Annotated in this window: 51 protein-coding genes and 2 pseudogenes (1 of these 53 running past the window's edge); 27 read left to right on the top strand and 26 right to left on the bottom strand. The window is 62.8% G+C overall.

All coding sequences use genetic code 11. From position 1 onward, the window contains the following. The 4 genes in view from ftsH to IPF36_RS34760 are tightly spaced (at most 41 nt apart) and all read left to right on the top strand, a layout consistent with a single transcriptional unit that may run on beyond the window. Positions 1-351, top strand: the 3' portion of a protein-coding gene (ftsH, locus tag IPF36_RS19930; protein WP_133092850.1) for an ATP-dependent zinc metalloprotease FtsH. The gene continues 1,587 nt to the left of window position 1, outside the view; only the last 351 of its 1,938 coding nucleotides appear in the window; its start codon lies off the left edge, out of view; the stop codon is at positions 349-351. Beyond that, complete coding sequence (gene ppk2 / locus IPF36_RS19925; protein WP_195429837.1) at positions 338-1,135, top strand: polyphosphate kinase 2; 798 nt, start codon at positions 338-340, stop codon at positions 1,133-1,135. Before ftsH ends, ppk2 begins: the two co-directional genes overlap by 14 nt. Before the next feature lie 41 nt (positions 1,136-1,176). Further along, positions 1,177-3,588 (top strand): cation-translocating P-type ATPase, encoded by a 2,412-nt coding sequence (locus IPF36_RS19920; RefSeq protein WP_195429740.1) that lies wholly within the window; start codon positions 1,177-1,179, stop codon positions 3,586-3,588. Then, positions 3,578-3,802: a DUF3141 domain-containing protein gene (locus IPF36_RS34760; protein WP_255519844.1), complete on the top strand. Its 225-nt coding sequence runs from the start codon at positions 3,578-3,580 to the stop codon at positions 3,800-3,802. Before IPF36_RS19920 ends, IPF36_RS34760 begins: the two co-directional genes overlap by 11 nt. 251 nt (positions 3,803-4,053) lie before the next feature. Here IPF36_RS34760 and IPF36_RS19910 read toward each other — a convergent pair whose 3' ends face one another. Continuing rightward, positions 4,054-4,596 carry a hypothetical protein gene (locus IPF36_RS19910; RefSeq protein WP_133092852.1) on the bottom strand — a complete coding sequence of 181 codons (543 nt, stop codon included), beginning with the start codon at positions 4,594-4,596 and terminating at the stop codon, positions 4,054-4,056. Between the two features lie 850 nt (positions 4,597-5,446). Between IPF36_RS19910 and IPF36_RS19905 the strand changes: the two genes are divergently transcribed. From IPF36_RS19905 to IPF36_RS19885, 5 genes are read left to right on the top strand one after another with little or no spacing between them, the layout of a single operon-like run. Next, positions 5,447-6,211, top strand: coding sequence for a GntR family transcriptional regulator (locus IPF36_RS19905; protein WP_133092853.1), 765 nt, complete (start codon positions 5,447-5,449; stop codon positions 6,209-6,211). An 11-nt stretch (positions 6,212-6,222) separates the two neighbouring features. Continuing rightward, positions 6,223-7,029, top strand: coding sequence for a transporter substrate-binding domain-containing protein (locus tag IPF36_RS19900; RefSeq protein ID WP_133092854.1), 807 nt, complete (start codon positions 6,223-6,225; stop codon positions 7,027-7,029). 22 nt (positions 7,030-7,051) lie between these two features. After that, positions 7,052-7,720, top strand: coding sequence for an amino acid ABC transporter permease (locus tag IPF36_RS19895; RefSeq protein WP_133092855.1), 669 nt, complete (start codon positions 7,052-7,054; stop codon positions 7,718-7,720). Beyond that, the gene (locus tag IPF36_RS19890; protein WP_133092856.1) at positions 7,717-8,373 is read left to right on the top strand and encodes an amino acid ABC transporter permease; all 657 of its coding nucleotides are present in this window, start codon (positions 7,717-7,719) and stop codon (positions 8,371-8,373) included. Before IPF36_RS19895 ends, IPF36_RS19890 begins: the two co-directional genes overlap by 4 nt. Next, positions 8,354-9,085 (top strand): amino acid ABC transporter ATP-binding protein, encoded by a 732-nt coding sequence (locus IPF36_RS19885; protein ID WP_133092857.1) that lies wholly within the window; start codon positions 8,354-8,356, stop codon positions 9,083-9,085. The genes IPF36_RS19890 and IPF36_RS19885 overlap by 20 nt, the downstream gene beginning before the upstream one ends. A gap of 155 nt (positions 9,086-9,240) precedes the next feature. On the opposite strand, the gene scpA is transcribed toward IPF36_RS19885, so the two are convergent. From scpA to IPF36_RS19840, 9 genes are read right to left on the bottom strand one after another with little or no spacing between them, the layout of a single operon-like run. Next, entirely contained in the window at positions 9,241-11,340 is a 2,100-nt protein-coding gene (gene scpA / locus IPF36_RS19880; RefSeq protein ID WP_195429739.1) for a methylmalonyl-CoA mutase, read from the bottom strand. Beyond that, a complete protein-coding gene (locus IPF36_RS19875; RefSeq protein ID WP_133092859.1) occupies positions 11,337-12,176 on the bottom strand; it encodes a Pnap_2097 family protein in 840 nt (279 codons plus the stop codon). Before IPF36_RS19875 ends, scpA begins: the two co-directional genes overlap by 4 nt. Position 12,177: 1 nt before the next feature. Beyond that, on the bottom strand, positions 12,178-13,473 hold the full coding sequence (locus IPF36_RS19870; RefSeq protein ID WP_218959646.1) for an MSMEG_0569 family flavin-dependent oxidoreductase: 1,296 nt from the start codon (positions 13,471-13,473) through the stop codon (positions 12,178-12,180). Positions 13,474-13,530: 57 nt separating this feature from the next. Next, on the bottom strand, positions 13,531-13,818 hold the full coding sequence (locus tag IPF36_RS19865) for an MSMEG_0570 family nitrogen starvation response protein (protein ID WP_133092860.1): 288 nt from the start codon (positions 13,816-13,818) through the stop codon (positions 13,531-13,533). Positions 13,819-13,821: 3 nt separating this feature from the next. Next, positions 13,822-14,838 carry a sll0787 family AIR synthase-like protein gene (locus IPF36_RS19860; RefSeq protein ID WP_195429730.1) on the bottom strand — a complete coding sequence of 339 codons (1,017 nt, stop codon included), beginning with the start codon at positions 14,836-14,838 and terminating at the stop codon, positions 13,822-13,824. Next, complete coding sequence (locus IPF36_RS19855; protein WP_133092862.1) at positions 14,835-15,389, bottom strand: MSMEG_0567/Sll0786 family nitrogen starvation N-acetyltransferase; 555 nt, start codon at positions 15,387-15,389, stop codon at positions 14,835-14,837. The genes IPF36_RS19860 and IPF36_RS19855 overlap by 4 nt, the downstream gene beginning before the upstream one ends. Then, positions 15,386-16,507, bottom strand: a complete 1,122-nt coding sequence (locus tag IPF36_RS19850; RefSeq protein ID WP_240746050.1) for an MSMEG_0568 family radical SAM protein — start codon at positions 16,505-16,507, stop codon at positions 15,386-15,388. The genes IPF36_RS19855 and IPF36_RS19850 overlap by 4 nt, the downstream gene beginning before the upstream one ends. Beyond that, positions 16,458-17,474, bottom strand: coding sequence for a Nit6803 family nitrilase (locus IPF36_RS19845; protein ID WP_133092863.1), 1,017 nt, complete (start codon positions 17,472-17,474; stop codon positions 16,458-16,460). Before IPF36_RS19845 ends, IPF36_RS19850 begins: the two co-directional genes overlap by 50 nt. A 20-nt stretch (positions 17,475-17,494) precedes the next feature. Beyond that, positions 17,495-17,977: an MSMEG_0572/Sll0783 family nitrogen starvation response protein gene (locus tag IPF36_RS19840; protein ID WP_018004190.1), complete on the bottom strand. Its 483-nt coding sequence runs from the start codon at positions 17,975-17,977 to the stop codon at positions 17,495-17,497. A gap of 383 nt (positions 17,978-18,360) precedes the next feature. Here IPF36_RS19840 and IPF36_RS19835 point away from each other — a divergent pair, with 383 nt between their 5' ends. Continuing rightward, on the top strand, positions 18,361-19,752 hold the full coding sequence (locus IPF36_RS19835) for a PLP-dependent aminotransferase family protein (protein ID WP_135707010.1): 1,392 nt from the start codon (positions 18,361-18,363) through the stop codon (positions 19,750-19,752). Positions 19,753-19,819: 67 nt separating this feature from the next. Here the strand turns inward: IPF36_RS19835 and IPF36_RS19830 are convergent. Then, positions 19,820-20,296, bottom strand: a pseudogene (locus IPF36_RS19830) (substrate binding domain-containing protein); the annotation flags it as partial. A 118-nt stretch (positions 20,297-20,414) separates the two neighbouring features. Between IPF36_RS19830 and IPF36_RS34395 the strand changes: the two are divergent. Next, positions 20,415-20,552, top strand: a pseudogene (locus IPF36_RS34395) (glucose dehydrogenase); the annotation flags it as partial. A gap of 234 nt (positions 20,553-20,786) precedes the next feature. Beyond that, a complete protein-coding gene (locus IPF36_RS19825) occupies positions 20,787-21,221 on the top strand; it encodes a MarR family winged helix-turn-helix transcriptional regulator (protein ID WP_133093001.1) in 435 nt (144 codons plus the stop codon). A gap of 27 nt (positions 21,222-21,248) precedes the next feature. Here IPF36_RS19825 and IPF36_RS19820 read toward each other — a convergent pair whose 3' ends face one another. Beyond that, positions 21,249-22,025 (bottom strand): enoyl-CoA hydratase, encoded by a 777-nt coding sequence (locus tag IPF36_RS19820; protein ID WP_135707011.1) that lies wholly within the window; start codon positions 22,023-22,025, stop codon positions 21,249-21,251. Between the two features lie 447 nt (positions 22,026-22,472). Between IPF36_RS19820 and IPF36_RS19815 the strand changes: the two genes are divergently transcribed. Next, positions 22,473-23,231 (top strand): sulfite exporter TauE/SafE family protein, encoded by a 759-nt coding sequence (locus IPF36_RS19815; protein ID WP_135707012.1) that lies wholly within the window; start codon positions 22,473-22,475, stop codon positions 23,229-23,231. Positions 23,232-23,258: 27 nt separating this feature from the next. On the opposite strand, the gene IPF36_RS19810 is transcribed toward IPF36_RS19815, so the two are convergent. Then, positions 23,259-24,590 carry a PLP-dependent aminotransferase family protein gene (locus IPF36_RS19810; protein WP_195429728.1) on the bottom strand — a complete coding sequence of 444 codons (1,332 nt, stop codon included), beginning with the start codon at positions 24,588-24,590 and terminating at the stop codon, positions 23,259-23,261. 214 nt (positions 24,591-24,804) lie between these two features. On the opposite strand from IPF36_RS19810, the gene IPF36_RS19805 reads away from it, so the two are divergent. From IPF36_RS19805 to IPF36_RS19785, 5 genes are all read left to right on the top strand, one after another. Continuing rightward, positions 24,805-25,242, top strand: coding sequence for a MarR family winged helix-turn-helix transcriptional regulator (locus IPF36_RS19805; RefSeq protein ID WP_195429726.1), 438 nt, complete (start codon positions 24,805-24,807; stop codon positions 25,240-25,242). 70 nt (positions 25,243-25,312) lie between these two features. Continuing rightward, on the top strand, positions 25,313-25,639 hold the full coding sequence (locus IPF36_RS19800) for a YtcA family lipoprotein (protein ID WP_243736767.1): 327 nt from the start codon (positions 25,313-25,315) through the stop codon (positions 25,637-25,639). Positions 25,640-25,661: 22 nt separating this feature from the next. Then, positions 25,662-26,699 (top strand): multidrug transporter subunit MdtN, encoded by a 1,038-nt coding sequence (mdtN, locus tag IPF36_RS19795; protein WP_195429724.1) that lies wholly within the window; start codon positions 25,662-25,664, stop codon positions 26,697-26,699. 28 nt (positions 26,700-26,727) lie between these two features. Further along, positions 26,728-28,830 (top strand): FUSC family protein, encoded by a 2,103-nt coding sequence (locus IPF36_RS19790; RefSeq protein WP_195429713.1) that lies wholly within the window; start codon positions 26,728-26,730, stop codon positions 28,828-28,830. A gap of 14 nt (positions 28,831-28,844) precedes the next feature. Continuing rightward, entirely contained in the window at positions 28,845-30,356 is a 1,512-nt protein-coding gene (locus tag IPF36_RS19785) for an efflux transporter outer membrane subunit (RefSeq protein WP_195429711.1), read from the top strand. 192 nt (positions 30,357-30,548) lie between these two features. On the opposite strand, the gene IPF36_RS19780 is transcribed toward IPF36_RS19785, so the two are convergent. Next, positions 30,549-32,588 (bottom strand): 4-oxalomesaconate tautomerase, encoded by a 2,040-nt coding sequence (locus IPF36_RS19780; RefSeq protein ID WP_135707017.1) that lies wholly within the window; start codon positions 32,586-32,588, stop codon positions 30,549-30,551. Position 32,589: 1 nt separating this feature from the next. Continuing rightward, a complete protein-coding gene (locus IPF36_RS19775; protein WP_195429709.1) occupies positions 32,590-33,561 on the bottom strand; it encodes a tripartite tricarboxylate transporter substrate binding protein in 972 nt (323 codons plus the stop codon). 145 nt (positions 33,562-33,706) lie between these two features. Here IPF36_RS19775 and IPF36_RS19770 point away from each other — a divergent pair, with 145 nt between their 5' ends. Then, positions 33,707-34,636 carry a LysR family transcriptional regulator gene (locus tag IPF36_RS19770; RefSeq protein WP_195429706.1) on the top strand — a complete coding sequence of 310 codons (930 nt, stop codon included), beginning with the start codon at positions 33,707-33,709 and terminating at the stop codon, positions 34,634-34,636. Positions 34,637-34,690: 54 nt separating this feature from the next. Here the strand turns inward: IPF36_RS19770 and IPF36_RS19765 are convergent, their stop codons facing one another. From IPF36_RS19765 to IPF36_RS19745, 5 genes are all read right to left on the bottom strand, one after another. Further along, complete coding sequence (locus IPF36_RS19765; protein ID WP_133092875.1) at positions 34,691-36,037, bottom strand: adenylosuccinate lyase family protein; 1,347 nt, start codon at positions 36,035-36,037, stop codon at positions 34,691-34,693. A gap of 47 nt (positions 36,038-36,084) precedes the next feature. Next, a complete protein-coding gene (locus IPF36_RS19760; RefSeq protein WP_195429704.1) occupies positions 36,085-37,275 on the bottom strand; it encodes a CaiB/BaiF CoA-transferase family protein in 1,191 nt (396 codons plus the stop codon). 22 nt (positions 37,276-37,297) lie between these two features. Further along, positions 37,298-38,158, bottom strand: a complete 861-nt coding sequence (locus IPF36_RS19755) for a MaoC family dehydratase N-terminal domain-containing protein (protein ID WP_195429702.1) — start codon at positions 38,156-38,158, stop codon at positions 37,298-37,300. Between the two features lie 138 nt (positions 38,159-38,296). Next, entirely contained in the window at positions 38,297-39,370 is a 1,074-nt protein-coding gene (locus tag IPF36_RS19750; protein WP_135707021.1) for a porin, read from the bottom strand. Positions 39,371-39,834: 464 nt separating this feature from the next. After that, positions 39,835-40,827, bottom strand: coding sequence for a LysR family transcriptional regulator (locus tag IPF36_RS19745; RefSeq protein ID WP_133092882.1), 993 nt, complete (start codon positions 40,825-40,827; stop codon positions 39,835-39,837). A 124-nt stretch (positions 40,828-40,951) separates the two neighbouring features. On the opposite strand from IPF36_RS19745, the gene IPF36_RS19740 reads away from it, so the two are divergent. Together IPF36_RS19740 and IPF36_RS19735 are read left to right on the top strand one after the other, a co-directional pair. Further along, positions 40,952-41,617: an HAD family hydrolase gene (locus IPF36_RS19740; protein ID WP_195429700.1), complete on the top strand. Its 666-nt coding sequence runs from the start codon at positions 40,952-40,954 to the stop codon at positions 41,615-41,617. A gap of 38 nt (positions 41,618-41,655) precedes the next feature. Next, the gene (locus tag IPF36_RS19735) at positions 41,656-42,951 is read left to right on the top strand and encodes an NAD(P)/FAD-dependent oxidoreductase (RefSeq protein ID WP_165971420.1); all 1,296 of its coding nucleotides are present in this window, start codon (positions 41,656-41,658) and stop codon (positions 42,949-42,951) included. 115 nt (positions 42,952-43,066) lie between these two features. On the opposite strand, the gene IPF36_RS19730 is transcribed toward IPF36_RS19735, so the two are convergent. The 3 genes from IPF36_RS19730 to IPF36_RS19720 all read right to left on the bottom strand — a co-directional run bounded on the left by IPF36_RS19730 (position 43,067) and on the right by IPF36_RS19720 (position 47,235). Further along, complete coding sequence (locus IPF36_RS19730; RefSeq protein WP_133092884.1) at positions 43,067-44,392, bottom strand: FAD-binding oxidoreductase; 1,326 nt, start codon at positions 44,390-44,392, stop codon at positions 43,067-43,069. A gap of 108 nt (positions 44,393-44,500) precedes the next feature. Next, positions 44,501-45,964, bottom strand: a complete 1,464-nt coding sequence (locus tag IPF36_RS19725; protein ID WP_195429698.1) for an aldehyde dehydrogenase family protein — start codon at positions 45,962-45,964, stop codon at positions 44,501-44,503. 389 nt (positions 45,965-46,353) lie between these two features. Further along, the gene (locus tag IPF36_RS19720) at positions 46,354-47,235 is read right to left on the bottom strand and encodes a CoA ester lyase (protein ID WP_255519842.1); all 882 of its coding nucleotides are present in this window, start codon (positions 47,233-47,235) and stop codon (positions 46,354-46,356) included. Here IPF36_RS19720 and IPF36_RS34755 point away from each other — a divergent pair. Next, positions 47,224-47,829, top strand: coding sequence for a helix-turn-helix domain-containing protein (locus IPF36_RS34755; protein WP_243736770.1), 606 nt, complete (start codon positions 47,224-47,226; stop codon positions 47,827-47,829). The genes IPF36_RS19720 and IPF36_RS34755 overlap by 12 nt on opposite strands. 11 nt (positions 47,830-47,840) lie before the next feature. Here the strand turns inward: IPF36_RS34755 and IPF36_RS19710 are convergent, their stop codons facing one another. Next, complete coding sequence (locus IPF36_RS19710; protein ID WP_116294987.1) at positions 47,841-48,335, bottom strand: Lrp/AsnC family transcriptional regulator; 495 nt, start codon at positions 48,333-48,335, stop codon at positions 47,841-47,843. 203 nt (positions 48,336-48,538) lie between these two features. Beyond that, complete coding sequence (locus tag IPF36_RS19705; RefSeq protein ID WP_243736771.1) at positions 48,539-49,459, bottom strand: GNAT family N-acetyltransferase; 921 nt, start codon at positions 49,457-49,459, stop codon at positions 48,539-48,541. A 498-nt stretch (positions 49,460-49,957) separates the two neighbouring features. Here IPF36_RS19705 and IPF36_RS19700 point away from each other — a divergent pair, with 498 nt between their 5' ends. The 5 genes from IPF36_RS19700 to gabT all read left to right on the top strand — a co-directional run bounded on the left by IPF36_RS19700 (position 49,958) and on the right by gabT (position 56,623). Further along, positions 49,958-50,914 carry an ABC transporter permease gene (locus IPF36_RS19700; protein ID WP_133092887.1) on the top strand — a complete coding sequence of 319 codons (957 nt, stop codon included), beginning with the start codon at positions 49,958-49,960 and terminating at the stop codon, positions 50,912-50,914. A 30-nt stretch (positions 50,915-50,944) separates the two neighbouring features. Beyond that, positions 50,945-51,829: an ABC transporter permease gene (locus IPF36_RS19695; protein WP_133092888.1), complete on the top strand. Its 885-nt coding sequence runs from the start codon at positions 50,945-50,947 to the stop codon at positions 51,827-51,829. Beyond that, a complete protein-coding gene (locus tag IPF36_RS19690) occupies positions 51,829-53,481 on the top strand; it encodes an ABC transporter ATP-binding protein (RefSeq protein WP_133092889.1) in 1,653 nt (550 codons plus the stop codon). The genes IPF36_RS19695 and IPF36_RS19690 overlap by 1 nt, the downstream gene beginning before the upstream one ends. Positions 53,482-53,506: 25 nt before the next feature. Next, positions 53,507-54,985, top strand: coding sequence for an NAD-dependent succinate-semialdehyde dehydrogenase (locus tag IPF36_RS19685; RefSeq protein ID WP_195429664.1), 1,479 nt, complete (start codon positions 53,507-53,509; stop codon positions 54,983-54,985). Positions 54,986-55,330: 345 nt separating this feature from the next. Further along, a complete protein-coding gene (gabT, locus tag IPF36_RS19680) occupies positions 55,331-56,623 on the top strand; it encodes a 4-aminobutyrate--2-oxoglutarate transaminase (RefSeq protein ID WP_133092891.1) in 1,293 nt (430 codons plus the stop codon). A gap of 121 nt (positions 56,624-56,744) precedes the next feature. Here gabT and IPF36_RS19675 read toward each other — a convergent pair. Further along, the coding region (locus IPF36_RS19675) for an ABC transporter substrate-binding protein (protein WP_195429662.1) at positions 56,745-57,671 on the bottom strand (927 nt) is incomplete at its 5' end.

Raw genomic sequence — 57,671 nt, 5'->3', positions numbered from 1 at the left:
CAGCTCGGTCTTGCCACGTACGAGGACTTGCCGAACCCACTCCTTAATGGGGCAGGACTGATGCCTCGGGAACGCAAGGAATACAGCGAGAATACCGCGCAAATCATTGACGCGGAAGTCCGGAAGATTCTGGGTGACGCAAGCCAGCGGGTGAAGCAGACACTGCTGGCACACCGGCACAAGCTGGACGCGCTGGCAAAGCTGCTGCTCGAACAGGAGGTTGTCGACCGACCTGCCCTGGAACTGCTCCTCTCCGAGAAAGTTACCCCGCTCACGCCTGGGAAGCCCCACCCAGCCAAGCCCGATGGGCACGATTCGCGGAAGGTGAACCATGAAAATGAAGGCAAGTAGGAGGAGCGTTACGTCCGAGGTAAGCGCCATCTCCCATGAGGACTATGAGGAGAATCTCCACCTGCTTCAAATCGAACTGGTCAAGCTACAGAAGCACTTCATTTCCTGCAGCGACCGGATTCTGGTGATATTTGAAGGCAGGGACGCCGCTGGGAAGGACGGCACCATCAAGCGCATTGTCGAACATCTCAGCCCGCGTGAAACCCGCGTCGTCGCGCTTGGAAAGCCTTCTGACCGTGACCGAGGCTCATGGTACTTCCGGCGCTATACGGCCGAACTCCCGGCCGCCGGCGAGTTCACGCTTTTCAATCGGAGTTGGTACAACCGAGCGGGCGTGGAACGCGTGATGGGCTTCTGCACCGACGCCGAGGTTGAGGAGTTCATGGCAAGCGTCCCAGAGTTCGAAGGGATGCTTGTGCGCTCAGGGATTCGTCTTATCAAGTACTACCTGGACATCAGCAAGGGCGAACAGAGAAAGCGCATCGACGAGCGCCGCCGAGACCCGCTAAAGCAGTGGAAAGTCAGCCCCATTGACGAGCAGGCGGTGTCACTTTGGAAGAAGTACAGCAAGGCTCGCAACGAGATGTTTGCTCGGACCAGCGACATCGCGCCATGGAATGTGGTACGCGCCGACGACAAGCGGGTCGCGCGCCTCAGCGTCATCAAGGATTTGCTGACGCGCCTGCACTATGCGGACAAGGACGATGAGCTGATTCGCCCTAATCCGGAAGTTGTGTTTCCTTATGCTGAGGAACATCTGCTGAGCGGGGCGATTGCGAAGTAAAGGTAGCTCGGCAAGACCTGCGAACTGCGAGGATGGGTGAGATGAAGACCAGCATCATTGAAGTTGGAGGCCTGCTTTCCGTTCTTAGCGCTCACGGGGTGGAGAAGCGCCTCACCAGATTGCCCGGTGTCGTCAAGGCAGAGGTCAACTGTGTCTCGGGCAGCACGACTGTCGAGTACGACGACGCTGTAACTAGCCTGAGTGAAATCAAGGCAAGGCTGGATGAGTGCGGCCATCATTGCCATGGCGAACTGGTGCCACGGCACATTTGCATCCCGGAAGACCCACCAGCAGCAGCTTCGACCGGAGTTGATAGCGGGCAAGCGAGTACAGCAGCCCGGCTGGCAGCGCTCGGCAGACACGAGGACCATTCCCACGCAGCGAAAGCGCAGGCCCACGCGACACATGGCCAGATGGCCCATGACATGGGACACGGCGCCGGCATGGACATGGCGGCGATGGTTCGCGACATGCGAAACCGCTTCTGGATTTGCCTGGTGTTCACGATTCCCATCTTTCTCTACGCGCCGATGGGAATGCAAATTCCCATGCCGGCTCCGCCGTTCGGTCTGGGCATGAACCAGTGGCTGTTCTTGTTAGCGAGCGCGGCCATCCTATATCCCAGTTGGCCCTTCTTCGTATCCGCGTGGCGCGCCCTCCAGGACGGCACGCTCAACATGGCCACGCTGGTTGTCCTCTCTGTCGGTACGGGCTATCTGTTCAGCGTCGGAGCAACCTTCTTCTTTCCTGGAGAGCAGTTTTACGAGGCGTCGGCCGTGTTGCTGGTATTCATCCTGCTGGGACACTGGCTGGAGATGCGCGCTCGCGCTGGCGCGTCAGACGCGATTCGCTCGCTGATGAACCTGGCTCCGCCCAAGGCGATGGTACTGCGTGATGGCCGCGAGGTGGAAATACCAACTGCCGACGTCAAGCTGGGTGACATCGTCATCATCCGTCCCGGCAACAAGATTCCCGCTGACGGTGAGGTCATCGACGGAAGCTCTCAAGTGGACGAATCGATGCTGACTGGCGAGTCGCTACCCGTGAGGAAGGGACCGGGCGACAGCGTCATCGGCGCAACAATTAACAAGAGCGGGAGCTTCCATTATCGAGCAACCCGGGTCGGCAGTGACACCGCCCTGGCGCAAATCGTCAAGCTGGTGCAAGAGGCTCAGAACTCGAAAGCGCCAGCGCAATTGCTGGCGGACCGCGCATCCCAGTGGTTGGTGCTTGCCGCCGTGGGGATTGGCATCCTCACATTCGTCATTTGGTATTGGTGGTTGGGCCAGTCCCTGCTGTTCGCCTTGACGCTCACCATTACCGTCTTCGTGATTGCCTGTCCCGATGCGCTTGGACTCGCGACTCCGATGGCGGTGATGGTTGGTACAGGCCTCGGCGCGATGAACGGGATTTTGTTCAAGAACGCTTCGGCTTTGGAGGAAGCCACCAAGTTGAATGTCGTCGTGTTCGACAAGACGGGCACCCTGACCATGGGGGAACCTGAGGTCGTGGAAATTTTCGCTCCGCAGGGCGTGGACGAAGACGCGATGCTTGGTCTTGCCGCCGCCGTCGAGCAGGCTTCAGAACACCCACTGGCCCAAGCCATCCTCAAACGCGCTGGGGCATTGACGAGGCCAAGCGCCACCGGCTTTACAAATATCGACGGTATGGGAGCCCAAGCGGATGTCGACGGGAGGCCGGCGCTGCTTGGTAATCGCAAGCTGATGGCATCACAACGCGTGGATATGACCGGCCTGACGGAGAAGGCCGACATGATGCAAGGCGCGGGGCGAACGGTCATTCATGTTGCACACGGTGGCAAACTGATTGGCCTGATTGCCATCGCCGACGCCCCCCGACCGACTTCGGCAGCAGCAGTCAAGAAGCTGCGAGAGCGAGGCGTGCAGGTGGCGATGCTGACCGGGGACAACAAGGCCACGGCGGAACGTATCGCTGTAGGCCTGGGAATCGAGCTGGTCCTCGCAGACGTGTTGCCTGGGCAAAAAGCCGAAAAGGTCAAAGAACTGCAGGCACAAGGCAAGAAGGTTGGCATGGTAGGCGACGGCATCAACGACGCGCCTGCGCTGACGCAGGCGGACGTAGGCTTTGCCATTGGCGCCGGCACGGATGTGGCGATGGAAAGCGCTGACATTGTGCTGATGAAGAGTGACCCGTTTGACGTGGTGGGGGCAATTGAGTTGTCGCGTGCCACCCTGCGAAAGATGCACCAGAATCTCTGGTGGGCGGTAGCCTACAACCTGGTGGCGTTCCCCTTGGCAGCCGGTCTGCTCTACCCCTTCACCTTAAGTCCTGAGATTGCAGCGCTATCCATGTCGGGTAGCTCCGCCTTGGTGGCAATTAACGCTCTGTTACTCAAGCGCACGAAGCTACCCGGCATACGCGCCCCATCGCCGCCCGTATCGGACAGCGTGGCCGCGCCCATTGCCGGCTGACTTTCTGCCATGGGTTATTGTCATTGACCCGCGAGCTGATCACGGACCTGGCATCGGAGGCTTCAAGCGTGATTCCGAAGTCGGCATGGCGCTCTGTATCCGCGAGCGTGGCGCGCCACGAACATCGTGCCATCTTGCAAAGCCTAGAGGCGATAGAGGCATTGCGATGTTTACGCCTGGTCCGAGCGACTCCAGCCATGGCTATCACTCGTAGCAGGCATTGCCAACGACGTCAGGACCGCTCGGGAAGAAGGCACAGCAGACAACATGTGGCGTTCTTTCGAACAGGCCGTAAGCATCGCCATGGCGGCTACAAAGCAAGCCAATCCGCGCATCTCAACGAGCTTCAGCGAGCTACTGGCGCCAGCCATCGGAGGGGAATGTACACCGAATGTCGCGCGCAGCTTCGGGTGGAGCATGAGGCCCACTGAAAGTTGATTGGCAAGGCGGTGGAGTGGCAGCAAGTTACTTGCTCATCATGCCAGGGCCCATCCCAGACCCCATGCCGCCGCCCATCATGCCTTTGTTGTCCATCATCATCTGCATCATTTCCTGCATGAAGGCCATGTGCTGGCCCATCATGTCCTGACACATCTGCATTTGGGCAGGCGCTGCGCTGCCCTTACCCTTGGGCGCAGGCATCCCGCCTGCGCCGGCCATTCCCATTCCCATTCCCATTCCCATCATGTCCTTGTGCATAATGGCCGCGGCGTCTTGCATAACCTTGTTGCGTTCGGCCATCAGTGCCTGGACCTCTTCTGGTGATTTGGCCCGCGACAGCCGCTCACGGATTGCGCGCAAATGTGCAATCTGAGCGTCGAGGTCAGTATTTCCCTTGGCTTGGGGCGCTACAGGCGGTGCAACTGCTGGTGCCGCTTTCTTAGGCGGGTCCGCAGGGTGGTGCTGCTCATGCTGAGCCTCCGTCGACGGTGAAGCCGAGAAGGCGACAGGCGCCCACACGAGGGTGGCGGCTGCCAAGAGTATGGGAACGTGGCGAAGGTGGACCATGGGAAGGCTCCTCATATCTAAGGAAGACAATCTAATATGGACCATATGCCGCGTGTATGCCACCAAGTTGATAAGAATCAACAGAACTCCCGAATTTCGACCTCCGGGTGCGGGCTTTCTCTCCAGTAACCAGCGAGCCCGGGAGTCATAAAGGGTCATCCAAATGGCCAACGCCGGCTTAAAAGCGACCCACTTTCCCAAGAATCGCCGAAGTAAAATTGCCCCCCGGCCTACAGCAGTTCGGCTGCTAGTTCTCGCCTGCAAATTTGCACGGCGAGGGCATGATGCAGCAATCAGTCGGGCATCGCTGTCATCAGCGTCTTGTCATCGTCGAACGTATTTACTCAACGCGCGAACACCAGGTCTCGCGTCACGGAGCGCTGCGCAAGCGTGCGAAGGCCGCCCCGAGCCACCTTATTCGCCGAACAGAAGAACTATCTGCACAAGGGCAGGGGCCCGGCAGGGCAAACATATGTCGCCGGCACTTCTATATGCGGCGGGGGTTCCAGGCAGATTCCGGAGTGACGGAATTGCTTCGTTCTACGGCGAGGGCGCGCGATTACTACACTTCACGACAGTCGTACTCGCGGACGAATTTCGCTTAGAAATCAAAGCCTTTGGGCAATGTGATCGGTCTACACAGCTGTGCATGGCTCGCACGAACCATGTACCTCAACAATCAAGACGCGAGCAGCCTCATTAAGCCCCGCATCGCGCACCATCGCAGCGCGACATGCCCCGTTTCGGGGAGTCGCTCAGCGCAGTTGCCACTGTCGACTAGCGTTCCCGCCCCTTTTTGGCGACAAATCTTGCATACAAGTATGGCATACCACTTGCTCATGTGGTTGCCGTGAACGCAACGACCGAAAACTCCCCTGCTGACATCGCCAATCGCATCACCGAGGCAATGCTTGGCCAGAAGCTGCTCCCCGGCTCCCGCCTGGGCGAGCAGGAACTTGCCACATTGTTCGGCGTGAGCCGCACGCTGGTGCGTGAAGCATTGTCGCGGCTGGCGGCGCGGGGCATGGTAACCGTCAGCGCGCGACGCGGCTGGTTTCTGGTGGAACCCGGCACTGACGACATCCGCTCAGCGTTCGACGCCCGCCGCATTATCGAAACCGGGTTGCTACGTGAAGTCAGCCCGGATCGGCCGGCGCATGCGCAGGCCATTCATTCGCTCAAAGTTCATATCGCACGCGAAAAGGCCGCGCTCCAAGGCGACGACGCCAGCATGCGCAGTTTCCTGCTGGGCGATTTTCACGTTTGCCTGTGCGCATCATTGGGGTATGGCCTGTTGGTGGATACGCTGCGCGACCTGACCGCGCGCACGACACTGGTCGCTAGTCGAAATCAGTCCGCAGCCGATGCTGGTCGCTCGTGCGGCCAGCACGAAGGTATCGTCAACGCGCTTGCGGAAGGCGATGGCGTCTTAGCCGCGCGCCTGATGGCCGAACACCTTAGCGCGGTGCATACGAGTCTTGATGCCGTTGGCCCCGCCGACCCGCTCTCACACCTTCGCCAGGCGCTGGCACCGGTAAGTCCGGCACGCGTTCCGCATTCCGCATCACCCGCCGCGGAGATTTCCGCGGATCAACCATTCCCATCCCGAACCTGAGGAAACACGCGATGTTCCATGCCCTGTCCAAATCCAAGTTGTCCCGCCGCGGCCTGATGTGTGCACTGCTGGCCGGCTTATATGCGGCCGTGCTGCCGGCGCAGGCCGACACACTTGCCGATATCACCAAGGCCGGCGTACTGCGCGTGGCCGTGCCACAGGATTTCCCGCCGTTTGGCTCGGTAGGGGCAGATATGGCTCCTCAGGGCCTCGATATCGACGTGGCAGCGCTGATGGCCAAAAAGATGGGTGTAAAGCTGCAGTTGGTACCAGTGACCAGCACCAACCGAGTGCCGTATCTGCAGACGCGCAAGGTAGACCTGGTGATCTCGAGCATGGGCAAGAATCCCGAGCGCGAAAAGGTGCTCGACTTCTCCGATGCCTATGCGCCGTTCTTCAATGGCGTGTTCGGGCCGGCGGATCTTGCCGTAAAAAGCGCGGCCGATCTGGCGGGCAAGACTGTTGGCGTCACGCGCGGTGCCGTGGAAGACCTGGAACTGAGCAAGATCGCTCCGGCCAGCGCGAACATCAAGCGCTATGAAGACAACAACGCCACGATCTCGGCCTTTCTGTCGGGGCAGGTGCAACTGATTGCCACCGGCAACGTGGTGGCCTCGACGTTGATCGCCAAGCATCCGCCCAAGGCGCCCGAAACCAAGTTCCTGATCAAGAATTCGCCGTGCTTCATCGGAATGAACAAGGGTGAGAAGGGGCTGCAGGACAAGGTCAACGCCATCCTGGCCGAAGCCAAGAAGGACGGCTCACTGAACACGCTGTCGATCAAGTGGCTGCTGCGTCCGCTGCCGGCGCAGCTCTGATACGCACCGCCGAGGTAGAAGCATGGCTTACGCGTTCGATTTCGTGTCGGTGCTGGATTACACCGACGTGCTGCTCAAGGGCATCGCGGTCACGGCGCAGCTCACGCTGACGGGCGGTGTGCTTGGCGTGGCCGTGGCGTTGGCGGGTGCCTGGGCCAAGACCCAGGGACCCGCCTGGCTTCGCCCCGTGGTCAGCACCTATGTGGAGCTGATCCGGAACACGCCGTTCCTGATCCAGCTGTTCTTCATCTTCTTCGGGCTGCCCAGCCTTGGCGTGCATCTGCCCGAAATGGTGGCGGCATCGCTGGCCATGGTTATCAACTTGGGCGCCTACGGTACCGAGATCGTGCGCGCCGGCCTGGCTGCCACCCCGCGCGGGCAGTTCGAAGCCGGCGCGAGCCTGGCCATGTCACCATTCCAGGTGTTCCGGCACGTCGTGCTGCGCCCGGCATTGCAGAAGATCTGGCCAGCGCTGTCGAGCCAGATTGTGATCGTGATGCTCGGATCGGCTGTCTGTTCGCAGATCGCAGCGCAAGACCTGACGTATGCGGCCAACTTCATCCAAGGGCGAAACTTCCGCGCTTTTGAGGTCTATCTCGTGAGCACAGCGATCTATCTTCTTCTTGCCCTCGTGCTGCGGCAATTGCTGCGCGGCGTTGGCCGGCAGCTTTTTGCGCGGAGGGCGGGATGATCGAGTTCACGTTGTGGGATATCGTCCGCAACCTGATGTTGGCAGCACGCTGGACGGTGCTGCTGTCATTGGTTGCGTTCGTGGGCGGTGGCCTCGTTGGCCTGCTCGTGCTGTTGATGCGTACCGGCAAGCGCCCGGTAGCAAGACGCCTGGCGCAGGCGTATATCGAGCTTTTCCAGGGTACCCCGCTCCTGATGCAGCTATTCCTCGCTTTCTTCGGACTTGCACTGTTTGGCATCGAGGTGCCAGCGTGGCTGGCCGCCGGGCTTGCGTTAACGCTGTGGACGTCGGCCTTCCTGGCCGAAATCTGGCGCGGCTGCGTGGAAGCCATACCGCGCGGCCAGTGGGAAGCCTCAGGCAGCCTGGCCATGGACTACGTGCAGCAGATGCGTTACGTGATCCTGCCACAGGCCTTGCGGATTGCCGTGGCACCGACCGTTGGCTTTGGTGTCCAGGTCATCAAGGGCACGGCGCTAGCGTCGATCATCGGCTTCACCGAGCTGTCCAAGGCGGGCACGATGATTGTGAACGCCACATTCCAACCCTTTACCGTATATGCCGCCGTGGCGCTGATGTACTTCGCGCTGTGCTGGCCGCTTTCGCAATACAGCAAGATGCTGGAGAGGAAATTCCATGCCGCTTATCGCCATTGATCAGGTTCGCAAGTCGTTTGGCAGCAACGAGGTGCTGAAGGGCGTTTCGCTCTCCGTCGAACCTGGCGAAGTCATCGCCATTATCGGCAAGAGTGGCTCGGGCAAGAGCACGCTGCTACGTTGCATCAACGGGTTGGAAAGCATCGATTCGGGCGCCATCACGGTGGCCGGTGCTCACCTGGCCGACAGCGAACTGCAATTACGCGCGCTGCGGCTGAAGGTAGGCATGATTTTCCAGCAGTTCAATCTGTTTCCGCACCTCAGCGCCGGGCGCAACGTGATGCTGTCGCCCATGATCGTCAAGGGCGCGTCGCAGGCTGAGGCCCGTGAACTGGCCGAACTGAACCTGGCACGGGTCGGGCTTTCTGCCAAGTTCGATGCATATCCGGACCAACTGTCTGGCGGTCAGCAGCAACGTGTCGCCATCGCTCGCGCGCTTGCCATGCAGCCAACCGCGCTGCTATGCGACGAAATCACCTCCGCGCTGGATCCAGAGCTTGTTAACGAGGTACTGCAGGTTGTGCGCAGTCTCGCGGCCGATGGCATGACCCTGCTGATGGTGACGCACGAAATGCGCTTCGCGCGCGAGGTGTGCGACCGCGTAGTCTTCATGCATCAGGGCAAGGTCCACGAAACCGGCGCGCCCAATGAAGTGTTCGGCCGGCCACAGACGCACGAACTGCAGCAGTTCTTGGGAATGGTTGAGGCTTGACCTGCCACCTGCCGCGCAAACTGCAACATGCATCGTGGAGATTGCTGAGCGGGCGACCCTCGACTTCAGCAGCCAGCTAGCCCCTCGAGAACGGGCGAGTTCACCGCTCGTTGCCTGCCGGCACAGCTTCCGGCCTGCTCAGTAAGCCGCTGTGGTCACCGGTGCTCCGCTGCGACCGCACGCTGTCTATCGTGTTGCGCGGTCAGCACCATCACGATCTCTGTGACGATTCGCTCCAGTGGCGTCCCTGGACCATAGATGCCACGGACGCCTGCCAGCTGCAAGGTGTGCCTGTGCGGCGCCGGAATAATCCCGCCAACAAACACCGGCACAGTATCCCCGCGCTGGCGAAGGGCCTTGAACAACATGGAAACCTGGGCAAGATGTGCACCGCCGAGCGTCGAGATGCCGATGGCATCGAAGTCGCCATCGCACGCTTGCGCCGCAATGGCCTCGGCCGACTGGAACAATGGCGTAAGCCGGACCAGGAACCCGGCATCGCTCAGGGCGGCGGCGACAGCCTTCGCGCCGCGATCGTGCCCATCCTGCCCGAGCTTTGCCACCAGGATTCGCGGCGCGCGTCCAAGTATCGCGCTCAGCTGCCTGACCCGGTCGCAAGCCGCCGCCCAGTTCGGACTCCCTGCGCGGGTAGCGCCGTAGTGCGCCTTGTCGTAGCCCGGTTGCGCTGCGTAGCGCGGCCAGACATCAAGCAAGGCGCGCGTGCATTCGCCGACCGTCGCCCGGCAGCGCATGGCGTCAATGGCGCAGTCCAGCAAGTTCCTGCCGCCCCGTCGCGCAGCTTCCGCCAGTGCGCCCAGCGCCTGTTTGACTGTGTGCTCGTCCCGCCTTGCCCGCAATGCCGCCAGTCGAGTTGCCTGCTCTGCGCGAACGCGGCCTCCGTCGATCTCCAGGCACGCTGGTAGTGCTTCTTCGTCGGCCTGGAAACGATTGACCCCCACCACGACCTCCTCTCCCGCATCGATCCGCGCCTGTGTCCGCAGGGCATTGCGGTGAATGCGGTGCTGCACCCAGCCTGATTCCAGCGCCTTGAGCACGCCCCCATGCGCATCGATCTCTGCGAGGATCGAGCGGACGGTATCGGCCATGCGCCCCGTCAATGACTCGATCAGGTAGGAACCGGCCCACGGATCCGCCACGTCGCAAAGACTGAATTCGTGCTGCAGGATCAACTGCGTGTCACGCGCGATACGCGAGGCTTCGACGCTGGGCAGCGCCAGAGCCTCGTCAAAGCCGTTTGTGTGCAGCGACTGCGTGCCGCCAAAGATTGCGGCCATGCCCTCGATCGTGGTGCGGGCAATATTATTGTGCGGTGCCTGCGCCGCCAACGTCCAGCCCGATGTCTGGCAGTGCATGCGCATCGCCGCGGCCTGGGCAGTGGTGCCGCCTCGTGCACGGACGATGTCGTGCCACAAGAGCCGGGCGGCGCGCAGCTTGGCAATCTCCTTGTAGAACTGTTTGCCGACGCCGAAGAAGAAGCTCAGCCCACCGCAGAAGGCATCGACATCGAGACCCCGGGCGCGCAGCGCATCGACATAGGTCCGCGCGTTGGCCAAGGTCAGGGCAAGTTCCAGCGCCGGATCCGCCCCGGCTTCCTGGAAGTGGTAGCCGGAAATCGACATGCCGTGGAATTTCGGCGCGTGCCTGGCGAGCCATTCGACCACATCCGCCGCAATGCGCAGCGACGGCTCCGGGGCATGGATCCAGGTATTGCGGACCATGAACTCCTTGAGGATGTCGTTCTGGATGGTGCCACGCAACCGTTCGAAGGGAATTCCCGCTTCCTCGGCCACGACCAGGAATGCCGCCAGAACGGGCAGTACCGCACCGCTCATGGTCATCGACACGGAAACCCGATCCAGCGGTATGCCGTCAAACAGGCGCCGCATGTCGTCGACCGAGTCGATCGCCACCCCAGCCATGCCGACGTCGGCCGCCACCTCCGGATCGTCCGAATCGTAGCCGCGATGGGTTGGCAGGTCGAACGCAACCGACAGGCCCTGCGCCCCTTGCCTCAGGGCCTCGCGATACGCCAGGTTCGACGTCGCGGCGTCACCATACCCGGCGTACTGCCGGATGGTCCACGGGCGTTGCCGGTACATGGTCGGGTAAGGCCCGCGTACGAATGGCGCCTCGCCAGGCATGCCGCCGAGGTGGCTCAGGCCGACAACATCCTCCTCACCGTAGACGGGTTTCAGGTCCACGCCGAAGCGCAGCTCATTCCACTCCTGGCTCATCGCTGCCTCCAGCGCTTGCGGGTCACGATATCCGCGATCTTTTCACCATCCGCAGCGCGCCGGACCTCGCACCAGTGCGCCAGTCCCGACTCGTCTTCGCGCAGGGCCGCGAAGGTCAGCTCCAGTGCCTCGCCGACATTGACGTTGCCATGGAAGAACAGGTCCCGCGCGGCCAAGGTTGGCGGTTCCGCATGGCTGCGCCATTGCCACTCCGCGCGGTCCACCATCGCCTGGAAGCTGGCGAAGTACATCAGGTCGGCGCCGTTGAAGTCGTTGTAGGGACATGGCAGGAAGTCGACGACATGGTTGACGCCATCCTGCTGCTGGCGCAACCCGAGATGCGTACCCCAATCCCCACTGCGAAAGAGCCGTGCGAGCTGTGATAGCGCCGCCGCCTCGCTCGTGGTTGCCGCGTTGTTCCAGCCAGTTGCCACGGACGGCATCGCGCGTACGACCGAGCGATTGTCCCGCTCGCGCGTGCGCCGGATAAAGGTCGACAGCATGGTGACGGTCGCGCAGCGCGTGCCGTCCAGCGACGCCACGGCATGCTGGCTGAGGCGCTTCACGCCGCCTGCCGGCAACCCGCCCGAGTCCAGCGTGAAGGTGCCGTGCTCGCCGATCCTCTCCAGCGCTGCATCGCGTACGCGTACGGCGGTGAAGGCGGCATAGACAGGATTGCCCTCGCCGTCACGAAAGTCCGGTACTGCCAGGCCGCAGCCCGCGGCCAACTGGCGCCAGTGCAGGTCGCCGCAGGTCTTCAGCAACCAGTTTTCCGACAGGCCGGTGTAGGCCAGTTGCGGCATACCGGCGATATGATGCGAGCGGACGGTCTCCATTTCACGCTGCCAGTGCGGCGCCGGGCCCGTATGCGGCGATCAGCCGGGCCAGGTACTCGGCATCGCGCGCGACGCCCGAGAAGCGCCCCGACCCCCACGTGTGCAGCCACGGCAGGCCAACGAAATACAGGCCGGCATGCGCAGTCACGCCACGCTCGTGGCCCGGATAGCCACGGCCGTTGAAGACCGGGACCTCCAGCCAGCTGAAGTCGGGTCGGAACCCGATGCTCCAGATGATGGTGCTGATCCCCGCCGCACGGGGATCGAGTGTGGTGCGTTCCGCCTCTGGCGTCCATACCGGCGCATAGATACTCGCCGGGGGCGCGTCGATGCCGCGCTCGGCAATAAACTTGTCGATGCTTGCGTTGATGCGATTGTAGGTCGCATCGGCATCGTCAAGGCTTTGGCGCAGGTCCGGGGCAAAATGCAGCTGCCCGTCGCGGTAGTCCTCCAGCACGCCGTACAACTGCATGCCTTCGGTGGCAAACTTGCGCAGGTCAATATCGCGGCCGCCATCGCGGCCGGTCACATAGTGGTTGGTGTTGTCGCGCACGCCTTCGCGCAGCGGATGCTCGGTGACAGGCAGGTCGTAGTACTTCATGTCGGCGAGCCAGTCGACCACGTCGCGGCCGCGATAGAAGCGCGCGCAGCGGGGCGCTTCCCCGACCGCCAGAACGACCTCGCGGCCGGCCAGATGCAGGTCTTCGGCAATCTGGGCGCCCGACTGCCCGGACCCCACTACCAGCACAGCGCCTTCCGGCAGGTCTTGCGGGTTCCGGTAGTCGGCCGACTGGATCTGGCGGATCGAAGCAGGCAGGCGCTCGGCCATGCGCGGCACGATCGGCGTGTGGTAGCCGCCGGAAGCGACGACCACCTGGTCGGCGCTGAAGACGCCGCGGCTGGTCGTGACGAGGTACCCGCCCTGCGGCCTCGGCTTGACGCTCAGCACCGCGGTATGCTCGAGCACCGGTGCCGCGACGGACTGGATGAACCCGTCCAGGTACGCGATGATCTCATCCTTCCTCATGAAGCCGTGCGGATCCTCTCCGCGGTATGGATGACCCGGCAGTGCACATTGCCAGTTCGGCGTGACCAGGCAGAAGGCGTCCCAGCGCTGTGTGCGCCAGGTATGGGTGAGCGTGTGCTTTTCCAGCACCAGGTGTTCGATCCCGGCCTGCTTCAGGTAGTAGCTGACGGACAGGCCGGCCTGGCCGCCCCCTACCACGATCACCGGGAGATGACGGGGTTCCGCGTTAATGGGAGTTTTAATGGGGGTATCGATGCTGTTGCGTGTCATGGCGGGGTTTCCTTGATGCGATTAGGGTTCGGCCACGGTGGCAGCCGTCAATGCTGGCTAATGACCGAAGCCGATCACCTGCACGGTGGCATCCGGCTGGTCGTGGAATCTTGCGGCGACCTCTTCGATGGCCTGCAACTGGTCCATGGCGGACGAGCACGCGTAGCCATATTTCATGCGCACGCGCTCCGACGCCTCGGCCAGGGCCGCGCGGGTCAGGCTGACAAACTCCGCGAGCGGATAGGTGCGGCCCGCGTCGAGATGCGCCGTCACCACCGATGACGGCGAATAGCAAACCGCTTCGCTCTGATCCGGCCAGCGGATCCGGAAATGGGTAACAGGCATGGCTTACGCTCCCGGCGTGACGGGTTCCGGCTCTTCGAAACCCGCTGCCTGTTCAGGCAGGATGAAGGCGGCCCTGGCAAAGTCCCACAGCAAGGCCGACTCGCCCCCGTGGGCGATCGACACGCGCGTGGTGCCGTCGAATTGGCCGATGGACGCGCACGCGATGTCGCGCGCCTCGAAACGCGCCGTGACTTCCGCAACATGGCCTTCGTCCACGGCGAGCAGAAACCCATAGCTTGGGAAAGCGCTCAGCCAACGGAGCAACGGCACATCTGGTGGCATTGGCACGGCGTCGAGGTCGATCCGTCCGCCGACGCGCGAGCACTCCATCAACATCAATGCCGTGCCCGCGATGCCCGCCATGCTGATGTCCTTGGCGGCCGCGCACAATCCGGCCTCGGCCAGCGCGGGAAGGATCTCCAGATCGGCGCGCAGCCGTTCGGCTGACGCGCCAGTGGACGCGTTCCAGTAGGGATAAGGTTCCTCAAAGGCACCCCGCAGGTCCACGGCCATCAGCAGGTGCTGGCCGGCACGCGCCGCGAAGCTCGACAGCAGCCGGCGCGCCCGGCCCAGAATGGCGACGGCCAGTTGCGCGCCATCACTCCTGGCATTGCTATGCCCGCCGACGACCGGCACGCCATAGGCGGCCGATGCGGCAGCCATGCCCCGGATGACTTCGGCCGCGCCGTCGATGCCATCGCTCCAGATCGCATCGACCACCGCCAGCGGCCGGCCGCCCATTGCATAGATGTCACTGACGTTCACCATCACTGCGCTATAGCCAGCGAACCAGGGCATGGTGCGCAGGAATTCGCCGACCATGCCTTCGATCGCGAACAGCAGGTGTCCGTCACCGTCCGGAATCGCGGCACAGTCATCCCCCAGTGCGATGCCTCGGTCTTCCGCGCCATGCCCGGCTGGCAGCGCATGCCTGAACACCGACAGCATGCCCGCGATATCGGTCTTGTGGCCGAAGCCGCGGCCAGCCCGCAAAACCTTCGCCAGTTCCGCCGCGCTCATGTTGCCCTCCTCTCCTCGATGACCAGTCCGGACAGAGGCGTGTGGCAAGGCGGATAGTGATTCAGGTCTGCCTCCATCAGGTGATGGGACCGGCCCAGCAGCACTTCCTCCTGCAGCGTGGTCCAGTGCAGACGGCGGAACAGCGGCACATTCTGGCTCTGTACATGGGCCAGGAAGCGCCGGCAGCCAAGCGCGTTGGCGCTGCTCACGGCCAGGCGGATCAGGGTCGCGCCGATGCGCCCCTGCCGGCGGTACGGCGCCGCCACCGCCAGGCGCGAGCCATACCAGACGCCGGGCTCGCTTTCGTGGATACGCACGGTGCCGACGACCTCGCCTGGCTCGCCCGGCAGGTCCGGATCGGCCCTGAGCGCCACCAGCAACTGCGCCACGTCGTCGATGGCATCACGGTCGTCACCGGCAAAGAGCTGCTGCTCTTCACAGAACACGGCGCGGCGCAGTGCATAGGCCGCATCCTTTTCACGGCGCGTATCCGCCCAGCGGATCCGGTACACCGGGATCGCCGGGACCTCGATGCAAAGATCGCGGCTCATGACGGCACCCCTTCGTACGCGGACAGCGACGAGCACGCCCCGCACTTGCCGCAGCCGGCCTTGATGTCGGCCGAGCGCATGCCGGCCGCCGCTACCATTGCGCCCAGCGGCGCCAGGATTTCGCGCATGAACGCCGGCGTCGGCGCGGGGTGGTCTTCCAGCGGGGTTCCGGAGATCGGCACGAACGGCACCACGAAGGGATACACGCCCATGTCCACCAGCCGGCGCGAGATGGCGAGAATGGACTCGGCCGTGTCACCAAGTCCGGCGAGGATATAGGTACTCACCTGTCCGCGCCCGAACACGCCTACGGCCGCCGCGAACGCGTCCATATAGCGCGATAGCGGCACGGATGCCTTGCCGGGCATGATCCGTTCGCGCACGGCAGGCGTGACCACCTCGAGGTGCATGCCGAGGCTGTCGATCCCCGCGGCGCGCATGCGCGCAAACCAGCGGTCGTCATCCGGCGGTTCGCACTGCCCCTGGATCGGCAGGTCGACCGCCGCCCGGATCGCAAACGCACTGTCGCAGAGGATGCCGGCGCCGCGATCGGGTGTCGGCGGCGTGCCGGTCGTGAGCACCATGTGCTTGACATGATCGAGCAGCACTGCCGCGCGCGCGACCTCGGCAAGCTGCTCCGGGGTCTTCCTGGCGATGGTGCGGCCGGCCGCCAGCGACTGCCCGATCGCGCAGAACTTGCAGGTCTTACGCCGGCTCTCGTAGCGGATGCAGGTCTGCAGCACGGTCGTGGCCAGCACATCGGCGCCATGCAGCGTCGCGATCTGCGCGTACGGAATGCCGTCCAGCGTCTGCAGGCCGTAGAAGCGGGGCGCTTTCGGGAAGCTGATGTCGGCGATCGGAATGGCGCCCCGCTTCAGTGCGCTTCGCCCGCTGCCATCCGGCGCCGAGGCGACGAAGGGCGAGTTCCACGCGGTGCTGGTATGCACGGGCACCATGATGGTCACGCCATCGATGGTCACCGCCTTGTGGTCGGATGGCCCCGCGCCGCCGCGTCGGCTGGCGGCGCCCGCGCTCGGATCTTCCAGCCGCAGTCCTACGGACTGCAGCTCAGTCATCAACTGCCGGCTCGAGGCCGACATCGTCTCGCTGGCTTGCATGATCGGGGCTCCGATAAGTGGGAAGAGGAAATTCGCCCATGGCCGACACCGTGGCCGCCGGCCGGTCGTTGATGGCGAGGCTGAGCAGTTCGGGGCGCGCATAGTGGCCCACCGAGTCCATCATGCGCTTGCGCTTGGTGATGAGACCCATGTCGAGGTCAGCGATCACCATCCCTTCGCCTTCGCGCAGCGGCGGCGCGAGGTGCTGCCCCTCCGGCGAGATGATCGCCGTGTTGCAGCCACCGCGCAGCGCCTTCTGCAGCGCGGGATCGGTCGTCACGGAGGCGACCTGCTCGTCTGTCAGCCACCCTGTCGCATTGACCACGAAGCAGCCGGCTTCCAGCGCGTGATGGCGGATCGTTGCCTCGATCTGGTCGGCAAAGATGGGTCCGACCAGCGAGCCGGGAAACTGGCTGCAATGGATCTCTTCATGCTGGGTCATCAGCGCGTAGCGCGCGAGCGGGTTGTAGTGCTCCCAGCACGCAAGCGCGCCGACCCGGCCGATGGCGGTCTGCGCCACCTTGAGGCCTGCCGCATCGCCCTGCCCCCAGATCATGCGTTCATGGAAGGTCGGCGTCAGCTTGCGCCGCTTGACGGCAAGCCGCCCCTCCGTGTCGAAGATCAGCTGCGTGTTGTACAGGCTGCCGTGGTCGCGCTCGTTGACGCCGAGCACGACCACCATGCCATGCTGCCGCGCCTGTTCGGCGACGGCCAGCGTCACGGGGCCGGGTATCGTCACGGCCTGCTCGTACAGGCGCAGATGATCGCTTCCGGATTGCACCGGCGGGCGCACGAACGAGAAGTACGGGTAGTACGGCACGAACGTCTCCGGGAAGACGATCAGCTGCACGCCCTCGCGCGCGGCCTTGTCGATGGCTTCGAGCACCTTGGCCAGGGTTCCCTCCCCGCTTTCCAGGTCCGGCGAGATCTGGACCGCCGCGGCGCGGACAATGCGTTTCTGTGACATGGCGATACCCCTGCGCTGGATCAGACGGTCCAGGTGTCGATGATCAGTGCGTTCTCCTTGCGGTGGAGCAGCTTCAGGTCCAGCACGTCAAGCGGATTGATCGGGCGGATGCCCTCGATGAGCGACGCTTCGCCATGGCCATAGAGGGCCTGCAGCGCGAAACGGCAGGCATAGACCTTGCCGCCCTCGTCCATGAACTTGCGCAGTTGCTTGTTGAAATTCAGGTGGCCGGCAAAGGCTTCATCGCCCAGGCGCGGAAAGCCGCGCTGCAGGCCAAGGGTCACGCCCGGGCCGTACAGCAGGATGCTGGTGTCAAACCCCTTGCGCTGCAGCCGCGTGGCCTGCAGCAAGTTGACGAAACCGATCGATCCCTCGAAGGCCACGGTATGGAAGGTCACCAGCGCCTTCTCTCCGGGTTCTGCCTTGACGTCCTCGAATACCTTCTCTTCGAAATCGACCAGGAAATCGCCATCCTGATGGGCAGGTTTGTTGACTGCGGGCATGCTGTGCTCCAGTGGTGGTTTGCGGTTCGGATAAGCCGGTGCGGCGCCATTTGCCACACCGGGCCGGCGCTGCCGCCGACGTCCGGGTTTTGCAACCGATATGCCATCAAGCGGATTCACCCCTCCGATCAATGGCCGATCATCCAGCCGCCACGCGATCGATCGCATCATTGATCGCATGACCCACATGCCTTTATCGCAACGCGAAGAGCGCCTGACAGTTGCACCAGAATCGCGTCGCGCGCCGCTGCACAGCGCATTCAGATGGTGCGGCCAGCTGGCCTGTGCACCATCATGCAGCCATTCAGATGCAATCAAACTGGCACGCACCATGCATTCATTTGCGCGGCGCCGCGATGGCGCAGCCCCGTTTGGAGAGAATCTTGTCCGGCCTGACCAGTCATTGGGCAAAGCGCATTGCAGACAGCCCCAAGCCCGCCTACCTGACCATTCCCGACCTGATCGAGGAGGCGCTTGCCGACGGGCGCCTGCAGGCTCGCGACCGGCTACCCGGCTTGCGCGACCTGGCCGAGGCGCTGGACCTGAACTACACCACCGTCGCGCGTGCCTATGGCGAGGCGCGCAAGCGCGGGCTGATCGATGCCAAGGCCGGCAGCGGCACCTATGTGCGCGGCCGTGCGCCGGCTGTGCCGCTGCGCGCCGGCACCAGCGCCGAAATGACGATGAACATGCCGCCGGAGCCACCCACGCTGGCAACGCGGCTGCGTGAATCGTCGGCGGCACTGCTCGCCGGGACGGATCCGTACACGCTGCTGCGCTACCAGGATTTCGGCGGCACGCCGGCCGACCGTGCGGCCGTGACGGGCTGGCTGCGGCGGCTCGTACCGACGGCAGCCAGTGAAACGCTGCTCATCTGCCCGGGCATCCACAGCGCGCTGGTTGCCCTGCTGTCACAACTGGCGCGCGGCGGACAGACGCTATGCGTTGAGGCACTGGCCTATCCTGGGATCAAGGCCATTGCTGCGCAACTCGGGGTCCAGCTGCAGGCACTGCCAGGCGACGAGGATGGAATGATCGGCAGCGCCTTCGAGAACTTCTGCAAGGCGCACAAGCCCGCAGCGCTCTATTGCAACCCCACCATCCAGAACCCGAGCACGCGCACGATGCCCCAGGGACGCCGCGAGATCCTCGCCGATATCGCGCTACGCTATAACGTGCCGATCATCGAGGACGATGCCTATGGCATGCTGCCCCGGCGCACCCCGGACACCTTTGCAGCGCTTGCCCCGGAACTGACCTACTACATGACCGGCCTGTCGAAATGCTTCGGCGCCGGCTTGCGCACAGCGTTCGTCCATGCGCCCTCAGCCAGGCAAAGCCAGCGCCTGGCAGGCACGTTGCGCGCCACCACCGTGATGGCCAGCCCGTTTACCAATTTGCTGGCCACGACCTGGATCAAGGACGGCACAGCCGATGAGATGCTTGCCGCAGTCCGGCAGGAAAATGCCGCACGCCAGGCCATTGCCACGCGCGTGCTGGCCGGCCGCACGTACGCCGCCGATCCGGACGGTTTCCACTTCTGGCTGCATCTGGGCGCCGGCAATGCCTGGCGCCCGTCTGAACTGGCTTTGCACCTGCGTTCACGCGGTATTGGCGCCGTGTCGAGCGCGGCCTTCTCGACGGATGGCAACCCGCCCGATGCGATCCGGCTTTGCCTTGGCGGACCCGGCGACCGGGACGAAATCGAGGAGTCGCTGCAGATCGTCGCGGATACGCTTGATGATCCGCACCATCTGCATTCGGCCATGCTGTAGTCCAGGCTATGGCGCGCAACCGCGCCGACACGCGCCGCCCTTCAGGATGGGCAATGTAGATGGCTTCCTGCTCCGCCTGCAAGCCGATCTCGATCACTGCCAGCGCGCCGCGCCGGATGGCCTCGCCAACGATAAAGGTAGGCAGCAGCGCGATACCTACGCCGGCTTCGGCGGCGTCACGCATCATGTCGCCGTTGTTGACGCGCAGCGCGATGTGGGCATGGACGATCTCGATGCCGCTGGAGCCTTGCAGGCGCCAGTCGGCGGCGCCGCGATTGGCATAGTAGATGCCGCGGTGCTGCTTCAGCTCCTCCAGGGTGGCCGGGATGCCCATTTGCGCGAGATAGCCGGGTGACGCCACCAGCAGGCGACGGCTGGGCGCTAATTGCCATGCCACCAGCCGTGAACTCTCCAGCGGTCCGTGGCGAACGACGGCGTCGTAACTGTCGGTGGCGGCGTCGACACGGCGGTCATCGAGATCGAGCATCAGTTCCAATTCCGGGTGCTGCGCCACGAAGGGATAGAGTGCCGGCCCCAGGTGCATACGGCCGAATGTGACTGGCGCGGAAATGCGCAGCGTCCCGGCCAGACTGCCGCGCCGCTCTGCCACGTCGGTGACTGCTGCCTCAACCTCGTTCAGGATGCGCGTGGCGCGCTCCGCGAAGATCTCGCAGATGCTCAAACATGGCGGCGGCTCGGTGATCTTTACGTCGACGTTCGCCGGCTATACCGTTGCCTTCCCCGGGGTGGCGGCTTATGCGGCGCTGAAATCCGGCACGCTCGTGAGGCTGCTTGAGGCCTTCGAACCGCAACCCGTGCCGGTCCACCTGATGTACGCGGGCCAGGGCCAGATTCCGCTCAAGCTCCGGGCCTTCATCGATTTTGCAGTCCCGAGGTTGCGGGAGAGGCTCGGCCTTGCGAGTGCTGCTTCCCAGATGAGCGCGCGGAGCACAGTGAGCAAGACAGTCAGTTGGCTTGCGAGAGCGTGGTATATTCGCGTACGAACTAATCTCGAAGTCCTGGTGGATCACGGTATGGAACATCGCCTTGTCTATCTGTTGAATGTTGGCCAGCGGCGCCTGCAGCGATGGTCGCAAGCGCGCGTGGCCGGCGGCGGCGTGACCGCAGCCCAGTCAGGGCTACTGTTCTTCCTGGGAGGCAACGACGGCGCGCTGATGAGCGAGGCCGCTGCGGCCCTGGATCTTGGGGCACCGGGAATGAGTGGTCTTGCCGACCGGACCGAAAGGGCAGGGCTGATCGAGCGCCGGCCGGATGAGTCTGATCGCCGCGTGTCGCGGCTTTGGTTGACCGAAGCCGGACGCGCCGCGCGCCAGCATTCGAAAGTCAGCATGAAGGCATTGAACGCCAAACTGACCAAAGGCTTCACCGAGGCCGAGATAGACATCGTCGCACGGTGGCTGACGAGCCTGCAGACAAAGTTCCCGGCCACTGACAACGGCGAAGCATAGCCCTGGACCGCAGGGCCGTTCTCCCGCTTACTTCCGGTCGAGTCGGGTGAAGTCCGGCTTGCGCTTCTCGGCAAAGGCCGAGAAGGCTTCCCTTGCTTCAGCGCTGCCGAGCCGCTCCTCGAACTGAGCGCTTTCGCTCGCCATCTGCGCGACCAGCCTTTGCGCGTCGCGCATCAGCTTCTTCATTGCGTTCAGCGAGCCAGCCGGCTTTTCGGCAATCCGGCTGGCCATCCGCTGCGCTTCTGCCCGCAGCTGATCATTGGCGCACACTTTGTTGGCAATGCCCCATGCAACGGCGTTCTTCGCATCGAGCGGCTCGCCCAGCGCGAACATCTCGAAGGCCCGGGCATGTCCGATGCGCAAGGGCAGCAGATAACTCGACGCCGCCTCGGGAACGAGGGCGAGGTTGACGAAAGGCGTGATGAGTTGCGCATCCTCCGCGAGCACGATGTAGTCACAATGGAGCAACATGGTGGTGCCGACGCCGACCGCCTTGCCGTTGACCGCGGCAACTACGGGTTTCGTCGCATTCGCCAGCGCGTGCAGAAAGCGATGCACGTGTCGTTTCGCTGGCCCCTTCCCGGCCGCGATTGCAGCAAATTCCCCAACATCATTGCCGGCCGTGAAACTGTCTCCATCGCCCTGCAACAGCACAACGCGGATGCTGGGGTCCAGTTGCGCCGCCTCGATCGTGTCGGCCAGCACGCCGTACATCTCGTTGGTCAGGGCATTCTTCTTGTCAGGCCGGGCAAGCGTAATGGTCAGAATGCCGTCGCTCAGGTCGGTATGAATTTCCGCGGTCATGGTCGATTTCCAGGTGGGATGAGGATGGACGCCGCAGGCATCCGTGTGCTTCGCATGCGAAGTATATATTTATTTCGCGTGCGAAGCAATCAACCAAGAATGTGCTGCGCTGGACGACCATCAAGATCTCATCGTCCCCGGCAAAGTCTTGAGCCAGCCCGCCCTGGAAAGCACCGCTCGCCTTGATGACTAGCGTGTCGCAGGCAGCTTCCGGGGAAGCTGTATGCATGACAATATTTATATTGTATTGATCCGGTGGACTACGATAGCCCTGTCTCTCCACCGATGCACTCAAGCGCAGCAGGTCGCTGCCCGAGGGCAGCCGAGAGCGTTCGGAAACATGACTGGGTCTGCAATGCATACATATTCCACACAAGCCGCAGGAATCACGGGCGATACGCCCCGGCACGGCCACTCTGCCCGCCGCTCGACCGAAGGGGTGGCCAAATGGAACTGAACACCACTACCATCCTCGTCACTTTTGCCGGCGTCTTCCTGATCTGCTTCATGAAAGGGGCCTTCGGGGGCGGCTTTGCCATCGTTGGCATTCCCCTGCTGTCACTCGTAATGGATCCCGTGACTGCCGGCGGCCTGCTCGCGCCACTGTTCGTCGCGATGGATCTGTTCAGCCTGCGCTACTGGAAGCCGTCCACATGGTCCAGGCCCGACCTGCTCTTGCTGGTGCCCGGCCTGGTGGTCGGCATCGGGGTCGGGTACATGCTGTTCAGGGTGCTGGACCACCGGGCTATCGCCATCATGATGGCGGCAGTCACGTTGCTGTTCGTGGGCCTGTGGTTCTTGCGCGGCGGAGAAGTCGTGGTGCGGCCGCGCTCATCGCCCAAGGCCGTGGCCGCCGGCGTGACATCGGGCATCACCACCATGGTCGCGCACTCGGGCGGGCCACCGCTGGCGATATACCTGCTGCCGCTTGGCCTGAGCAAGCAGGTCTATGCCGGGACCACCAGCATGTTCTTCACGGTCGGCAACATCATGAAGGCGGCACCATGGCTGATGCTCGCCAGCCCAGCCGGCGCGGTATGGACGTTGATGGCGATCTCCCTTCTCGCCATTCCTTCAGGCGTCTGGCTGGGGTGGCGCCTGCACGACAAGCTGGACCAGCGGCAGATGTACCGTGCCTGCTATGGCTTGCTCGTGCTGACGGCGCTGAAGCTGCTGTGGGACGGTGCGTCGGGTTACCTTCATTGACAATGCGTAGCGTCGGGATAACTGTGTTCAGTCTCCCTGGTCCGCCACGACCTTGTCGACGATCTCCAGAGATTGCCTCAGCGCTTCGAGCGGCACCGAGGCAAGTGCCAGGCGGATGGCATGAGGCACAGGCTTCGATGCCGCGAAAGGATGCGCGGTCGACACGGAGATGCGCTCCCGCAGCAATGCCTTGGCGACGGCATCCGCGCGAACGTTTTTGGGCATTGGCAGCCAGACGAAGTAAGAGTAGGCGTGACGAACGGGCTTCAGATGTCCGAGCACATCGCCAACTACGCGCTGTCGCAGATTGGCGTCCCTCCGTTTCTCGGCCTCAAGTCTTGCCACGGTGCCATCCTCGAGCCAGCCGCAGGCAATCCCTGTCATGACAGCGGGCGTTGTCCACGTCGTGGCCCGGATGGTGCGTTCCAGCTTCGGAATCCATTCTCGCGGCGCGCATACCATTCCGACGCGAAGTCCGGTAGCAACACTTTTTGACAGGCCAGACACATAAACCGTCGCTTCCGGCGCCAATGCAGCCAGAGGCGGCGGAGCGCCCTCTGCCAGAAATGCATAGGCGCCGTCTTCGATCAGGGTCAGCCCGTGCTGGCGTGCGATCGCGACCAGTTCAGCGCGGCGTCGCATACTCATCACCCATCCGAGCGGGTTATGAAGCGTCGGCATCGTATAAACGGCCCGTACCCGCCGGCGGCGGCATATGCCTGCGAGCGCATCGAGGTCCGGCCCGCGTGCCGTGGCGGGAATCGGCACGAGTTCGAGCCGGCATGCGTCAGCCGCGAGCTTGAATCCCGGATAAGTCAGTGCATCGACGGCTACCACGTCGCCGGGATCCAGCAGCGCCATGGCCGCGGCGGTCAGCCCGTGCTGCGCGCCGCTCACCAATACCGTGGTCGCTGCTGTCGCTGGCACGCCCCGGCTGCCAAGGTGGCGGGCCATGATCGCCCGTTCGTGTTCCCGTCCGCCATGAGGATGGTATCGAAGCAGCGCCTCCAGATCGCCTGCCCCGGCCAGCCTGCGCAAGGCGGCGCGCAGCAGATCGGTCTGGCCGGGCATCGACGGATTGTTGAAGCTGAGATCCACCGTGTCTGCGCTCCAGGCAGGCAGGTCGACGCCTTGTCCGGCGGGAAGCACCTCCTTGACGAAGGTGCCGCGGCCCGCTTCCCCGCTCACCAGTCCCATCGCGTGAAGCTCCGCGTAGACCCGCGTGGCCGTCACCAGAGCCAGACCCTCTCCAGCCGCCAGGTCGCGATGCGTCGGCAGCCTGGTCCCGGGACTTAGCCTGCCTTCGCGTATATCGTCGGCGAACCGGTCCACTACTTCCTTGTAACGGAGTCGGGGCATTGTTCTTCATCACCATTGTCGCGGCCCCAATTATCGGCACTACGCCGATGCGGCGCAACGCAACGGGTCAGGCAACCCTGGGGGACACGCCGGACAGAGTGACGGCGCGCAACCATGACGGATATCGAAATGCACCATTGCCAGAACTGCACGCTCACATATTGCCTAGGCAATGTACTATCCAGACCAATGCCAATCATGACCGCCCCCCACCATGAAGAAGGACATCACCTCCTACGAGCAGCGCGCGCACGTCGGACGCTTGCTCCACCGAAGCGAGAGCCGGCTCGTAGTGGCATTGGACAAGGAACTGGAGCCGTTCGGGGTCACCGCCGCCCAATATGTGATTCTGGCCGCGCTGTGGTACGACCGCGCGGATACCGCGGCGCAGCTCTGCAAGGAATTGTCCTATACGCCGGGAGCCATGACCCGCATGATCGACCGGCTCGAGCAAAAGCGACTGGTGTGCCGCGTGCCGCACCCAGACAGCCGCCGAGCCAACAAGCTGGAGCTGACCGAGCCAGGAAGAGCGACATTTCCCGAGCTGCTGGCGGCGTCGACGACCGTCATCGACCGCTATTTCGGCGGCTACAGCGCAAGCGAGCTGGCCCTGCTCGAGTCGATGCTCGAACGCATGCTGGCCCAGGAATAATTTTTTTGATCAATATATTGCCTAGGCAATAGTTAGCCATCGCACATGGCATCCAACGATGTGAACGCCGATGAAAACCCACCTGATCCCCAAGGAATCACGCAACGCTCCACACGCCCGGCAATGCAGCGCGACGCTCACCCTCGTCGGGGTGTCTTTGGTATGCGCGATGCTGGGCGGTTGCGCCACCGCGCCGTCGATCGGCGTGCTGGGCGCGTACTTCCCTGACTGGCTGTTCTGCATCGTGGGCGCCATCGCCGGCACGGCAGTGCTCCACGCGATCTTGCGTGCGACGGGGCGCGTGCTGCCTTCCGGCACCCCCTTCCTGCCCCTGGCCTACGGCGCGCTGACGGTGGTCCTTGCGCTGACCGGGTGGCTGATTTTCTTCCAGAACTGATTCAAGCGTACGGAGCAAGGCCATGCCTGAAGACACTGCAAACCGAGTCCGCCATGGCCGTGCCCTGGCGATATTGCTGACCCTGGCGGCTATCGCGCTGACGATCGTGGTCGTCTGGCGGCTTGATACCGCGCCGCGCACCGACGATGCCTACGCCTATGCGGACACCATCAACGTGGCGCCGGAGGTCAGCGGCCGTATCGTCGAACTGGCCGTCAAGGACAACCAGGCCGTGAAACGCGGCGACGTGCTGTTCCGGCTCGACCCGCGCCCGTTCGAGGCGCAACTGGAGAAGGCGCGGGCCACGCTGACCGCGCTCGACCGCGAGATCGAGCTGACCCAGCGCTCCGTCAACGCGCAGAAGCTCGGTGCGGCCTCGGCCAGCGCCAGCGTCGAGCGCGCACGTGCGGCCGCCGAGCAGGCCAAGGACACGCTGGCACGCATGGAGCCGCTGCTGGGCAGCGAATACGTGGCCGCTGAACAGGTCGACCAGGCACGCACTGCCCGCCGCTCCGCGCAGGCGCAATTGAATGCCGCCGTGCTGGATGCGCAGCGCGCCACCGCCGGCATCAGCGGTGTCGACGCGCTGGTCGCCAAGCGCGACGTGGTGCGGGCGGAAATCGCGCTGGCCGAACTCAATCTGGAATACGCGACCGTGCGCGCACCGTTCGACGGCATTGTGGTCAACCTCAAGACCTCGGCCGGTCAATTCGCCGGTGCGGGCCATCCCGTATTCACGCTGGCCAACACCACGCGCTGGTATGTGGTGGCGAATTTCCGCGAATCCGACCTGGCAAATATCAGGCCCGGCGAGAAGACGCAGGTCTACGTCCTGGGCCAGGCGGACAAGCGCTTTCGCGGCGTGGTGGAATCGGTTGGCTACGGAGTGTTCCCCGACGATGGTGGCGCCGACGCCGGCGGCCTGCCGCACGTGCCCCGATCGATCAACTGGGTGCGCGTGGCCCAGCGCTTCCCGGTCCGCATCCTGGTGGAAAAGCCCGACCCGGTCGTCTTCCGCATCGGCGCCTCGGCCGTGGCGATCCTGACGCCGGACGCGTGATCTCTGCTATCCCATCACGAGCAATGCCATGAATATGCAAGCAGCCGATCACCAGCGCGAGGTCCTTGCCTCCGTACTGGCAGTAATGCCCGCATGGCTTCGCGCCGAGTTGGCGCCGTTTCCCGGGCGCGTGGAGGCGTTATGGCGCTTCCTGCTGAGCACCACGCTCGTCGTCGTGATATCGATGGCCTTGCAGGTGCCTTTCCTGCCGCTCTCGCTGGTCATGGTGTTCTTCACCGCGCAGGAAAATACCGTGCTGACCCGGCTGTCCGGCATCGTCATGCTGATCGGCACGACCATCGCGGTGGTCGCCGGCCTGCTGCTGTTGAAATTCACCATCAACTATCCGCTGCTGCGAATTCTCGCCGCCTGCGCGCTCGCGTTCGGCGGCATGTATTTCATGCGCATCAGCAAGCTGGGCGCAATGGGTTACCTGCTCGCGCTCTTCGTCTTTTATTTCCAGAGCTTCGTCGACCAGTCCATGAGTCCCGAGGCGCTGGTCCGCGCGCTGCTGTGGGTATGGATCGCGATCACGTATCCGATCCTGCTGACAATCACGGTCAACTTCCTGTTCCTGCCGAGCCGCCCTGCCCGCCTGCTGACCGAGGAGATGCGCCGCCAGATCGATCACGTACTCGCGCAACTTGAGGCCCACCGCACCCATACGGCCGCTCGGCCGCTCGGCACGGAATCCGTTGCGCGAGCCGTGCTGCTGCTGCATCGTCACCTGGCCTTTGCGGTCCAGGGCGACCAGGCATGGCAGCGCGACCGTGCGTATCACCTTGCGCGCGTCGCGGCCATCGACCGCCTGCATACCGCAGCCTCGCACCTGTCGAGGCTGCCGTTGACCGCACTCTCGCCGGAGCAAGCCGAACAGATCGTCGCGTTGCAGTCGCACTGCCGGGCGTTGCGCACGTCGCTTGCCGATGACACGCCATTCACTTGCGACCCGCACCTTGCCGGCACCCGGCGGGTTGCTGGCCCGCTCGACACCGTGCTGCGCGAAATGGGACATGCACTGCAGGCAATCGGCGAAGCCGAATTGCTGCCGGCGGCCGCGCCACAGAGCAAAGAGGGATGGATTGCCCGCGATGCCTTCACCAACGGGGCATATGGCCGCTTCGCGCTGAAGACCGTGCTGGGGGCCGTGCTTTGCTATGTGTTCTATACCGCGGTCCAATGGCCCGGCATCCATACCTCGATGCTGACCTGCTTCATCCTTGCGCTGCCAAGCCTCGGCGCGACCTCGCACAAAGGACTGACGCGCGTTGTTGGCTGCGCGCTGGGCAGCGTCGTGGCCCTGGCGGCGGCCGTCTTCATCATGCCGCACCTCGATACCATCACGGGGCTGCTGGCAGTGACGCTGCCGGTGATCGCCATTGGCGCCTGGATCGCCGCCGGCTCGCCGCGCACCAACTACATCGGTGTCCAGTTCGTCTTTGCCTTTGCACTGTCGCAGCTTGGCCGTTTCGGGCCGACCACGGACCTGACCGAGATCCGCGACCGCATGATCGGCATCCTGATCGGTGTCGGGGTGTCGATCGCCATCTCGACCGTGCTCTGGCCTGAGCGCGAAGGCGATGCGCTCATGCGCCTGCTGGCGCGGCTGCTGCGCAGCGTCGCCGACGTGGCACGCGCCGGGCAAGCCGCAGACCGCCGGACCCGGCGCGATGCCATCGACAAGGCCCGCCTGCGCGGCTGGTCGCTGCTGACGCAGAACAAGGAAATGCAGGCACGCGTGGCGCTGGAACCGGGCTGGCAGTACGCGCACGACGCTGTTACGCCCGAAGTCACTACGGCCCTGGCGCAAACGCAGGAGATCCTTTTCGCGGTCAACTGGCTCCATGCCCAGGTGGAAAGCGCGGGGCCGGTCCTGCCGCATGCGACTGCCGATGCGTTCCGGGCCTGGCTCGAGCACGTTGCAGTGCGGCTGGAATGTATCGCTGGCCAATTCGAACATCCCGACGAACCGGCGTGGCATGCAACCGACGTGATCCCTGCCCTGCCTGCCGACATCATCGGCGCCGGTGCGGCATCGACTGGATCACTGGATGAAATCCTGCAGGCCGCGCGCGTGCTCGACGAGCGCATCGCACAACTCGACCGCTGCCCGCCGGCGCCGGTCCATTGACTGACGAGGGGACCATGAACACCCGCACAACGCATCGCTCAAGGCAACATCATTTCGCCACACGGCTTGCCGCGACCGCGGCAGCCATCTCGCTGCTACTGGCCACCGCCGGCTGCGCGCTGATTCGCGAGGACACGGCCCCGGCGGCACAGATCCCCGCCGAACAGATCCGCATGGCGCAGGACGCCGAGCTCCCGCAGGCCGACTGGCCGTCCGCGCAATGGTGGAAGGCCTGCAACGACGACCAGCTCGATGCGCTGGTGGATCGCGCATTGCGGGATTCGCCCACGATGGCAGTGGCCACGGCGCGTGTCGACGCCAGCCGCGCGCAGGCGAAACTGGTCGATGCATCGACCGGGCTGCTGGTCGGACTGTCCGCATCGGTCAACCGCCAGAGCGTGTCGGAGAACGGCTTCCTCGGGCCTTTCGCCCACACCAACCCTGCGCTGGGCACCACGGGTCCGTGGTACACCGAAGGCACCATCGGCCTGGGTGCCACGTACTCGATCGACCTCTGGGGCAAAGACCGGTCTCGCGTCAATGCCGCGATGGGCGTAGCGCGGGCCCGCCAGGCCGAGGCTGCGCAGGCGGCTCTGGTGCTGTCGTCGCAGGTGGTCCGCGTCTACTACGAGATCCAGACCACCTATGCCCTGCACGACCTGCTGGTGAAGGCACGGGACATCCGGCAGGAACAGCTGGAGGCCAGCCAGGCCCGCACCACGCGCGGCCTGGTGGCTCGCACACAGGTGGCAGGCGCCGAGGCCCAGCGTCTCCAACTCGACCAGCAGATCGACTCCGCGCAGACGCGCATTCGCACGCTGCATGAAATGCTGCGACAGTTGACGGGCGCCGGGCCGGACGGCTTGCCCGCGATCACGCAACGGCCGCTGCCGGACGGCGCCGCTGGCGTGCCGGCCTCGCTTGGCTATGAACTGCTCGCCCGCCGGCCGGACCTGCAGGCGATGCGCTGGTACGTGCAGTCGTCGATGGATCAGATCGACGCGGCGAGGGCAGCGTTCTATCCGAGCTTCGATATTCGCGCGTTCATCGGGCTGGACTCGCTGCACATGTCCGATCTGCTGCGCAAAGCGAGCCGCCAGGTCAACCTGATCCCAGGACTGAGTCTGCCGATCTTCGACAGCGGACGGCTAAATGCCAACCTCGCTGCGACGCGCTCCCAGAGCAATCTGCTGATCGCCCAGTACAACGAGTCGGTATTGAATGCCGTGCGTGAAGTCGCACAGGCCGGCCTTGAACTGGACAGCCTGGACCACCAGCAGACATTGCAGGCAGGCAAGCTGAAGGCAGCGGTCTTTGCCTCCGACAGCGCCGCCGCCCAATATCGGCAGGGCCTGCTCGACAAGGCCACCGCGCGAGAGGCCATGCTGCCAGTACTGATGGAGCAAAGCCAGGCCGTCGAGATCCGCAGCCGGCATCTCCAGGCGGCAGTCACGCTGTCGACGGTGCTGGGAGGCGGCTACATTGCGCAGGGTGAGGGCAAAGATCGCGAGGCGAAGCCTGACTGACAACCGGCACGACCGCTTCCTTGTGCAGTGCGATCACGCGGAACGGGCGAAAGCCTGGCTGCCGTCCATAACTGGCTCTGTTTCCCCACAATATCTCCGCTCTCGCAGGCAGGCGAAACCCACCAATCGAGCGTGCCCGGTTTCAAGCACCACATCGGCTGCCAACCTCCACCCTTGCGCGGCAGTTTGGTTTTAGCAAGGCTCCAGAAACTGTTGCACTGGGTCACCGTCGATCGACGACGGCGCAAGACCTGACACCTTAACAATGCGCTGCCAGCGCTCCAGTTCAGTCTCCACCCGTCTTGCGAGCAGTTCAGGACCGCCCGGCTCGGGGGCTGCGCCGTAACTCTCGAAGCCCGCTTTGACCTCTGGATCCCGTAGGACTTCGGCCAAGGCGCCATTGAGCTGTTCCACCATCGCGGCAGCGGTTCCCGCGGGGGCAAACAGACCATACCACTGAGTCAATTCCATGCCCCTAACGCCCAACTCCGCAAGCGTCGGTACTTCTGGCAGCACTGGCAGGCGTTTTGGTCCGGCGACTGCCAGGGCTCGCAACTGACCGGCACCCACTGGCCGATATGCTGTCAGCAGGCTGGCGAACATAACCTGTGTCCGTCCGTCAATGGTCGACGCGATGGCTGGCGCAGCGCCTTCGAAGGTAGTACTGCGCATCGAAGTACCAGTGGCCAGTTGGAAAAGCTCTGCGGCAAAGTGTGGCGGTGTACCGTCCCCTGCGGACGCGTAGCGAAACCTTCCAGGCTCGCGCTTCATGTGGGCGACCAGCGTACCCAGATCAAGCGGCGTTTGCATTGGATTCGCCACCAACAATATTGGTGACGATCCTATAAGCCCGACCGGAGAAAAAGAGGAAACCGGATCGTACCCGACGGGTTGCAGGGCCGGATTCATCGAATGAGTTCCAATATAGCCGAGCAAGAGCGTCTGACCATCGGGTTCTGCCCGCGCCACGAACTCGCAGGCAATGCCGCCGTTGGCACCGGGACGGTTATCGATGATGACATCATGTCCCAGCAGTCGTCCAAGCCTGGGGCCAATAAGGTGCGCCACAAGATCGTTGCCACCCCCGGCACGGGTAGGTACGATGATCCGCAGTGAATGCCGAGACGAAGCCTGCTTTACTCGGCTGCCTTCCGGCCGCGAGAAGACATAATCGGGCAGATGGAGCTGGCCTTCTATGATCTTGCGTGCCGTTCGAACGAGGGCCGCTCTTGTTACAGTAGCCGCAGCGCCCTCCCCCTCCAATTCCACCTCCACTTCGATCCGTCCCGCTGGGTGCAAGACGACAAGTGCGTGCCGGCCGGGCAATCGGGTCAATTGGCTAGCAACCGTCCCCGGTAGCGCGAATGCGCTGGCAACGCCGATGGCGCCGGTGACGGCATGCGACGCATGACATTTGCGAGGCGTAAAGTAGCGCGACGTAATACTGTCCGGTGAATCGCCAGGACTGACCAGGACTGGCTTTGGAATAACGCTGTCCGAGACATCGCCCAGGCCCATCAATTCCCCAGCCTGCAAGCGCAGCGCTTCCAGACGCGCAAGCAGTGTCGGGTCATTGTCGAGCGTGGCCGGCGCCTCGCGTCCACTGACACCGAGGTCGCGTGCCCGGACGAGCATCAATGGCATCGCCGCATCGATACAAGTCACTTCGACGCCGTCAATCAGATCAACGCGGTTGCCCGTCGGAAAGACCTTTCCGGTCACTGCGCCCCACGCATCGACGAAATCGAGCAGGATGGGTGAACCAGTCCCCGCAACGCCATCGATTCGAGTGTCGCCGTCATAGGTGACCCGACCGTCAGGCGTGCGGACCGTCACATCGATTCGTGACCCCGTATTGACGTTGTGAACGCGCACGCGGGTTGAGCCGAGTTGGGCGGCAACCAGTCCTTGCTCGATCGCAAAGGGGGCGACTCCGGAAAGCATATTGCCGCAGTTCGGCCGGGTGTCCACCGAGGAGTTGCCCACTCCTACCTGTACGAACAGGTAGTCAAGGTCACAGCCGGGTTGCGTGGATCGCGAAACAATCGCCACCTTGCTGTTCAGCGTGCTACCGCCGCCCACCCCGTCCAGTTGAAGCGGGTCGGAGGCACCGATGGCACCGATCAACGCCTGGTCACGAGCCTCTACGCTTTCCGGCAGCCACTCTCGCAGAAAGAACGGTCCGCGCGAGGTGCCGGCTCGCATCAGCACGCAAGGAATCGTCTTGCTCATCTCAGTCCGCCTTCAGTTTTGCCGCCTGCACTACTTTCTTCCACTTGACCTGTTCCTCCTGAATAAATGTTCGCATCTGGGCCGTGGACATGGCCGTAACCTCTGCGCCCTGTCCCTCCAAACGCTGGACAACAGTCTTGTCCTTTAACGCCTGGTTTAATGCCTTGTTCAGTGCCTCTACGACGGGTGCTGGCGTGTTCGCGGGTGCGAAGATGGCGTACCACTGGGAGACATCGACGTCATTGATCCCTTGTTCCTTCAGCGTGGGCAACTCTGGCATCAGCGAAGAGCGCTTGCTGCCTGCAATCCCGACCGCCTTCAGCTTGCCGTTCTTCAACTGGGGCAATGCGGTGAAAAGACTCGGAAACATCACTTGTGTCTGCCCGGCAACTGTGTCATTAATCGCCGGAGCTGATCCCTTATACGGCACATGAAGCATCTCGGTGCCGGTCGAGAGTTTGAACATTTCCGCGGCAAAATGCGGAGCCGTTCCATTGCCCGCCGAGGCGTAACTGATCTTTCCTGGCGTTGCTTTGAGTAGCGTCACGACTCCCTTGGCATCGTTGGCCTTCAGGTTCGGATTGACGACCATCACTGTTGCCGAAGAACCAACCATGCCGACCGGTACAAAATCCTTAACGGGATCGTACCGAAGCTTCTGCAGAGCAGGATTCATGGCATGTGTCGCCACGTAGCCGAGTAGCAACGTGTAGCCGTCCGGTGGGGCACGCATGACAAACTCACTGGCAATCGCGCCGTTCGCCCCCGCTTTGTTGTCGACCACGATTGTCTGCTTGAGGATCGTCGACATTGCTTGGCCAACTACCCGCGCCATGGCGTCATTAGCGCCTCCCGCTGCAGTGGGCACTACCAGCGAAATTCTCTTTTCAGGGAACGCCCCGAAGGAGCTGGCGCTCCCAAGTGCTGCCGCGATCGCAATGCTGCACAGCAAAAGTCGCTTGGATGATTGCATCTGTCTGCTCCATATGATGTGGTTTTAATGGTCGGCCTAGTGGAGCCGCCTCGGTATGTTCGTAGTTCCCCGTCATTTAGAGAATTGAATTTTTAGGATCAATTGATGCACAATAGGTATCAGTGATGACGCTCGGGAAGGTGCAATGACCATTAACTTCAACCTCAATGATTTGCAGGCATTTCGTGCCGTTGCCGAGCTGAATAGCTTCCGCAAGGCGGCTAACTCGCTGAACGTCTCGCAGCCGGCCTTTAGCCGCCGCATAGACAAGCTTGAAGAGGCATTGGGAGTGCGCTTGCTCGACCGCACCACCCGCCGGGTGAGCCTGACGACCGTCGGCCGGGATTTCGACCGTAAGGTAAAGGAGATACTTGACGAACTGGATCAGGCACTGCTCGGCATACGCGGAGTGACGACGACGCGGATGGGGGAAGTGACTATTGCTTGCGTACCGTCGACGGTCTATTACTTCTTGCCGCAAGTCATCTCGCGCTACCATGCACAGTATCCGAAGATTCGGGTAAAGATTCTGGATGCCAGCGCGAACGAGGTGCTGTCAGCGGTGTCGCGCAGTGAAGCAGATTTCGGCATCGATTTCGTGGGAGGCCAAGAGCCGGACATTGAATTCAGGCCCTTGCTGGAAGAACGCTTCGTTGCGGCCTGTCGTCGCGATCATCCACTGGCGCAGCGACGGCAAGTGACCTGGGCAGACCTCGCCGGCTACGACTACATTTCGGTCAGCAAAGCTTCCGGCAACCGGCTGCTCCTCGATCAGGCGCTATCCAACGTGTCAAGATTGCCGCAGAGTATCTATGAGACACAGCACGTCACCACGACCTTGGGCCTGGTCGAAGCCGGCCTTGGCATCGCAGCGGTGCCATCGATCGCCATGCCAGGTCCAGACCATCCGCTTCTAGTTAGTGTTCCACTAACCGACCCGGTCGTGACGCGCAAAATTGGGTTAATACGCCGCAAGAGCCGATCCTTAACACCTGCCGCGCAGCAGCTCTACGACTTCCTTTGCGAAACACGACCAAGACGTGGCGCGCCCGCCGGCAAACGGCGTGGCAAATAGTATTTTGGCCAGCGGCATGCCGGCAGGCCGGCATGCTCGTCTTGGCAGTGCGTGTTAGCGCCGGCTAGCCAGTACCCTGTCGACCATTACGCCGGCTTGGCCAACATTGTTGCGTGGATCGCACATGGCCTCGAGTTGTGCGCGTGACACGTGGCTGCTTACTTCCGGATGTGCCGCGAGGATGTCGATCAACGGTCGGTTGTTGGCAATGGCCTCGCGGCAAAGGTCATAGACCAGATCGTGCGCGTATTCGCGCCCAATATATGGTCCCAGGCCCATCATCACCGCCTCAGACATAACCAGCCCGTTTGTCATGTCGATATTCGCGCGCATGCGAGCCGCGTCCACTTCCAAGCCCTGCAACACGAACTTCGCCTGCTTCAGGGCACCGGAAATCAGGCAAAAGATCTCCGGTAGGGATACCCATTCGATCTCCCACGGGCCTGTTGAACGCTCGTGGTCAGCCACCATCGCATCCATCAGGGCCGCCGCGTGCTGCCGTGCAACCGAGATGTTGGCGTGGATGTACAGGCACGAAATCGGGTTGCGCTTCTGCGGCATGGTTGATGAAGAGCCGCGCCCCGGCGCAAAGGGTTCGAACACCTCGGCAACTTCGGTCTGCATCATGAGCTTCACGTCCATGGCGATCTTGCCGAGCGAGCCGCCGACGAGTCCGAGAAACGCGCCCACTTCGGCAATCGTATCGCGCACCGTGTGCCAGGAGATCAGTGGCTGCGCCAGCCCAAGTTCCTTCATCAACGCAGCCTGGGTTTCCATGGCTCCCGTCTGCAACGAGGAAAGCGTACCGGATGCGCCGCCGAACTCACCCATCAGCACTCGCGGCTTCAACTGCTGCAGCCGCTCGCGGTGGCGCTCGATGCCGGCAAGGATGCTGGCCATCTTGTAGCCGAACGTAATAGGGGTGGCTTGCTGCAGGTTGGACCGACCGATCACAGGCGTGTCGCGGTACTGCTTCGCCAGCGTTGCAAGCGCGTCAGCGATGTCCTCGAGGTCCGACTCGATCAGTGCCAGGCCCTCGCGCATCTGCAACACCGCCGCTGTGTCGGTAATGTCCTGGGTGGTGGCGCCCCAATGGCAGAATTCGCCAAGCCCATCTCGGCAGTTCGCGTTGATCTGGTTGACCACCGCGATAATCGGATATCCGATCTGTTCGGTCTTTGCCTTGAGCTTAACCCAGTCAATTTTGGAAAGTTCGCAATTCTTGACGATCTCGTCGGCCGCTTCCTGCGGGATGATGCCAAGCTCACCTTGCACTTTTGCCAACGCGCGCTCGATGTCCAGGTATTTAGCCGTGCGGTTTTCATCGGACCACACTTCGCGCATGCGCGCGTCGCTAAACATGTCGCCAAAAATGCGGGAATCAATGATGGTGGAAGCCATAGGTTACGTCTCCGTTAGGTCACATGTATGGTGCGCTAGGCCAGGCGTTACACAACGCTATCAGCGCGCATCACGGCGATTTCGTCGGAGGCATATCCAAGCTCCGCGAGAATTGTGTCGGTGTGCTGACCAAGTGCCGGTATCGGATCCATACGCGGCCCTTCGTTCCAGGTCCCCGGGGGCAAGAGAGCGGGCAGCATGCCCTTGGGCGAGTCGACTTCAGTCCAGCGGCCGCGCGCCTTGAGTTGAGCATGCTCCCACACCCCCTGCATGTCATTGACGCTGGCATTAGCGATCTGGGCTAACTCCAGTCGCTGCACCACTTGAGCACCGCTTAGAGGCAAAAAGGCATCTACGATGATCTGCCTCAGAGCAGTGCGCTCGGCCACGCGTCTGGAGTTTGAGCTAAAGCGGGGATCTTCGATCAGTTCGGGCCGCTGGAGCACCGTGTTGCAGAAGCTTGCCCATTCCCGCTCGTTCTGCAACCCCAACATTACTGTCGCCCCATCGCCAGCCGGAAACGGTCCATAGGGGTAGATAGTGGCGTGGCTTGCGCCCGTGCGCTGCGGCGGCTGTGCCCCGTCAAACGCGTAGTAGAGAGGGTAACTATTCCATTCCGCCAGCGCCTCTAGCATGGAGATGTCAATACGTTGCCCTCGGCCCGTCTGATTGCGTTGTAACAGAGCGGCCAGAATGTTTGTGTAGGCATACATGCCGGCGGCAATATCGGCAATGGAAGGCCCAGCCTTGCAAGGCACGTCAGGCGTCCCCGTCACGGACAGAAATCCGCCTTCGCTCTGAACGAGAAGGTCATAGGCCTTCTTGTCGCGGTATGGTCCGGGATTCTCCGGGTTGTCGCCATAGCCCGAAATATCACACACAATGATTTGGGGCTTGACGGCGGAAAGCGTTTCGTAGCCGAGACCAAGCCGTGCTGCGGCGCCTGGTGCGAGGTTCTGAACCACCACGTCCGCCTTTTCCTCAATCAAACGCTGTAATACGCCAGCCGCGGCCGGGTGCTTGACATCGAGCGTCAGGCTTTCCTTCGAGCGGTTTGTCCAGACGAAATGCGAGGCCAGGCCACGGACCCGCTCATCATAACCACGGGCGAAATCGCCGACCCCAGGCCGCTCGATCTTAATAACTCGTGCACCCAGATCGGCAAGCTGCCGCGTGGCAAAAGGCGCCGCAATCGCGTGTTCAAATGTGACAACCGTGATGTCTTTGAGGGGTTGCATCAGGATCTTCCGTAAAGCGAAATCAGCGAAGGACTGCCGTGGCGTCCATGGTCAGCCAGCCCTCGTGGTCCGATGCCCACAAGCGAACTGTTTTGCCGTCAGGCTGCGGTTGACCGCTGACCCGGAAGGGATGCAGGTCGAAGGTCGGGCGCACCGCACGGAATCGAAAGCTGGCGACCTCGGCCTGGGGCAATTCACGCTGCAGCAGATCCAGTAGCAACGTAGCGATCAGCGGGCCGTGGACAATCAAGCCGGGGTAGCCTTCGACCTCTGTCACGTAGCGGCGGTCATAGTGGATGCGATGCCCATTGAAAGTCAGGGCCGAATAGCGGAACAGCAAGACGTCGTCCGGAACAATTTGGCGCTGCCAAGCCGCTTCCGCGGGCGCCGCCTGGGGCATGACAGGCGCCTCGCCAGACTGCTGTGCCTCTCGGTAAACGATGTCGTGAAACTCCACTAACGCCGGTTCCGCAGTACCGGTCACGCGGATCTCGTGACGCACTTTTACAAATACTAACTTCCCGGTCCGCCCCTCCTTGCTTGTAACATCGTCGATGATGGAGGTGCGCTGGATCTTGTCGCCCACCCGAAGTGGATGGCGAAACTCGAATTGGCCGCCTGCCCACATGCGGCGTGGCAATGGCACAGGGGGTAGAAATCCGCCGCGCTTGGCATGGCCATCGTGCCCAATTTCGCTTTGACGATGCATGGGTAAGAAATACAGCCAATGCCACAGTGGCGGCAATGGAGTGCCTGCTGTCTGCGCTGCTGCGGGGTAATCCAGCGTCGCACGCAGCGCTGCGATCGGCGCGGCAGTGACTGTGTCCTCCCACTGCTCGCTGCGTCCGATCCACGTCCTGGGGTCAACTGCCTGTTCGTCCACTGCTGGCTCCTTGCATTTGTGCTAGCCCGAATGCCCGTTCACGCGCGGGACCAGCGGAGTTAGATCAATTCGAAGAATAGTTGGGCACATTGAATCGCCGGCGCACCAGTTAGCCGCCTGGCAGAACAATGGAGCGCTCTAGAAGCGATGTCGCAAGCCGATGCCACCGCCGACTTTGCTGCCTTTCACTCCCATGAAGGTGGGCAGCGCATAGGCACCGTTGATGCGATTGAAATCAATTTCGGCGTAAATGTCGGTGCGCTTTGAAAGGTTGTAGTCCGCGACGCCGGTCACCATGATGCGGCTGCCGGAGGCATTGCGCTGGCGGTCGTAGTGCGACGCAACGGATAGCGTGAGAGCAGAGGTAGCCGCCACAGCGAAGCCGCCACTGAATACATCGTTTCGCGTCGGGCTCACATCGAATCGATTGTTGAGGTAGCCGAAAGTTAGCTTGACTATCCCCCATTGATAGTTGCCACCCACGCCCCAGACTTTTCTCGACTCGGGCGTGGTTAGGGCATTGGCCTGCTGCCAGAAACCACCGACGTCCACCGGTCCCTGCTTATAGCCAAGAGTTGCGCCGTAACTAGAGCTCGGCTTCATATGACCCGACACCTCGCCAAAGGTGTAATACGCTCCCGCAGATAGCGCTCCCCATTGTCCGAAGTATTTCGCCATATTGTCTTGGCGCGGTCCCGTATAGCCGTTAAAGATGGTGACTGCGTCCAGATTGGGGTGACCGTTAGGCTGAAAGCGGGAGGTCGCATCGTAGCCCGTGGTGAATTGCCGGCCGAACGTCAGCCTACCGAAGCGCTCGTGGTTCAATCCGACCCATGCCTGCCTTCCAAACAAACGCCCCTGACCGCCGGTGCTCTGCTGTCCATAGTTTGCCGTTGCGGTGCCTTGCTGCGATACGCCAGTCGAGGGATCAAAGCCACTCTCCAAATTGAAGATGGCGGACAATCCGCCTCCGAGCGCCTCGTTGCCCCGCATGCCCCAACGCGAACCGTTGAAATAGCCGTCGGTTAATGCAGCCAACTTATTGTCGCCCGCGTTATTGCTTGAGTAGCGAAGAGTGGTATCGATGATGCCGTACAGGCTTACTCCGGACGAAGTCTGTGCTTGCACAGTAGTGGTGATTGCAATCCCAAGGACCGCCCCGGCCGCCAACTTCCCATTTGACCGACTTTTCCGTTCTTGCTCGATGCCCATCCTATCTCCCCATTTCGGTCTATTTGTCGTCACCTTCCCCTGCCCCCGCGAACGGGAAAGGCGAATTGACGCCAGTTTGCAGAGACAACTCGCAGAGGGGAATTGCAATGTTTCGATGAATTGATGCATTGCTCGCATCAAAACAGGAGGGATTGTTGCCACGTAGAGTGAGGAGTTACCGCCATGAATTGACTGAAATGCGCGCAAGAGCTGGGCGGGACGTAGCTAACTAGGGCCAGAATTGCTTCGCTCTACGGTACGGGACAATTTTTGGCACCAGTCGATCTCGACGACGAGCGGCTGTACCTGCACAGCGAGGAGGGCCGGCACCGTCACCGGCGAGCAGGCAGTCTCCACGGGCCTGCATGGCCTCGTGCCGCGCATCCGAAGCCCTGGTGGTTAATTGCATTCTCATCTGAGCGGATTGGTGCCCGGTGGCTGAGGCTGGCCGGGATCGTGCCGGCCTATTTCTGAACGCTCCCCCTAAGCTTCGCACGCCGACGTTCGGACTGGTGCAGCCGCTTGAGAATGCCATCGAACGATTCAAGTTGCCGATGGATCTCCTCAGGCCCGTTCTCAACCAGAAACGCGCGGAATGCGGACGCGACCGGCGGCAATCGGACAGCCGGCAGGTGCGCCACATACCAGTCGCGCTCCAGCGGATTGCCTGCCAGCGGCAGCACATCGATCAGCCCCGCTTCGAACTCCAGCGTGCAGGCGTGCAACGACAGGAACGCGATGCCCAGCCCCGCCGAGACCATGCGCTTGATCGCCGCATTGCTGGACAGCTCGGATCCATGCGGCAAGCGCAGCCCCGCCTCGCGGAACAGTCGCTCGACGGTATCGCGCGTGCCTGAGCCGCGCTCGCGGACCAGCAGGTTTTCCGTCAGCAGATCCCGCAGCGTGTTGTGCCGCCGTGACATCAATGGGTGGTCGGGTGCGGCAATGAAGGCCATCGGATGCTTGGCAAAGGCGACCGCATTCGTCCTGAGCTCGGAAGGCGGGCGGCCGATGATTGCAAGATCAATCTCGTGCATTCCCAGCATGCGGACGATCTCTTCCCGGTTGCCGACCCGTAGCACGATCTTCACATCCGGATTGCATTGGGTGAACGCCACCAGCATCTGGGGAAGCAAATACTCAGCGGTGGTGATTGCGCCGACGCGAAGGGTCCCCGCGATGCCGCCGCGCAAGGCAGCCACTTCCTCCACCGCGTCGCGCCATAGCTTGAGTATCTGGCTGGCGTAGCCTGCCATCACCTCTCCGGCGGGCGTCATCAGCAAGCCGCGGCCGGAACGCTGCACCAGCGGTGTGCCCGTGGCTTCTTCGAGCAGCCGCAATTGCAGCGAAACCGTGGGCTGGGTCAGGTGCAATTCTTCGGCTGCCCGGGATACGCCGCCGAGGCGCGCGACCGCGTCGATCGCATTGAGCTGCCGGAAGGTGGTGGTCTTATTCATAGAAGAAAACCTATCGGTCGGATATGTTTCTTAATTATTCAATATGATTTTTCCCGCGTACAGTGCAACCGACAACCCTTATCTAGCCAGCCCTTCGCCTTCTGCGAAACCAACGGAGTTCACCATGTCGATCGAATTGCTGATTGTTTCCGCCGACCATGTACTGTTCCAGGCCAAGGCGCAACATGCGGCCGGCTTGGCAGCGGCCACCCATGCCCGGTCGGAAGCGGCGCCTGCCAGCGCAATTAGCGAAGACTTCTGCGCGGCGTATCAGGAGGCGTTCGTTCAGGCAAGCACGGGAGCAAAACTATCCGTGCGCCGGCAAACCGAACAGCTGATGCGCGAGACCGAGCAAGCCGGGGCCAGGCTTGCCATCGTAACCATGATGTCATCACGCATGCTGAGCGCCCTACTTGACCGTTATGACCAGCCCGCCTGTACCGATCGCTTTGCCGTGACTGCCACGGCGGATTCGCTTGGCCACGGCCGCGGCCATGCAGACCTGCTGCGGCTCGTCCTCCATGCCGTTGACGTTCCTGCCGATCGCGCGCTGTTCGTCGGTGCGAATGCCGGTGAAGCCAGTGCTGCCGCCACGCTTGGCATGCCATCGATGTGGCTGCACGACGACATGGCGCAGGCATGGCGGCAGGACGAGGGCGCAACCATCCTTTCCGACGCGCCCACCGCGTCGTGGCCATCGTTCGACGACATCGAGATGCGATTCACGCAAGGCGCACTGGCCCAGACGTGGCGCTACACGCGCCTAAGGACGTTGGCCGCCCCGGCATGAGCCGGCGTGGCACCACCAAACGCATAGAGAGGGACGGAATGAAGACGATCGTCATTGCCGGCGGCGGAACCGCCGGCCTTCAACTGGCGGCCCGGCTGGGAAGGCAATTGGGCAATCGCGGACTGGCGAACATTGTTCTGGTGGACCGCTACCGGACACACCTGTGGAAGCCCCTGCTGCACGAAGTCGCCGCGGGAAAGCTTGAGCCGTATATCCACCACACATCCTTCGCGCTCCAGGCGCGCCGCTACGGTTTCCGCTTCGTACAAGGCGAGTTCACCTCGCTGGATCGCGACAACCGCACGCTAGCGATCACAACGTCCGGATGCGATGGTGTCACGCACACGACGACGCTGACCTATGACACATTGGTGCTGGCCATCGGCGGTACCACGCAATACTTTGGCGTCCCGGGGGCGAGTGAGCACGCCCTGGCGCTGGACAGCGTACCGGGCGCAGAGTATGCGCGGACCCAGATCGTGGATGCGCTGCGCCGCGTATCGTCGCAGGCTAAAGCGACCGACCGTCCGGCGCGGGCCAGCGTCGCCATCATCGGTGCGGGCGCGACCGGGGTGCAGCTGGCCGCCCAAGTGCGGCAGATGTCGCGCGTGCTGAGCCAGTACGGCATCCATTCGCTCGATCCGGACCGCGGCACCGAAGTCCTGCTCGTCGAGGCTTCCGGCAACATCCTGCCGGGCATGGATCGTCGCCTCGCCGACACGACCGCAGCCGAGTTGCAGGCCCAGGGTATCCAGATCCTGCTGAACACGCGCGTCACCGAGGTCCGCCCGGACTGCCTGCATATTGCAGGCGCGGCCCCTATTGCCGCGGACGTGACGGTATGGACCGCCGGCGTCACCGTATCGCCTGTGCTGTCGAACATCGGCCTGCAGGTCACCCGCAACGGACGCGTTCGGGTAGGAGATACGCTCCAGACCCTGGAGGACAAACATATTTATGCCTTGGGTGATTGCGCGAGCTTCCGCCCGGCTGGGGAACAAGCAGAGCTTCCCACGCGAGCGCAGGTCGCGCATCAGCAGGCCATTTACCTGGCCCACGCCTTGCCACGTGTGCTCGCCGGCAAGTCCGTAGGCAGGTTCACATTTCGCGATCGGGGCTCGGTCATCTCGTTGGCCGACGACATGGCGTTGTGCCATCTGCTCGCGCCCGGCAGCAGCGACGGCTGGCAGGTACGGGGCGCACTGGCAAAGCTGGTGCACCGCGTTATCTACCGACGTCACATGCTGGCGGTGCAGGGTTTTGCGCGAACCGCCGCGATGGCACTGTCCCAGCGTCTGGAGCGGCTGCTGGGGGCGGGCTATCGGCTCGACTGAGGCGCACGTTCCAATGCAGGCGCGCAGGCATGGTCATCCGCATGCCTGCGCGCCTGCATTGAGGAACAGCTGAGTGAACATCAGCCGCGCCGGTTCACTGTCCTGGAGTGCACCTTCAGAAGTCGGCCACTTTGCCCCAGGCCGACTGCTTGAAGCGCGCCGGGTTGTACGGGGCAGGATCGAAGATCGGCTCGTCACCGGTCACCAGGTCCGCGATCAAGTGGCCCGCTCCGGGGCCGATGCCGAACCCATGCCCGGAGAAGCCCGCTGCCAGGATGAAACCGGGGATCTCCGGCACTTCGCCAATCCCCGGCACACCGTCAGGGGTGCTGTCCACAAAGCCGGCCCAGGCACTGGCGATGCCGGTCTGGCCCAGTGCAGGCATCAGTTCGACAGCACGACGATAGGTTTGCTTGACCGCCGCCGCATCCGCCTTTGGGTCGAGTATTCGCATCCGCTCCATGGGGGTTGGTGCATCCAGCCGCCACCGCGCGAGTGTTTCATGGCCTGCGCGAATCCCTTCCAACCCGCCTGGAAACACGTTACGCCAGCGCTTGGCAAACATGGGCAGGAACTGCGGCGCGAAGCGCATCAGTTGCGCCGTCGGGTCCACGCGTCCACGCCCGCTGATGGCAAGGTTGTAGCTGCCATCGCTGCGGCGGGTGATGGACACGCGCGCGGTGTGCAGGGCGTCAGGGAGATGCCCGGCCACCCCGGACACGCGCACGATGGACTGGCGAACGGTAGCCTGGGGAAAACGAATGCCCAGTTGGCGGCAGAACGAAGAGGCCCACGCGCCTCCGGCGAACACCGCGACGCGGGTCTTGATGGTTCCGGCTTCGGTGACGACGCCGCTGACGCGGCCGCCCTCAAGCTCAATGCCCCGGGCGGCGCAATTCTGCAGCACGGTGCCGCCGAGCTTCATGAGCGCCGCAGCCACAGACGGAGCTGCCTTGGCTGGATCGGCCGTACCGTCACTGGGCGAGAACACGCCACCCTTCCATGCGCGGCCAGTATCCCGACCCCGTTCGCTGGCCTCGCGGCCGCTCAACATGTGGGTTGTCACGCCGGCAGTTCTGGCGAAATCTCGCCATCTGGCCCAGCGTGCAATCTCGTCTTCGTCGTTGCTGAGGTAAAGCAAACCACACCTGTGGAAGCCCGTGTCCTCGCCGGTTTCTTCGGCGAACCGCTCCCACAGCTCGAGGCTCCTGGAGGCCATAGGCAATTCACGCGCGTCACGGTTCTGTTGGCGGCACCAGCCCCAGTTGCGGCTCGATTGTTCGGCGCCGATGCGGCCCTTTTCTACTACGGTAACCGAAAGGCCGCGCCGGGCCAGGTAGTACGCAGCAAAAACGCCGATGATGCCACCGCCGATCACTACGGCGTCGGCATGGGCCGGCAGGGATGAGGTACTCTCGATGAGACGCAAGGGCTGGGACATGGATGGATCTCCTCGCATTATTTGTCTTGCACGTTTTGTTTCAGGTTGAACCCGGCAACACCCTCTGCGCTCCGCCGTCCGGCAAGATCATGGCGGCCTGCATGCCGGCTAGTCGTCGCCGTGTTCAAGGATGGCCTTCGTTTCGAGATACTCTTCCAGGCCTTCCAATCCGTATTCGCGACCATTCCCCGAGCGCTTATAGCCGCCGAAGGGAGCGTGGGCATTCCATGCCGGATAGTTGATATGCACCTGGCCGGCGCGGATCCGCGCAGCCACGGCTCGCGCCGCGTCCAGATCTCGGCCCTGCACATGGGCGCCCAGACCATAAATGGTGTCGTTGGCGATCTCCACGGCTTCGTCGACGCTGTCGTAGGGAATGATCGAAAGCACTGGCCCGAAGATCTCTTCCTGAGCGATGCGCATTTTTGAATGTACGTCCGAGAAGATTGTCGGCCGTACGTAGAACCCGCGCTCCAGGCCCGGCGGCCGACCGAGGCCGCCGCAGACCAGCCGCGCGCCTTCGGCAAGGCCGGCGCCAATCATTTCTTGCACACGGTTGAACTGCGCGCCGTTTGCCACCGGTCCGTGCGTGGTTTGTACCGAGCGCGGGTCGCCGACCACGAGGCGGGCAACCGCCTCGCAAGCGATCCGCTCTACATCGGCCAGGCGATCGCGCGGCACGATCATTCGCGTCGGTGCGCTGCAGGATTGCCCGACGTTGCGGAAGGCCGCCGCCACACCCGCCGGCACGGCTCGCGCGAGGTCCGCATCCGGGAGGATGACGTTGGGGGACTTGCCACCCAGTTCCTGCGCTACACGCTTGACCGTTACGGCCGCCGCCTGCGCGACGAGAACACCTGCACGGGTAGAGCCCGTGATCGAAATCATGTCCACGTCCGGGTGTTCCGCCAGCGCGGCACCGACCTCCGGCCCTTCCCCGTTCACGAGGTTGAACACGCCCGGAGGAGCGCCCGCGTCGTGCATCACCTGCGCGAACAGCAAGGCACTGAAGGGTGACAGCTCGCTAGGCTTCAGCACGACGGTGCATCCTGCTGCCAGTGCAGGACCTACCTTCGCAGTAATCTGATACAGCGGCCAGTTCCATGGCGTGATGAGGCCACATACGCCGATGGCTTCACGCCTGATCGTCATGCCGTCCCGATGCGAGACAAAGGGATAACGGCTCATGACGTCGCAGGCCACCCGGATGTGCGCTGCCGCAGCCGGCACGTGCGCGCCGAGCGCCACGCTGCTGGCTGCGCCCATCTCCAGCGAGATTGCCTCGGCGAACACCTCTGCCCGCTCTAGTATGAGGTCGTGCACACGGTTAAGAAGACCCTTCCGGATCTGTATGGAACTGACTGACCAATCAGCAAAGGCGGCTCTGGCAGCGGCCACGGCGGTGGCGGCGTCTTGCCTGCTTCCCAAGGCGATCTCTGCAACAACGTCTTCGGTCGACGGGTCGGTGACGGCGGCCCGGGCCTGCCCTATGGGGCGGACCCACTCGCCGTCGATGAAGATACGATCCAGATGACCTGCGCTGGTCAGGCGCTCAATGATGGCGTGTTTCATCCGAGCTTTCCTTCGCACAAGCCCTTCAGATGCATGGTCTCATCCTCGTCGGGCAGCATGCACGCGGCTGGGAAAGCGATCCAGTACGTATAGAGTTTCATGGCAGTGGCGCTTCGATGTTTCGCTGTGACGTAGCGATTGAGTGAACTTTCGGTTACTGTCATTGCAACATAGAGTTGCCATGCGCTTGTCGCGAAACGCACCGTTGATCATCACGAAGCTGCTGTTTTATGACACGCTGCCAGCATGCCGTGCCGAGCGTGTGCAAGGCGTGCAGGATGCGCATCTTTGCTCAGTCCCGCATCCGGTTAAAGCCTTACTCCATGGACTGACCGATCATTGGGGCCATGACACCCCCTCCAGGGCCGGTGAGGCCCGAGCAGCGGCAATCAGTCCGCTCCCTCCGCCCGGCAAAGAATACGATGAGCCAATCGCAGATGTGGGCGATCAATCATCGCATTGCCTAGCCTTGCAACGCCGGAGGCGCCGACTTTGGAGAATGCTTCGATGACTTGTCTCGCCCACTGTATTTCGTCAGCATGGGGCATGAAAGCTTCATTGATTGCTGCAATATGGGACGGATGGGCGGCCGCCTTGGCGGTAAAGCCATCGCGCCTGGCAAGGGCCGCCTCATGACCGATCTCGAAGTTGTGCGACAGGTTTGTACTGACAGCATCAATGGCATCGATACCTGCCTGAGCAGCGGCTAACAGACACATCGTTCGTGCAACGGAGAACGGTGAGGTAAGCTCCCTTCCCTGATGCGACGAGCGAACGCCCAGATCGGCCGCCAGATCCTCGACGCCCCACATCAAGGCGCGCAGACGCATCGGCGCATTCCGATACGAAGACAGGCCAAACACACCTTCGGATGATTCCGTGGCCATGGCGACAATCCCCGTCTCCCATGCGCCATTGAGCAACACATGCTCGAGCGCGGCAAGAAAATCGCACAGGCGATGGACATCTTCAATCCCCCTGCACTTTGGAAGAACGATCGCATCGGGTTGATACGGCAACACTGCGGCCAGATCGTGAAGAATATGCCCGGATGCCAGCCCATTGACCCGCACCAGCACTTGTGCGTCTATCGAAAGACGATGCTCGGCAAGAAAGCCCGCCAGCTTCCGGCGGGCCTCGTCTTTCCCATGCTCCGGGACGGCATCTTCCAGATCGAACACCAGGCCATCGGCACCTGCCTTGAGTGCGGCGGTGAGTTTTCTATCGCTATCAGCAGGCACGAATAGCAAGGAACGCAAATGTTGCGGCATGATTTTGTGCATAGTATCTGGCTTTCAATTCCTTTAGCGCTCCGGTACGGCGCCTTCTGTACACGCTGGTCAGACACGCCGGTACCGCAGTTTCTGCGTTCCGAGCAGCACAGTTCGCAATTTGCTCTTGGCGGCGGCGTCAAAATCAGCGTCTTGCACGGCAACGGTGCTTTTATGCTGGATGGCATCATCCTGACCGTTGCCGCTTACCCGATGCACGCCCACGCCCCCTCTTTGGACGAACACGCACATCCCCGTCTCGACGCTGCGCTCAAGTACATCCATCGTCACCTCGGCGAACCGTTGCGGCTGCCTTTTCTCGCGCAGCTATCCCGGTTAAGTGTCGGGCGCTTCGTCACCGTATTTCGGCTGACGGTAGGGGTCACCCCGCATCGCTACATTTACCTGAAGCGCATTCATCGCGCGCAGTGTTTGCTTGGGCAGGGCCACACTCCGGCACTGGCGGCACACGAGTGCGGGTTCTATGATCAGAGCCATCTGACGCGCTGCCTGAAAAGCCAATGCGGCATGACACCACGGCAGTTCCAAACGGCGATGAAATCCGCATCTGCCGGTGCCGATCACTCTCCCTGAGTCCGGGTGTATCACGTTGCCAACGGGAACAACCGTTCAATCGGATAGTGAGTCTTGATGAATGGCGACTTGATGACGATAAAGCTGAAGTACTTTTCAATTCCGATATTGCGCTCCAGCAAACTTTCCATCAGCTCCTGGTAATGATTGACACCACGGGTAATGAACTTGAGCAAGTAGTCATAGCCTCCGCTGACAAGATGGCATTCGACGATCTCGTCGATCGCGTACACGGCCTTTTCAAAGCGCGCGAAGTCTTCGCGATGGTGGTCCTCCAGGGTGACCTCGGTGAACACCGTAAGGATGTCGCCGAGTTTGTCCATGCGGATTTGCGCGCTGTATCCGCCGATATAGCCGGCCTGTTCCAGGCGCTTGACCCGTATCAGGCAGGGACTCGCAGACAGGCCAACTGCGTCGGCGAGATCCACGTTGGTCATGCGCCCGTTCTTTTGCAACTGGGCGAGAATGCGGAGGTCAAGCCGGTCAAGTTTGATGGGGGCGGACATGGTCTTTCAAGGCAGGGTGACTGAATCACATTGTCGTCATATGCGCCGGTCAGGGCAACCGGGGCGCGCCCGGGGAGAGTTGCGGGTCAAAATCCCCTATGCTCACACCCGCGGGTCGCCTGGCAAATTCCCTGTACGTCGCGCAGCCGTTGCTTGGCGCGCCGCGAGAATGTGCGCACCGCACTACTTCTTCGTTCGCCACACTACCCGATCGCCTTATCGGCGAGCGCAAATGAAAGGAATGGCCTGACAGGGGAATAAGGAGTGCCCCGGAAGAGAACGGCTGCATCTGCGACGCGGGACAGGCCAAGACCAGGAAGCCATTCCTCGAGTTCCCCATGGGCGTGTACGTCCAAGCGCAGCGTGCGCCCAGTGACCAGGCCCGCCAGGTGCGCAATCATTGCCTTGGCCGCCATCGGGCAAGGGGCGACGACAGGGCCGATTGTCGCGCCGCGGCCGAAGCGCCGCAGAATCGCAAAACCTTGTGGACCGTCGGGGTGATCCAGTACCACGGTGCCGATGGAATGGCGCAGCCAGGCCTGGATTAGTTTTTCGCGGACAACGCCTCCTGCGCGCTCATCCATTTCGACCAGCAACTGCATGTCATTGCGTCCCCCTGGGCGCAGACGGGTGTCTTCAGGCAGGGGCATCAAGGGCGCCTGCAAAGCCTTGCCCTCGTACTGGTGAATTTCGCCAATCCGTTCGAACCCCATACTTCCATAGAAGCCGTGAATGATCCCGGCGGCGTGAAGCAGCACGGCGCGCCTGTCCAGACCCGCACACAGTGCTTCCAACAAGCTGCGCCCAATGCCCCGCTCACGGAATGCCGGGTTAACAATGACGAGGCCGACGGTAGCACCGCGCTCCCCCCAGAGCCAGCGCATGCCTACACCAACCACGGCGCCCTCGACCTCCGCCACTCGCCCCTCGCCCATCGCGAGCAGAGTCTTCCAGTCACTGGCACGATGCGGCCACCGCTCTGCTTCGGAAAGAGAAAGAGCGACAGGCAAGTCTGACAGGACCATCGGTCTGATCACGGGAAGGTGTTCGGTGGCATGCACTGGATGCTTGGCGGAGTTCATTGCGGTATGGTCGTCGCCGGACAGATTGGTAGCGTAGATCATGCGATGAACCGGCAGATCCGGATAGGAAAAAGTTGCTGCGTGAGCGCGCACCAATAATGCGCCAACAATAGGGTAATCCCGAAGAATGCTGCAGTGCACATGCCCATCCCAAGTGCACGTGGCATGCAATGCCAAACCGCGCGCATGAAACCGCAGCTTTGACTGCCATGACTCGGAATACCCCACAAAGCCTTTGGCCCTACATGCTTCAATGTCAGGGAGATACAACGTAGCAGGCGCGGCCGCTTTCGAGTCCCACCATGAAGCCTGCAGCGTAGAGGCCTGCCCCCCACGGCGGCCATGTCGGAAAAGACACCTTCGGAAACTTTTTAAGCAACCGGAACATATATTAGCGCCGTCTCCACCGAATCGAGACTCCTGGCACGAAGTGTCCACACGGGGCTTGGAAATCGGTGCACCGTACCGCTCTGATCCGGATGCACAGTCCGACGGGCGGTTCCAATGCGGCCACGTTTATCAACTAAGAAAGGAGACACCGTGAACCTGTTCATCCTGCGCCTGCTGGCGCGGCGCGTCGGACTGGCGCTGATCTCATTACTGGCCGTCTCGGCCATCGTTTTCGCGATCACCGCGGTATTGCCCGGCGATGCCGCCCAGGAGCAACTCGGCCAGGACGCCACGCCTGAAGCGCTGGCCGCGCTGCGCACACAGATGGGCCTTAACGTGCCAGCGCCGGTCCGCTACGCCCAATGGCTGGGCGGCATGCTTACGGGAAATGCAGGCGAGTCCCTCGTCACGCGCATGCCAGTTTCGGAAGCCATCGGCAGCCGTCTACCGAATTCGCTGCTGCTGGCAGGCCTGACCGCGTTGATCTCCGTTCCGGTGGCGCTGGGTCTTGGCATCCTGGCGGCGGTCTACCGTGGTACCTGGTTCGACCGCAGCGTCAGCCTCGGTGCTGTGGCAGTGGTGTCCGTGCCGGAATTCCTGGTTGCCACCCTGGCGGTCCTGCTATTTGCAGTACAGCTGCGCTGGCTGCCCGCTCTTGCCTATATCGGCACCAACGAACCATGGGACAAGGTGCTGCGTTCCCTGGCCATGCCGGTGCTGAGCCTCTGCTGTGTGATCGTTGCACAAATGCTGCGCATGACGCGGGCCGCGGTGATCGATCAGCTCAATGCGCCGTACATCGAAATGGTGCGGCTCAAAGGCGCATCCCCCACCCGCATGGTGCTGTTCCATGCGCTGCCGAACGCCATCGGCCCGATCGCCAATGCCGTCGCGCTAAGCCTCTCCTACCTGCTGGGCGGCGTCATCATCGTCGAGACCATCTTCAACTATCCGGGAATTGCGAAGCTGATGGTGGATAGTGTCGCCCAGCGCGACATGCCCGTCGTCCAGGTTTGCGCCATGATCTTCTGCGCGGCGTTCCTGACCCTCGTAACGCTTGCCGATGTATGCGGCATCGTCGCTAACCCGCGTCTGCGCCACCGCTGATGCCCTGAACGCATGCTGGAGCCGCTACTCATGTCCACCACATCCAATACGCAAGCAACCGCCGCAGCGAGCGCCGTCGGCAAAAGCCGTCGACGTTTGCGCCTGCCCTACATGGGCTTCACGGCCTGGATCGGCTGCCTGATTCTGCTTGGCTGGCTGCTTGCCGCCGTACTTGGCCCGATCCTGATCAACGCTGACGGCTCGCCCACTGGCGAAATCCAGATCTTCGGGCCCATCAGCGCGCAGCACTGGCTGGGTACCGATTACCTGGGGCGAGATATGCTGACCCGGGTGATTCTGGGTGCACGCTATACCGTCTGCGTGGCGCTGGTATCCACGCTGTGCGCAAGCGGCATCGGCATTACGCTGGCGTTGCTGGCAACAGTCAGCGGCCGCTGGATCGATGCCTGCATGAGCCGCGGCCTCGATACGCTCACGGCGATTCCAAGCAAGATGTTCGCGCTGATCATGGTCGCGGCCTTCGGCTCGTCGGTCTGGATGCTTGCCATCACGGCAGCGATCATCTACATACCGGGCGCCTATCGCATTGCGCGTTCGCTGGCGGTAAACATCAATGCCATGGATTACGTGACCGTCGCCCGCACCCGCGGTGAAGGTACAGCCTACATCATGCGCCAGGAAATCCTGCCCAACATCATCGGCCCGATGCTGGCCGACCTGGGCCTGCGCTTCGTCTACGTCGTGCTGCTGCTCGCCAGCCTGAGCTTCCTTGGCCTGGGTATCCAGCCTCCCGATGCCGACTGGGGTTCGCTGGTACGCGAGAACATCGGCGCGCTGTCCGACGGCAGCATGGCCGTGGTGGCGCCGGCTCTGGCCATTGCCAGCCTGACCCTTGCGGTCAACCTCGTCATCGACAACCTGCCGGGTCGCTCGGCACGCAATGGAGTCAAGTAATGGGCACGTCTGTAAAGGTCAGCAACCTCCGCATTACCGCCGGGCCCGCGACGCTGGTCGACCGCGTCGACTTTGAAATTGAGCCTGGCAAAGTGCTCGCCCTGATCGGCGAGTCCGGCTCCGGCAAGACCACCACCGCGCTGGCGCTGATGGGCTATGCACGCCACGGCTGCGAGATTTCCGGCGACATCCGGGTCGGGCACCATGACGTGCTTCGCCTGCCTGCGGGCGAACAACGCCGGTTGCGCGGGCGCGAGATCACGTACATTGCGCAAAGTGCGGCAGCGTCGTTCAACCCCTCCCGCACCATCATGGACCAGGTTGTCGAGCCTGCGTTGATCCATCGCCTCATGGATCGCGACGCTGCCGAAGAGAAAGCCGTGGCGCTGTTCCGGGAACTGGCACTGCCGGATCCGGAATCCATCGGTGAGCGTTATCCGCACCAGGTATCCGGCGGCCAGCTGCAGCGGCTGATGGCCGCGATGGCTCTGATCACCGATCCCGATCTTGTGATCCTCGACGAGCCGACCACTGCCCTGGACGTCACCACGCAGGTGGAAGTGCTGCGGGTATTCCGCCGCGCCGTGCAGGAACGCCGTACCACTGCGGTCTATGTCAGCCATGACCTGGCCGTGGTGGCCCAGGTCGCGGACCATATCCTGGTGCTGCGCGACGGCAAGATGCGCGAACTGGGCGAGACGGACCAGATCCTGTACCAGCCAGCGGACGACTACACCCGTTGCCTGCTCGCCGCCGCCAAGCCCGCCGAGCGCCCCGGGGCCACCGTCGATCCGGACAAGAGTCCCCTGCTGCTAGAGGTTCGCGACCTGTCGGCCGGCTATGGTCCGCTCGACGCGCACGGCCAACCCGCCTCGAAGATCCTGGAGGGCGTGGACCTGAAGCTGTACCGCGGCCAGGCAATCGGCGTCATCGGCGAGTCCGGTTCGGGCAAGACCACGCTCGCGCGTGCGATTGCCGGGCTGGTCGCCCCCTGCCGTGGCAGCATTGCGTTCAATGGCCATTCGTTGAAGCCGACCGTCGCGCAGCGCAGCCGCGAAGAGCTGCGGCGTATCCAGATCGTATTCCAGATGGCCGATACCGCGCTCAATCCGGCTCGCACGATCGAGGATATCCTCGCGCGTCCGTTGCAGTTCTTCCATGGACTGCGCGGCGAAGCCCAACGCGCCCGCATTCGTCAACTGCTTGATCTGGTGCGCCTGCCGTCCGGCGTGGCCCAACGCCTGCCCGGCGGCCTGTCCGGCGGGCAAAAGCAGCGTGTGAACCTCGCGCGCGCCCTGGCGGCCGACCCGGAACTGATCCTTTGCGATGAGATCACCTCCGCACTGGACACCGTGGTCGGTGCGGCAATCCTTGACCTGATGGCGGAACTGCGCAAGGAACTTGGCGTCTCGTATCTGTTCATCAGCCATGACCTGCATACCGTGCGCGCCATCTGCGACGAGATCGTGGTGATGCAGCATGGCCGCAAGGTCACGCAGGTCGCACACGAGGACTACGAACGCGGACCGCATCATCCTTATTTCACGCTGCTCGCCCGCTCCGTGCCGGAGCTGCGCCGCGGCTGGATCGACGAAGTCAACCTGCATATCGAAGGCGCGCGCGCGGTACAAGGCGTACGCAGCGCTGCCTGATTCATTTTCACGGAGATCTCTTTTCATGCCTTTGTACCTGAACCAAGACTTGCTTCCCGGCCGCAACTTTGTCGGCGGCGAATGGTGCAGTGCGGCCGATGACCGCACCGTGTCCGTGGTGGACCCCGCCACGGAAGAAGCCTTCGCGACCGCGCCGGATAGCGGCGCTGCCGACGCGCTCCGCGCCGTCGACGCCGCCCACGCCGCATTCCCCGCATGGCGCAAGACCCCGGCCAAACAGCGCGCGCAGATCATCAAGCGCTGGAACGATCTCGTGGTCAGCCACCAGGAAGACCTTGGCCGGCTGATCTCCAGCGAGCAAGGCAAGCCGCTGGCGGAAGCCAAAGGCGAGGTTCTGTACGCGGCCAGCTATATCGAATGGTTCGCGGAAGAAGCCACGCGAGCGGATGGCGACGTGATCGCCGCGCCGGTACAGGGCCGCCGCATGCTGGCGCTGCGCGAGCCGGCTGGCGTCGTCGCCGCGATCACGCCATGGAATTTCCCTGCCGCAATGATCGCGCGCAAGATTGCCCCCGCGCTGGCTGCCGGCTGCACTGTGGTATGCAAGCCGGCGGAAGATACCCCGCTGACCTCCCTCGCACTGGTAAAGCTTGCCCAGCAGGCCGGCGTGCCGCCGGGCGTATTGAACATCGTCACGGCCTCGCGCGAGCGGGCTGCCGAAGTCGTCGATGTGTGGCTGGATGATGCACGCGTGCGCAAGATTACCTTTACCGGCTCGACGCCCGTCGGCAAACACCTGGCACGCCGCTCCGCCGATACGCTGAAGAAGCTGTCGCTGGAGCTTGGCGGCAACGCTCCGTTCATTGTGTTCGACGATGCGGATCTGGATGCCGCCGTCGACGGGCTGATGGCCGCAAAGTTCCGCAACGGCGGACAGACCTGCGTGTCTCCGAACCGGATCTATGTCCAGGACAAGGTCCACGATGCCTTTGTCGACAAACTTGCCGCGCGCGTCGGTGCGCTGGTCGTTGGTCCCGCGACCGACCCGGCGGCGCAGATCGGCCCGATGATCAACGCGCGCGCGGTGGACAAGATCGAACGCCATGTGCAGGACGCGCTGAGCCGTGGGGCCCGCGTGGTGGTCGGCGGCCAGCGCATTCGCAACGCGCAGTGCACCGGTCCGAATTACTACGCGCCGACCGTGCTGGTGAATGCGGATGCGTCCATGCAATGCTCTTGCGAGGAAACCTTCGGCCCCGTAGCGCCCGTGACCCGCTTCCATACCGAAGCCGATGTGGTTGAGGCGGCCAATGCCACGCCGTTCGGCCTCGCCGCGTATTTTTACTCAACTGACGTTCGACGGATCTGGCGCCTGGCTGATGCACTGGAGACGGGCATTGTTGGCGTCAACGAAGGAGCACTGGCCGCGGAAGCGGCCCCCTTCGGCGGCGTCAAGGATTCCGGATACGGGCGCGAAGGCTCGCGGCACGGCCTCGACGAGTATATGCACATCAAGTACGTGTGCCAGGGCCAGCTGGACTGAGCGGCTGAGTCAGGCGAAGGCTTTTCTCGTCAGCATGCGGAGCGGCCGGCCTTGCCGGCCGCTCCGCATTTCAACGTCGGCGACGGACGCGATCATCCGGCCAACGAAGGAACTGCTGTTCCCCTCCTTACAACAGGATTCGCTACCAATACAGGGAGCGAAATCCGTCAAAGCGCCTCCGGCATCCTCCCTATACTCGTCTTCACGATTAGCGTCAGCCAGCGTGAATGACAAGACTGCACGGCGGCCAGGACCGCCCCGTGCAGAAACGCTTGCCGGCTCCAGTTCCTTCACAACTCACCGCGACCCCGGCTTCGCGGAACCTGAAAAAAGAGGTGTAGTGCAATGACCCAGTCCAACCAGGACCTTATCGCGCTCCGTACGCAACATGTGCCTCACGGCATCGTCACCGCCCATCCGGTTTTCGCGGACCGGGCCGAAGGCTCTTACATCTGGGATGTGGAAGGCCGCCGTTATATCGACTTTGTGGGTGGCATTGGCGTGCAGAACATCGGCCACAACCACCCCAAGATTGTCGAGGCGGTGCGCAAGCAATTGGGTCGCGTTACCCATGCGGCGTTCCAGGTGGTTGGCTATGACGGTTATGTCGAGCTGGCCGCGCGGCTGAACAAACTCGTCGGCGGCGCGGCGCACTACAAGACCCTATTCGCGACAACAGGCGCGGAGGCCGTCGAGAACGCGATCAAGATCGCACGCGCCTACCGCAATGTGCCGGGGGTCATCGCGTTCCGTGGCGGGTTCCATGGACGAACCTTGCTCGGCACCACCCTCACAGGCATCAGCGCTCCTTACAAGCAGAACTTCGGGCCCCTCGCCGGCGAGGTTTACCACACGCCGTACCCGGATGCCTTCCGCGGCTTTTCCAGCGCGGACGCGATTCGCGCCCTTGAAGACCTGTTCGCGACGCAGATCGCGCCCGACCGCGTTGCCGCCATTATTCTAGAGCCCGTGCAAGGCGACGGAGGCTTCATCCCTGCCGGAAGCGAGTTCCTGCGCGCGCTGCGCACGCTGACGGAAAAGCATGGCATCGTGCTGATCTTGGATGAGATCCAGGCCGGCTTCGGCCGCACCGGCAAGACGTTCGGCTTCCAGCATGCGGGCATCCAGCCGGACCTGGTCACCGTCGCGAAAAGCCTGGCCGGTGGCTTGCCGCTGTCCGGCGTGGTCGGGCGCGCCGAGATCATGGACGCGCCGGCAGGGGGAGGCCTGGGTGGGACCTATGGTGGCAACCCGCTCGCTTGCGCCGCCGCGCTGGCCGTGCTCGACGTATTTGAGGAGGAACAGCTTCTCTCCAAGGCACACGGACTAGGCGAGACACTGCGTGCAGGGCTCGATCAGCTCGCCCGGGAGTTCCCCGCCATCGGCACCGTGCGCGGTCTGGGCCCCATGCTGGCATTGGAGTTCGTCAAGAACGGCGACCCGTTCCAGCCTGACGCGGCCTTCGCGCAAGCGGTTATCGACCGCTGCCGCGAAGGGGGCTTGCTCGTGATCAAATGCGGCGTGCATCGAAATACCGTACGCCTGCTGGCACCGCTGAACACCAGCCTGGAAACCGCTCAGGAGGCCATGGAGATCCTGCGCGCGGCCATTGCACTGGCCACTAACGCTGAGCAATAACCAGGACACCGGCGCCGCGAACGGCGCCCGGCACACAGCAATTCCGCTGGGCGCGCATGAAAGCCCCGCGGCTCCCTACAGCGTAGGGAGCCTTTGCCTCATCTGCCGCTACAGAGGCCAGTCAGGCATCGAGCCACACATGCTCGGCAAACGAGTAGCCCATCAGACCTCCCAACGGGATGGGCGACAGGCCCTTGAGCTTGGTCGTATGGGCGTCGATGCTTGCCAGGAACAGCGGGATGCCGATGCCCGCATCCTCGTGAATCATCGTCTGCATGTCGGCATACATCTGACTGCGCTTGCCGTTATCGGTTTCGGCCCGCGCGGCCAGCAGCAACTGGTCGAACTTTGGATTCTTCCAGCGGGACTCGTTCCATGGCGCGTCGGACTTGAAGAACTGAGTGAGAATGGTGTCGGCGCTGGGCCGTGGGTTCACGTTGCCGAACCCTACGGGGCTATTGAGCCAGTGATTGGACCAATACCCGTCTGCCGGCATGCGCTTGACTTCGAGCTCCAGACCCGCACGCTGCGCTGCCTGTTGCAACACCAGCGCCATCTCGACCGAATACAGGGCAGCCGGCGATGTCACCACTGGCACTTTGCCGGTCACGCCCGACTTGCGCAGATGAAACTTCGCCTTCTCGGGATCGAACGGCCGCTGCGGCAGATCCTTGAAATAGAAGCGGTTGGTGGGGTCGATGGGCTGGTCGTTGGCAACCACCGCATTGCCAAGCGCGATCGCTTGCTTCATCTGCTGGCGGTCCAGCAAGTACTTCATGCCCAGGATAAAGTCAGGGTTCGTGCCGGGGCCCACATCTTTGCGCATGATCAGGTCGGAGTACTGGCCCGATTGCGTCGTGAGGACGGCATAGCCGGGAGTCCCTTTGATCCTCGCCACGGCGCGTGGGTTTATCATCGCGACCAGGTCCATGCCGCCGGACAGCAGTGCGTTGACGCGCGCACTCTCGTCGCCGATACCGACAAACTCGATCTCGTCGAGGTAAGGCTTCCCGGGCTTCCAGTACGCGTCGTTGCGCACCACCAGTGT

The organism is Cupriavidus sp. IK-TO18, from assembly GCF_015549295.1.
Classification (GTDB): domain Bacteria; phylum Pseudomonadota; class Gammaproteobacteria; order Burkholderiales; family Burkholderiaceae; genus Cupriavidus; species Cupriavidus oxalaticus_A.
The sequence above is the reverse complement of the archived record's forward strand: the minus strand, read 5'-3'. Positions and strand labels throughout refer to the sequence as shown.

Coding starts and splice junctions, on each gene's coding strand:
- IPF36_RS19750 (WP_135707021.1), bottom strand. CDS start 39,370: ATGGGCATCGAGCAAGAACGGAAAAGTCGGTCAAATGGGAAGTTGGCG.
- IPF36_RS19800 (WP_243736767.1), top strand. CDS start 25,313: ATGAAAACCCACCTGATCCCCAAGGAATCACGCAACGCTCCACACGCC.
- IPF36_RS19895 (WP_133092855.1), top strand. CDS start 7,052: ATGGCTTACGCGTTCGATTTCGTGTCGGTGCTGGATTACACCGACGTG.
- IPF36_RS19825 (WP_133093001.1), top strand. CDS start 20,787: ATGGAACATCGCCTTGTCTATCTGTTGAATGTTGGCCAGCGGCGCCTG.
- IPF36_RS19900 (WP_133092854.1), top strand. CDS start 6,223: ATGTTCCATGCCCTGTCCAAATCCAAGTTGTCCCGCCGCGGCCTGATG.
- IPF36_RS19875 (WP_133092859.1), bottom strand. CDS start 12,176: ATGGAGACCGTCCGCTCGCATCATATCGCCGGTATGCCGCAACTGGCC.
- IPF36_RS19780 (WP_135707017.1), bottom strand. CDS start 32,588: ATGAGCAAGACGATTCCTTGCGTGCTGATGCGAGCCGGCACCTCGCGC.
- IPF36_RS19890 (WP_133092856.1), top strand. CDS start 7,717: ATGATCGAGTTCACGTTGTGGGATATCGTCCGCAACCTGATGTTGGCA.
- IPF36_RS19785 (WP_195429711.1), top strand. CDS start 28,845: ATGAACACCCGCACAACGCATCGCTCAAGGCAACATCATTTCGCCACA.
- IPF36_RS34755 (WP_243736770.1), top strand. CDS start 47,224: ATGTTGCGGCATGATTTTGTGCATAGTATCTGGCTTTCAATTCCTTTA.
- IPF36_RS19760 (WP_195429704.1), bottom strand. CDS start 37,275: ATGCAACCCCTCAAAGACATCACGGTTGTCACATTTGAACACGCGATT.
- IPF36_RS19865 (WP_133092860.1), bottom strand. CDS start 13,818: ATGCCTGTTACCCATTTCCGGATCCGCTGGCCGGATCAGAGCGAAGCG.
- IPF36_RS19710 (WP_116294987.1), bottom strand. CDS start 48,335: ATGTCCGCCCCCATCAAACTTGACCGGCTTGACCTCCGCATTCTCGCC.
- IPF36_RS19855 (WP_133092862.1), bottom strand. CDS start 15,389: ATGAGCCGCGATCTTTGCATCGAGGTCCCGGCGATCCCGGTGTACCGG.
- IPF36_RS19850 (WP_240746050.1), bottom strand. CDS start 16,507: ATGCAAGCCAGCGAGACGATGTCGGCCTCGAGCCGGCAGTTGATGACT.
- IPF36_RS19705 (WP_243736771.1), bottom strand. CDS start 49,459: ATGATCTACGCTACCAATCTGTCCGGCGACGACCATACCGCAATGAAC.
- IPF36_RS19840 (WP_018004190.1), bottom strand. CDS start 17,977: ATGCCCGCAGTCAACAAACCTGCCCATCAGGATGGCGATTTCCTGGTC.
- IPF36_RS19910 (WP_133092852.1), bottom strand. CDS start 4,596: ATGGTCCACCTTCGCCACGTTCCCATACTCTTGGCAGCCGCCACCCTC.
- scpA (WP_195429739.1), bottom strand. CDS start 11,340: ATGAGCCAGGAGTGGAATGAGCTGCGCTTCGGCGTGGACCTGAAACCC.
- IPF36_RS19920 (WP_195429740.1), top strand. CDS start 1,177: ATGAAGACCAGCATCATTGAAGTTGGAGGCCTGCTTTCCGTTCTTAGC.
- IPF36_RS19745 (WP_133092882.1), bottom strand. CDS start 40,827: ATGAATAAGACCACCACCTTCCGGCAGCTCAATGCGATCGACGCGGTC.
- IPF36_RS19685 (WP_195429664.1), top strand. CDS start 53,507: ATGCCTTTGTACCTGAACCAAGACTTGCTTCCCGGCCGCAACTTTGTC.
- IPF36_RS19695 (WP_133092888.1), top strand. CDS start 50,945: ATGTCCACCACATCCAATACGCAAGCAACCGCCGCAGCGAGCGCCGTC.
- IPF36_RS19765 (WP_133092875.1), bottom strand. CDS start 36,037: ATGGCTTCCACCATCATTGATTCCCGCATTTTTGGCGACATGTTTAGC.
- IPF36_RS19870 (WP_218959646.1), bottom strand. CDS start 13,473: ATGACACGCAACAGCATCGATACCCCCATTAAAACTCCCATTAACGCG.
- IPF36_RS19735 (WP_165971420.1), top strand. CDS start 41,656: ATGAAGACGATCGTCATTGCCGGCGGCGGAACCGCCGGCCTTCAACTG.
- IPF36_RS19860 (WP_195429730.1), bottom strand. CDS start 14,838: ATGAGCGCGGCGGAACTGGCGAAGGTTTTGCGGGCTGGCCGCGGCTTC.
- IPF36_RS19790 (WP_195429713.1), top strand. CDS start 26,728: ATGAATATGCAAGCAGCCGATCACCAGCGCGAGGTCCTTGCCTCCGTA.
- IPF36_RS19805 (WP_195429726.1), top strand. CDS start 24,805: ATGAAGAAGGACATCACCTCCTACGAGCAGCGCGCGCACGTCGGACGC.
- IPF36_RS19845 (WP_133092863.1), bottom strand. CDS start 17,474: ATGTCACAGAAACGCATTGTCCGCGCCGCGGCGGTCCAGATCTCGCCG.
- IPF36_RS19820 (WP_135707011.1), bottom strand. CDS start 22,025: ATGACCGCGGAAATTCATACCGACCTGAGCGACGGCATTCTGACCATT.
- ppk2 (WP_195429837.1), top strand. CDS start 338: ATGAAGGCAAGTAGGAGGAGCGTTACGTCCGAGGTAAGCGCCATCTCC.
- IPF36_RS19815 (WP_135707012.1), top strand. CDS start 22,473: ATGGAACTGAACACCACTACCATCCTCGTCACTTTTGCCGGCGTCTTC.
- gabT (WP_133092891.1), top strand. CDS start 55,331: ATGACCCAGTCCAACCAGGACCTTATCGCGCTCCGTACGCAACATGTG.
- IPF36_RS19720 (WP_255519842.1), bottom strand. CDS start 47,235: ATGCCGCAACATTTGCGTTCCTTGCTATTCGTGCCTGCTGATAGCGAT.
- IPF36_RS19775 (WP_195429709.1), bottom strand. CDS start 33,561: ATGCAATCATCCAAGCGACTTTTGCTGTGCAGCATTGCGATCGCGGCA.
- mdtN (WP_195429724.1), top strand. CDS start 25,662: ATGCCTGAAGACACTGCAAACCGAGTCCGCCATGGCCGTGCCCTGGCG.
- IPF36_RS19690 (WP_133092889.1), top strand. CDS start 51,829: ATGGGCACGTCTGTAAAGGTCAGCAACCTCCGCATTACCGCCGGGCCC.
- IPF36_RS19740 (WP_195429700.1), top strand. CDS start 40,952: ATGTCGATCGAATTGCTGATTGTTTCCGCCGACCATGTACTGTTCCAG.
- IPF36_RS19725 (WP_195429698.1), bottom strand. CDS start 45,964: ATGAAACACGCCATCATTGAGCGCCTGACCAGCGCAGGTCATCTGGAT.
- IPF36_RS19885 (WP_133092857.1), top strand. CDS start 8,354: ATGCCGCTTATCGCCATTGATCAGGTTCGCAAGTCGTTTGGCAGCAAC.
- IPF36_RS19810 (WP_195429728.1), bottom strand. CDS start 24,590: ATGCCCCGACTCCGTTACAAGGAAGTAGTGGACCGGTTCGCCGACGAT.
- IPF36_RS19770 (WP_195429706.1), top strand. CDS start 33,707: ATGACCATTAACTTCAACCTCAATGATTTGCAGGCATTTCGTGCCGTT.
- IPF36_RS19730 (WP_133092884.1), bottom strand. CDS start 44,392: ATGTCCCAGCCCTTGCGTCTCATCGAGAGTACCTCATCCCTGCCGGCC.